33 protein-coding genes (2 of these 33 cut by a window edge) are annotated in these 57671 nt (G+C 65.2%); 12 read left to right on the forward strand and 21 right to left on the reverse strand.

Annotated elements, in window-relative coordinates; genetic code table 11:
- Positions 1-3210 carry the 5' portion of a YhdP family protein gene (locus ACFPO9_RS20020; RefSeq protein ID WP_379773967.1) on the reverse strand. The gene continues 1083 nt to the left of window position 1, outside the view, so only the first 3210 of its 4293 coding nucleotides appear in the window; it begins with the start codon at positions 3208-3210; its stop codon lies beyond the left edge, outside the window.
- Positions 3211-3365: 155 nt separating this feature from the next.
- On the opposite strand from ACFPO9_RS20020, the gene glnE reads away from it, so the two are divergent.
- From glnE to ACFPO9_RS20045, 5 genes are all read left to right on the forward strand, one after another.
- Positions 3366-6101, forward strand: coding sequence for a bifunctional [glutamate--ammonia ligase]-adenylyl-L-tyrosine phosphorylase/[glutamate--ammonia-ligase] adenylyltransferase (glnE, locus tag ACFPO9_RS20025; protein WP_379773970.1), 2736 nt, complete (start codon positions 3366-3368; stop codon positions 6099-6101).
- Positions 6102-6587: 486 nt separating this feature from the next.
- On the forward strand, positions 6588-9569 hold the full coding sequence (locus ACFPO9_RS20030) for a TonB-dependent receptor domain-containing protein (protein WP_379773973.1): 2982 nt from the start codon (positions 6588-6590) through the stop codon (positions 9567-9569).
- A gap of 108 nt (positions 9570-9677) precedes the next feature.
- The gene (gene map, locus ACFPO9_RS20035) at positions 9678-10445 is read left to right on the forward strand and encodes a type I methionyl aminopeptidase (RefSeq protein ID WP_379773976.1); all 768 of its coding nucleotides are present in this window, start codon (positions 9678-9680) and stop codon (positions 10443-10445) included.
- A 222-nt stretch (positions 10446-10667) separates the two neighbouring features.
- Positions 10668-13454 carry a TonB-dependent receptor gene (locus ACFPO9_RS20040; RefSeq protein ID WP_379773979.1) on the forward strand — a complete coding sequence of 929 codons (2787 nt, stop codon included), beginning with the start codon at positions 10668-10670 and terminating at the stop codon, positions 13452-13454.
- A 103-nt stretch (positions 13455-13557) separates the two neighbouring features.
- Positions 13558-15579 (forward strand): S9 family peptidase, encoded by a 2022-nt coding sequence (locus tag ACFPO9_RS20045; protein WP_379773982.1) that lies wholly within the window; start codon positions 13558-13560, stop codon positions 15577-15579.
- Between the two features lie 89 nt (positions 15580-15668).
- Here ACFPO9_RS20045 and ACFPO9_RS20050 read toward each other — a convergent pair whose 3' ends face one another.
- The 3 genes from ACFPO9_RS20050 to tkt all read right to left on the reverse strand — a co-directional run bounded on the left by ACFPO9_RS20050 (position 15669) and on the right by tkt (position 21841).
- The gene (locus ACFPO9_RS20050; protein ID WP_379773985.1) at positions 15669-18557 is read right to left on the reverse strand and encodes a TonB-dependent receptor domain-containing protein; all 2889 of its coding nucleotides are present in this window, start codon (positions 18555-18557) and stop codon (positions 15669-15671) included.
- Between the two features lie 237 nt (positions 18558-18794).
- Entirely contained in the window at positions 18795-19805 is a 1011-nt protein-coding gene (gene gap, locus ACFPO9_RS20055; RefSeq protein WP_379773988.1) for a type I glyceraldehyde-3-phosphate dehydrogenase, read from the reverse strand.
- Between the two features lie 41 nt (positions 19806-19846).
- Positions 19847-21841: a transketolase gene (tkt, locus tag ACFPO9_RS20060; RefSeq protein ID WP_379773990.1), complete on the reverse strand. Its 1995-nt coding sequence runs from the start codon at positions 21839-21841 to the stop codon at positions 19847-19849.
- Between the two features lie 121 nt (positions 21842-21962).
- On the opposite strand from tkt, the gene ACFPO9_RS20065 reads away from it, so the two are divergent.
- Positions 21963-22688, forward strand: a complete 726-nt coding sequence (locus ACFPO9_RS20065; protein ID WP_379773992.1) for a 16S rRNA (uracil(1498)-N(3))-methyltransferase — start codon at positions 21963-21965, stop codon at positions 22686-22688.
- 90 nt (positions 22689-22778) lie between these two features.
- Here ACFPO9_RS20065 and ACFPO9_RS20070 read toward each other — a convergent pair whose 3' ends face one another.
- Positions 22779-25769 carry a TonB-dependent receptor gene (locus ACFPO9_RS20070; RefSeq protein WP_379773994.1) on the reverse strand — a complete coding sequence of 997 codons (2991 nt, stop codon included), beginning with the start codon at positions 25767-25769 and terminating at the stop codon, positions 22779-22781.
- A gap of 623 nt (positions 25770-26392) precedes the next feature.
- Positions 26393-29434: a TonB-dependent receptor gene (locus ACFPO9_RS20075; RefSeq protein WP_379773997.1), complete on the reverse strand. Its 3042-nt coding sequence runs from the start codon at positions 29432-29434 to the stop codon at positions 26393-26395.
- 639 nt (positions 29435-30073) lie between these two features.
- On the opposite strand from ACFPO9_RS20075, the gene ACFPO9_RS20080 reads away from it, so the two are divergent.
- Positions 30074-31690, forward strand: a complete 1617-nt coding sequence (locus tag ACFPO9_RS20080; RefSeq protein ID WP_379773999.1) for an NAD(P)/FAD-dependent oxidoreductase — start codon at positions 30074-30076, stop codon at positions 31688-31690.
- 2 nt (positions 31691-31692) lie between these two features.
- Positions 31693-32565: an EamA family transporter gene (locus tag ACFPO9_RS20085; protein ID WP_379774002.1), complete on the forward strand. Its 873-nt coding sequence runs from the start codon at positions 31693-31695 to the stop codon at positions 32563-32565.
- 62 nt (positions 32566-32627) lie between these two features.
- Here the strand turns inward: ACFPO9_RS20085 and ACFPO9_RS20090 are convergent, their stop codons facing one another.
- The 7 genes from ACFPO9_RS20090 to glnA form a co-directional block, all read right to left on the reverse strand.
- Positions 32628-35615, reverse strand: coding sequence for a TonB-dependent receptor (locus ACFPO9_RS20090; RefSeq protein WP_379774005.1), 2988 nt, complete (start codon positions 35613-35615; stop codon positions 32628-32630).
- Between the two features lie 226 nt (positions 35616-35841).
- Positions 35842-38589: a TonB-dependent receptor gene (locus ACFPO9_RS20095; RefSeq protein ID WP_379774007.1), complete on the reverse strand. Its 2748-nt coding sequence runs from the start codon at positions 38587-38589 to the stop codon at positions 35842-35844.
- 247 nt (positions 38590-38836) lie between these two features.
- On the reverse strand, positions 38837-39802 hold the full coding sequence (gene corA / locus ACFPO9_RS20100; protein WP_379774010.1) for a magnesium/cobalt transporter CorA: 966 nt from the start codon (positions 39800-39802) through the stop codon (positions 38837-38839).
- A 164-nt stretch (positions 39803-39966) separates the two neighbouring features.
- On the reverse strand, positions 39967-41484 hold the full coding sequence (gene ntrC / locus ACFPO9_RS20105) for a nitrogen regulation protein NR(I) (RefSeq protein ID WP_379774012.1): 1518 nt from the start codon (positions 41482-41484) through the stop codon (positions 39967-39969).
- A gap of 59 nt (positions 41485-41543) precedes the next feature.
- Entirely contained in the window at positions 41544-42614 is a 1071-nt protein-coding gene (gene glnL / locus ACFPO9_RS20110; protein WP_379774015.1) for a nitrogen regulation protein NR(II), read from the reverse strand.
- A gap of 1 nt (position 42615) precedes the next feature.
- Positions 42616-43068, reverse strand: coding sequence for a DUF4124 domain-containing protein (locus ACFPO9_RS20115; RefSeq protein WP_379774017.1), 453 nt, complete (start codon positions 43066-43068; stop codon positions 42616-42618).
- Positions 43069-43199: 131 nt separating this feature from the next.
- Positions 43200-44615 carry a type I glutamate--ammonia ligase gene (gene glnA, locus ACFPO9_RS20120; protein ID WP_379774020.1) on the reverse strand — a complete coding sequence of 472 codons (1416 nt, stop codon included), beginning with the start codon at positions 44613-44615 and terminating at the stop codon, positions 43200-43202.
- A gap of 264 nt (positions 44616-44879) precedes the next feature.
- On the opposite strand from glnA, the gene ACFPO9_RS20125 reads away from it, so the two are divergent.
- Complete coding sequence (locus tag ACFPO9_RS20125) at positions 44880-45338, forward strand: rhodanese-like domain-containing protein (protein ID WP_379774023.1); 459 nt, start codon at positions 44880-44882, stop codon at positions 45336-45338.
- A 19-nt stretch (positions 45339-45357) separates the two neighbouring features.
- Here the strand turns inward: ACFPO9_RS20125 and ACFPO9_RS20130 are convergent, their stop codons facing one another.
- The 3 genes from ACFPO9_RS20130 to ACFPO9_RS20140 all read right to left on the reverse strand — a co-directional run bounded on the left by ACFPO9_RS20130 (position 45358) and on the right by ACFPO9_RS20140 (position 51548).
- Positions 45358-46716: a TAXI family TRAP transporter solute-binding subunit gene (locus tag ACFPO9_RS20130; RefSeq protein ID WP_379774026.1), complete on the reverse strand. Its 1359-nt coding sequence runs from the start codon at positions 46714-46716 to the stop codon at positions 45358-45360.
- Between the two features lie 28 nt (positions 46717-46744).
- Positions 46745-50269, reverse strand: a complete 3525-nt coding sequence (locus tag ACFPO9_RS20135) for a transglycosylase domain-containing protein (RefSeq protein WP_379775041.1) — start codon at positions 50267-50269, stop codon at positions 46745-46747.
- 490 nt (positions 50270-50759) lie between these two features.
- Positions 50760-51548 carry a competence/damage-inducible protein A gene (locus ACFPO9_RS20140; RefSeq protein WP_379774028.1) on the reverse strand — a complete coding sequence of 263 codons (789 nt, stop codon included), beginning with the start codon at positions 51546-51548 and terminating at the stop codon, positions 50760-50762.
- Between the two features lie 186 nt (positions 51549-51734).
- Here ACFPO9_RS20140 and ACFPO9_RS20145 point away from each other — a divergent pair, with 186 nt between their 5' ends.
- Positions 51735-52928 (forward strand): WD40/YVTN/BNR-like repeat-containing protein, encoded by a 1194-nt coding sequence (locus tag ACFPO9_RS20145; protein ID WP_379774030.1) that lies wholly within the window; start codon positions 51735-51737, stop codon positions 52926-52928.
- A gap of 66 nt (positions 52929-52994) precedes the next feature.
- On the opposite strand, the gene ACFPO9_RS20150 is transcribed toward ACFPO9_RS20145, so the two are convergent.
- The 4 genes from ACFPO9_RS20150 to ACFPO9_RS20165 are packed head-to-tail and all read right to left on the reverse strand — an operon-like array spanning position 52995 to position 56564.
- Positions 52995-53795 (reverse strand): EI24 domain-containing protein, encoded by an 801-nt coding sequence (locus tag ACFPO9_RS20150; protein WP_379774032.1) that lies wholly within the window; start codon positions 53793-53795, stop codon positions 52995-52997.
- Positions 53795-54796, reverse strand: coding sequence for a sterol desaturase family protein (locus ACFPO9_RS20155; protein ID WP_379774035.1), 1002 nt, complete (start codon positions 54794-54796; stop codon positions 53795-53797). The genes ACFPO9_RS20150 and ACFPO9_RS20155 overlap by 1 nt, the downstream gene beginning before the upstream one ends.
- The gene (locus ACFPO9_RS20160; protein ID WP_379774037.1) at positions 54793-55593 is read right to left on the reverse strand and encodes a polysaccharide deacetylase family protein; all 801 of its coding nucleotides are present in this window, start codon (positions 55591-55593) and stop codon (positions 54793-54795) included. The genes ACFPO9_RS20155 and ACFPO9_RS20160 overlap by 4 nt, the downstream gene beginning before the upstream one ends.
- Positions 55593-56564, reverse strand: coding sequence for a YncE family protein (locus tag ACFPO9_RS20165; RefSeq protein ID WP_379774040.1), 972 nt, complete (start codon positions 56562-56564; stop codon positions 55593-55595). The genes ACFPO9_RS20160 and ACFPO9_RS20165 overlap by 1 nt, the downstream gene beginning before the upstream one ends.
- A gap of 200 nt (positions 56565-56764) precedes the next feature.
- Between ACFPO9_RS20165 and ACFPO9_RS20170 the strand changes: the two genes are divergently transcribed.
- Both ACFPO9_RS20170 and ACFPO9_RS20175 read left to right on the forward strand, forming a co-directional pair.
- Positions 56765-57121 carry an FKBP-type peptidyl-prolyl cis-trans isomerase gene (locus ACFPO9_RS20170; RefSeq protein WP_230020559.1) on the forward strand — a complete coding sequence of 119 codons (357 nt, stop codon included), beginning with the start codon at positions 56765-56767 and terminating at the stop codon, positions 57119-57121.
- 132 nt (positions 57122-57253) lie between these two features.
- Positions 57254-57508, forward strand: a complete 255-nt coding sequence (locus ACFPO9_RS20175; protein ID WP_379774042.1) for an acyl-CoA-binding protein — start codon at positions 57254-57256, stop codon at positions 57506-57508.
- Here ACFPO9_RS20175 and ACFPO9_RS20180 read toward each other — a convergent pair.
- Positions 57505-57671, reverse strand: the 3' portion of a protein-coding gene (locus ACFPO9_RS20180) for a polyhydroxyalkanoic acid system family protein (RefSeq protein WP_379774044.1). The gene runs 109 nt beyond the window's last position; 167 of the gene's 276 nt are visible here — the last part of the coding sequence; its start codon lies off the right edge, out of view; its stop codon occupies positions 57505-57507. The two genes, ACFPO9_RS20175 and ACFPO9_RS20180, sit on opposite strands and share 4 nt — an antisense overlap.

Below are 57671 nucleotides of genomic sequence, written 5' to 3' on the forward strand. Positions count from 1 at the left end.
CACCTCGTGCAGCGTGCGCTCGCCGATCGTCAGCTCGCCGGCGCGCGCGCCGATCAGGTCCGGCACCACGTATTGCGCCATGCCGCCGCCCTGCCCGGCCTCGGCCGCGCTTGCCGCCGCGGCCGCGTTCGACGCGCCGGACGGGCCGGCGATCTCGTTCGCCGCGGCCAGCCAGCGGTCGACGTTCACCGTCTTCATGTTCACGTTGATCATCATGCCGCTGTCCGGCTCCGGCGCCGGCAGGTTCACGCCGATGCCGCCGCGCTTGACGATCCAGGGTCCGTGCGGCTGGCGTTCGCGCACGTAGCGTGCGGCGATCGTGCTGCCCAGGCCGATGCGGATCTCGTCGTGGGCCACGCCGTTTTCGCCGGTCGGCTGGCCGTTCAGGACGAAGTGCAAGGGCAGCGACTCGGCGGCCGGCTTGTTGAGCGGGGCCGGCAGCTCGACGCCGAGGCCGGCCAGGTTCGAATCGAGCACGATCTGGGTCTGGTGGTCCTTCACCGTCACCGAGCCGCCGAAGCGCGCCCCGCCGGACAGCTTGCCGGCCAGGCGCTGCAGGGCCGGCAGGGAGTTCGTGGCGCGCATGCCCTCGGCGGTGGCGGCGCCGGCCATGCGGATGACGATGGCGCCGTCGCGCTGGGTGCCGCCCGACAGCTGCAGCGGGCCGCCCAGGAAGCTGGCGCCGATGCCGTTCAGGTTCACCCCGTGCTCGCTGAATTCGACTTTGCCGAGCGCGGCCTGGATGGGCGGCAGTTCCGGGAACAGGGTCACGTCGTTGCTCTGCAGTTGCAGGGCGCCCTGGACCTTGGCCTCATGCATGTTGGCCAGCGGCAGGTGCAGCTTGAGCCCGAGGCGCGCGGCGCCCGTGCCTTTCGTGTCTTCCGTGAAGTGGCCGATCCATTCCAGCACCGGGCTGGTCGCCACGTAGCGCAGGAAGTCCTGCAACTGGCCGGCGGCGCTGCCGTCGATGTCCAGCATGGATTCGTGCGCGCCCAGTTCCGGGATCACGGCGCGCACATTGTTCAGGCTCAGGCCCAGGGTGCGCGCGCTGTCGGCGTGGATCTCCATGCGCGCGCGGTCGAACACGATGTTGCCGTTGATGTTATCCAGCAGCGGCCACAGCGGCTTGCCGTCCGGGCTGCGGTGCGCGGGCGCGTATTCGAGCTTGCCGTTGTCGATGCGGCCGCTGACGCGGAATTCGCCGCGCGCGCGTTCCGCCGGGGTGTCGCCGTGGAAGGGGAAATGAGAAAGATCGCCGCGCAGGCGCACCCGCGCATCGCGCAGGGTGCCGCCCTGCAGGGCGCCGGTCAGCCAGTCGCGCAGGTTGTCGTGGGTGGCCAGCGGCAGCCAGCGCTTGATGCCGGCGATGTCGAAGCCGTCCACGGTGCCGGTGAAGTCGGCATTGCCCGCGCCTTTACCCTGGCCCAGCGGCAGCAGGTGGCGGCCCGACAGCGTGCCTTTCAGGCTGCCCTGGCTGAAATCGAAACCGTCGACCTCGACCAGCAGCTGCGCATCCTGCGGATAGGACCAGCGCGCGCGCAGGCCGAGCTGGTCGAAGGCCATCTCGGGGTCGGCAAACCAGGCCGGCAGCGCCAGCGCCAGGCGTTCGGAGGCGATGTTCAGGCTGCCGCCGCGGTCGCTGGCGTCGATGTTGCCGCTCAGGTTGCGCACGCCCGGCAGCGCCGCCCGCGCCGGCTGGGCCGGGGTCTCTCCCTCGGCCGGCTGGGCCGCGCGCGCCGCCAGCGGCGCGATGCCCAGGCCTTCGACCTGGCCGCGTACGCGCCAGGCTGCCAGCTTGGGAAATTGCCCTTCCCACTCGACGTCGGCGTCGAGCAGGCGGCCGTGCGGCGCCAGCTCGCCCAGCAGCTCGCGATGCCGGGGCGCCAGCGGCATCTGGGCCGCCAGGGTGGCGACGGCGCCGAGGTCGAGCCGGTCGGCGTGGATTTCGAAGCGCTCCGGCTTGCCGCGCGCGGCCGGACGCCAGGTCTCGGTCAGCGTGGCGGGCGGCAGCACCACGCCGTCGCGGGTCACGACTGAAAAATTCTCCAGGGCGATGCTGTGGCCGAGTGCGCCGAAGGTCGGCTTGCCTTCCCCGGCGCCGGGCTTGATCTCTTCGCGCGCCGACAGGCGCCCGGCCACGCGCGCGAGCGCCAGCGGCGGGGCATCCGGGGCCAGGCGCGCGCTGACGCCGGCCAGGCCGAGATCGGCGGTGAAGCTGGCCAGGCGGGCCTGGTCGAAGCCCAGCCAGGCGCGCACCGAGCCGCGTCCGGCCTCGACCTTGAAGGGATAGGCGATCCACTGCTTCCAGCTGGCCAGGTCGGTATTGCGCAGGTCCGCATACAGCTCGCCCTTCCAGCGGCTGGGGTCGGAGGCGCGGGCGCCGAAGGCCGGGTGGCTGAAGCGTGCGCGCACGTCGAGCGGATCGGAGACCCCGCTGGGCGGCGTCGCGCGCAGGGCGAAGCGGTGGCCGGTCCAGCGGCTCTGCAGCACCATGGTGACGTCGGACAGCGCCAGCACCGGCGCCGCGCGCAGCTCGTCGGTCCAGGACAGCCGGCCTTCGCGGATCACGATCTCGCGCTGGCGCAGCAGCCAGTCGGCGCCGCCGCCGCTGCCCGCCTCCTTGCGGTCCGGATCGATGCGCACGCCGGCCACCCAGAGCACGCCGTCGGGCGTGCGCCGCATGTCGAGTTCGGGGCGGTTGACTTCCAGGCTGTCGAAGCGCGGTTCGGCGGCCACCGCCGACCACCAGGACAGCGTGGCCGACACCGAGGGCAGGAGCAGCAGCTGGCGGCCCTGGCGGTCGCGCACGCTGACGTCGCCCAGATAGAGGTTCGGATGCAGGCCGCGCCAGGAGGCGTACACGCGGGCGATCGTGACCTGGTTGCCGAGCGCGCGGCTGGCGGCGCGCTCGATGTCCGGCTTGTACATGTCGATGTTCGGCAGGACCGCCCAGCGCAGCGCCAGGAACAGCAGCATGAAGGTGAAATAGGCGAGCAGCACGGCCTTGACCGTGAAGCCCAGCACGTGATGCGAAGCCAGGTTGGCATAGCGGTAGGCCGCCTGCAGGCGGTGCCAGCGCTCGGCCATCGGCAGGCCGCCCGGCGCGTCGCCGGCAGGCGCGGGAAGGTCCTCGATACGGGCCTCAGCCGCGTGCCGGTCCTCGTCCCCTCGTTCGGCCTGCTGTTCCGGGTTGTGCATCAGGGTGCTCAAATAAAGGCTTCGCCGTAAATAATGTAGTAATAAGAGAAGCGCTTGCAAGGCTTGCGGCGTCTACCTTACCATCACGCTGACCCAGGGCAGCATGGCGGGCAATTTTACCCCATAGCACGCCTCCCGGAAGGTACAAACTCATCTGGATCCGCCCTATGAATTCCCCCGCAAGCGCGTCACGCTTTCTCCAACGCTGGCTCGGCGCCGACCCGGCGCGCGCCGGACGCCTTGCCGCCCTGGCTGAATTATCGCTGTCCTCCCTCGATTTCGGCGCAGCACTGGCGCTCGAGTCGGCTGCTTCCCAGAGTGGGAACAGGCTGCCGCTGGGCCGCGCCATGCGCCGGCTGCGCAATCTTTTGATCTGCACCATTATCGAGCGCGACCTCGCCGGCCGCGCCGATCTCGACGAGGTCGTCACGGCGATGAGCCGTTTCGCCGACTTCGCCGTCCAGTCCCACCTGGCCGAGTCGATGAACGAGATGACGGCCGCCCACGGCGTCCCGATCGGCCAGGACTCGGGTCGCCCCCAGCAGATGATGGTGCTGGCGATGGGCAAGCATGGCGGCGGCGAGCTGAACGTGTCGTCCGATATCGACCTGATCTTCGTCTACCCGGAAGACGGCGACACCCAGGCCGGTCATGGCCAGCGCTCGCTGTCGAACCACGAATTCTTCATCCGCCTGGGCAAAAAGCTGATCGCCGCGATTGCGGAAATCACCGAGGACGGCTTCACGTTCCGGGTCGACATGGCGCTGCGCCCGAACGGCAAGTCGGGGCCGCTGGCCTGCAGCCTGAACATGGTCGAGGATTACCTGATCGTGCAGGGCCGCGAGTGGGAACGCTACGCCTGGGTCAAGGCGCGCGCCGTCACCGGCGATGCGGCCGACATCGCGGCCCTGGACGCCATCGTGCGGCCCTTCGTGTTCCGGCGCTACTTGGACTTCGGCGTGATCGACGCGATCCGCACCATGCACGCCCAGATCCGCGCCGAGGTCAACCGCCAGGAGCGCCTGCATCCGGAGCGCAGCCACAACGTCAAGCTGGGGCGCGGCGGGATCCGCGAGATCGAATTCCTGGCCCAGGTGTTCCAGCTGATCCGCGGCGGGCGCGACCCGGCGCTGCGCGAACGCTCGACCCGCAAGACCCTGCGCCTGCTGGCCGAGCGCGAACTGCTGACGGCGGACACTGTCGAGCGCCTGCTGGAAGCGTATACCTTCCTGCGGAATCTCGAACACCGCCTGCAATACCTGGAGGACGCCCAGACCCACACCCTGCCCGCCTCGCCCGAGGACCGGCAAACGGTGGCGCGGATGATGGGCCTGCCCGACGAAGCGGCCCTGCTGGCGCGCCTGGACGAGCAGCGGGTCTTCGTGGCCGCCCAGTTCGACGCCATCTTCGCCGACAAGGCCGACAAGACCGGCGGCGACCAGGCCGAGCCGGCAGCCACCATGAGCGACCCCGAAAACAGCGAAGCCATCGCCCAGCAACTGGCCAGCCTCGGCTTCGACCGGCCGCAGGAAGCCGCCGCGCGCCTGGTCGCGACCTGGCAGGCGCCGCGCCTGCAGACCCTGCCCGAGGCCAGCCGCAACCGGCTGGGGGCGCTGGTCAACACGGCCCTGGCGCAGATCGCCGCCGTGGTGCGCGAGTCCGGGGTCGGCAGCCAGGCCGCCACGCTCGGCCGCCTGCTCGACTTCTTCGAGGCCATCGCGCGCCGCTCGGCCTACCTGTCGCTGCTGACCGAGTACCCGCACACGCTGGAACGGGTGATCCGCATGATCAACGCCAGCGGCTGGGCCGCCACCTTCCTGACCCAGCACCCGATCCTGCTCGACGAGCTGCTGGACGACCGCGGCCGCGGCAACGGGGCCGACGAACTGGCTGCCCTGGCGTCCAGCCTGGCCGCCCAGCTGGATGCCGCCGCGGGCGACACCGAACGCCAGCTCGACATCCTGCGCGAAGCCCATCACGCCCGGCTGTTCCGCCTGCTGGCCCTGGACCTGGCCGGCGAGCTCTCGGTCGAGCGCCTGGCGGACCACCTGTCGGCGCTGGCCGACCTGATCGTCGCCGAAGTGGTCCAGCGCGCCTGGCTCACCATTCCCAAGCGCCACCGCGAGGTGCCGCGCTTCGCCGTGGTCGCCTACGGCAAGCTGGGCGGCAAGGAGCTGGGCTATGTGTCCGACCTCGACGTGATTTTCCTGTTCGACGACGAAGACCAGGACGCGCCCGGCAACTACGCCAAGCTGGCCCAGCGCTTCATCACCTGGATGACCACCCACACGCCGGCCGGCATCCTGTTCGACATCGACACCGCCCTGCGCCCGGACGGCGCCAGCGGCATGCTGGTGTCCTCGATCGGGGCCTTCGAGCGCTACCAGCGCAGTTCGGCCTGGATCTGGGAGCACCAGGCCCTGACGCGGGCCCGCTTCTGCGCCGGCGACGCCGGCATCGGCGCGCGTTTCGAAGCCATCCGCGAGGAAGTGCTGCGCCAGGACAGGAGCGCGCGCGAAGCCGAACTGCGCGAAGAAGTGGTGAAAATGCGCAAGCGCATGCACGACGCCCACCCCGGCAATAGCGGCCGTTTCGACCTGAAGCACGACGATGGCGGCATGATCGACATCGAATTCATCGTCCAGTACCTGGTGCTGCGCCATTCCTTCGAACATCCGCAGCTGACCGCCAACAAGGGCAACATTACCCTGCTGCGCATGTTCGGCGAACTCGGCCTGATCGACCAGGCCCTGGCCCAGGGCGCCGCCGACGCCTACCGGCTGATGCGCAAGCTGCAGCACCAGGTGCGGCTGCAGGGCCAGGAGCAAGCCAGGGTCGACCCGGTCCTGGTGGCTTCCCACGCCGAGGTGGTCGTGCGCCTGTGGCGCGCCTGTTTCGGCTGATTTTTCTCGTCCCGCCTTCCACCGGCCATGCCAAGTGCATGGCCGCGTCCGTTTTATCGTCTTAAAATTTCCACAAGACAAAAAGTTAATCATGACCGTTGCGCAAAAGTGACAAGGCAATAAGAAAACATGCCTGGAGAGTTCATTTCTCTCGTGCTCGCTTTGCAAACCGTAAAGCCAATGACACACTGCACAGGCCGGTTTGTAAGGGATTAGAAACAATTCCCATACGCAATTTTTCAATCGCACTGCATGAATGGACGATTCCGCAAAGCAAGCCGAAAGAATGTTTGTATGTACGCGAAATAGCAACAGTCGTATTTATGCTACGGAAACGATTGACACCCCACCATTTCAGATGATTTTATTGAAAATCTGGAATGTATGTACTTTTCAAATTGTTTCAAATAAGTCGCAACAGCGACGGCATTTTTCACGGTCGGCTCGATCAGTTGGCCGTGCCCTAACCCTAGGAGTTTTGCAAACATGATGGAAAAAGTCTTATCCCGGTCGATCCGCCTGATCTGCCTGGGTGGCGTTGCCTTCGGCGTCAGTACTGCCTATGCGCAGGAAATGCAGACCCAGAATGGCCAGAACCAGAGCGGCGCTGTGCAGCAGCAAGCTGAAGCAGCTGCCCAGACCCAGCCGTCGAGCGCCATGCAGCGCGTTGAAGTGACCGGTTCGCGCATCGCTTCGCCGAATGCCGAATCGCCGTCGCCGCTGCAGGTACTGTCGGCCGCCGACATCGCCGCCTCGGGCGCGACCAACCTGCAGCAGGTGCTGCTGGAAAACCCGACCATGGGCTCGCCGGCGATCAGCCGCACCAACTCGGCTTTCCAGACTGCCAGCGTGGGTGTCGCCACCGTCGACCTGCGTAACCTGGGCCGCTCGCGCACCCTGGTGCTGGTCAACGGCCGCCGCTTCGTGTCCGGCATCCCGGGCGAAGCCTCGGTCGACCTGAACTCCATCCCGACCGATTTCATCGAGCGCGTCGAACTCCTGACCGGCGGCGCCTCGGCAGCCTACGGTTCGGACGCCGTGGCCGGTGTCATCAACATCATCACCAAGCGCAACTTCAACGGCGTGATGCTGGACGCCCAGGGCGGCCAGAGCTCCAAATCCGACGACCTGAAACGCAAGTTCTCGGCGACCTTCGGCGTCAGCAACGACGATGGCTACCTGATGGGCCACCTGGGCTTCTCGCGCCAGGGCCAGGTGTGGTCGCGCGACCGCGAAGCTTCGGCAGTCGACCAGTACTCGAAGATGGTGCTGGAAACCGGCGACCCGGCCGACGCCTTCACCGCCGTCAGGCCTTACTACTCGAGCTATGCGCCGCAGGGCCGCTTCTTCCACGATACCGGCAGCTACACCTACGATGCCAACGGCAAGGAAATCCCGTGGAGCACCAACGGCGGCGCCGGCGGCGCGGGTGCGACCGGTTTCAACCGTTCCTTCTACCGCTCGATCGCCGTGCCGGTCGATCGCTACCTGTTCGCCACCAACGGCGAGCTGAAGATCAACGAGAAGCACCGCATCTTCATGGAAGGCACCTATGCCTCCAGCAAGGTGTCCTCGACCATCGAACCGTTCGCCCTGGGCGCGGAAAACATCTACCCGACCACCGGCCAGGTGCCGGCGGCCACCCTGGTCAACGGCGCGCTGGTCAAGAACCCGCTGGTGCCGCAATACCTGTACGACCGCATCAGCGACACCGACGGCGACGGCATCCCGGATTACTACTTCACCCGCCGCCTGTCCGAAGTCGGCACCCGCAGCAGCATGGCGGACCGCGACACCTTCCGCTTCGTCACCGGCCTGAAGGGCGAATTCGACGCCTGGAAGACCTGGAACTACGAAGTGTACGGCGGCTATGGCCAGACCAAGGAAGCCCAGCAGTCCACCGGCCAGGTGAACGTCCTGAACTTCGCCAATGCACTGCAGGCGATCCCTGGCGAAAACGGCGGCGCACCGGTCTGCGCCAGCGCCGACGCGCGCGCCCAGGGTTGCGTGCCGATCAACGTGTTCGGCTACAACAGCATCTCGCCGGCCGCACTGGCCTACGTGACGGCGCCGGGCTCGCTGCTGACCAGCACCACCCAGAAACTGGTGGGCGGCCAGGTCAACAGCGAAATCTGGGACCTGCCGGCCGGCCCGCTGGGCGTGGCGGCAGGCTTCGAATGGCGCAAGGAATACTCGAGCGCGGTGCCGGATGCCCTGACCCAGGCCGGCCTGAACGCCGGCAACGCGACCCCGCCGACCTTCGGTGAATTCACCGTCAAGGAAGTCTTCGTCGAAACCCGCGTGCCGCTGCTGAAGGGGATCCCCTTCGTCAAGGAACTGAGCTTCCTGGGCGCCTTCCGCCACGGCGACTACTCGTCGGTGGGCAGCGCCAACAGCTGGAACGCCGGCTTCGAATGGACGGTGGTCGACGACGTCAAGCTGCGCGGCACCCGTTCGCTGTCGACCCGTGCGCCGAACATCAGCGAACTGTACCAGGCGCCCAGCCAGGACTTCCCATCCGGCCTGAACGATCCCTGCATCGGCGTGACCGCGACCTCGACCGGCGCGTATGACGCACTGTGCCGTGCGGCGCCGGGCGTGGCCGCGAACATCGCCGCCAACGGCAAGTTCACCCAGACCCAGGCCGACCTGCAGGGCATCAGCGGCTACAACCGCGGCAACCCGAACCTGGCGGCGGAAAAAGGCCGCTCGACCACCGTCGGCGTGGTCTGGACCCCGCGTTCGATCGCTCCGCTGAAGCGCTTCACCTTCACCGCTGACTACTTCAACATCAAGATCGCCGACGCGATCGTCAGCACCCCGCGTCAGTTCACGCTGGAAAGCTGCTACAACGGCAGTAACCCGACCTTTTGCCAGTTCATCACCCGCCGTCCTGCGGCTTCCGGCAACAACAGCGCCGGTTCGCTGCAGTACATCGACACCGCCGTGTCGAACAGCGGTGGCCTGGTCACCGAAGGTATCGACCTGACCGCGGCCTGGAACGACCGCGTCGGCCCGGGCCGCCTGTCGACCAAGCTGGCCTACACCTACGTGAAGAAAGGCTACACCGTGCCGCTGCCGGGCGCCGAAGCCGATCCGTTCGCAGGCGAAGTCGGCGCGGCCAAGAACAAGGCTCTGTTCGACATCGGCTACAAGTGGAACCAGCTCAGCGTGAGCGCGACCATGACCTACCTCGGCCGTTCCTCGCTGGACGACCAGTTCCTGGCCGGTTTCGACCTGGCGCCGAACTCGATCAAGGTCGGTTCACGTACTTACACCGACCTGCAGGCATCGTGGGCGCTGACCAAGCAAGCTGAGCTGTACTTCGGCATGAACAACGCCTTCGACCAGAAGGCGCCGCCGATCATCACCGGCCTGCCGGGCGACAGCACCGGTACCGAAACCGAAGCGGGCACCTACGACCCGATCGGCCGCCGCTGGTATGCCGGTATCCGCGTGAAGCTCTGATCCTTCCCTTCGGGGAGCTGAAAGCGCCGGGCATGCCCGGCGCTTTTTTTATTCCGGTTATCATAGCGGCATGCCGGCGCCTGGCCCGGCCATCACACTAATATATACATGGTCATCAAACTCAAGAACGACAAGGACATCGCCAAGATGCGCGTGGCCGGCCGCCTGGCCGCCGAGGTGCTGGAAATGATCGCGGAACACGTCAAGCCCGGCGTCTCGACCGAGGAACTGGACCGGCGCTGCAACGAGTACATCCGCAAGGTGCAGAAGGCGACCCCGGCCAACGTCGGCTACCACGGCTTTCCGAAAACCCTGTGCACCTCGGTGAACGGCGTGGTCTGCCACGGCATTCCGAGCGAGAAGGAAGTGCTGAAGGACGGCGACATCATCAACATCGACGTCACCGTGATCAAGGACGGCTGGCACGGCGACACCAGCCGCATGTACTTCGCCGGCACGCCGGCCCCCGAGGCGAAGCGCCTGGTCGAGGTCACTTTCGACGCCATGATGGCCGGCATCCGCACCGTCAAGCCGGGCGCGCGCCTGGGCGACGTCGGCAATGCGATCCAGGTCCTGGCCGAGAAGAACGGCTACTCGGTGGTGCGCGAATACTGCGGCCACGGCATCGGCCGCGTCTATCACGAAGACCCGCAGGTGCTGCACTACGGCCGCCCGAACACCGGCCTGCTGCTGAAGGAAGGCATGACCTTCACCGTCGAGCCGATGCTGAACATGGGCGAGCCGGATGTCGAGCAGCTCGACGACGGCTGGACCGTGGTCACGGCCGACAAGTCGCTGTCGGCGCAGTGGGAGCACATGATTGCCGTCACCAGGGACGGTTTCGAGATCCTGACGCCCTGGCCCAAGCAGCGCTGAAGCGCCTGTTTTCTCCGTTCTTCTGTAACGTAAAGTAACGCAGAGTAACAAAAGACAATTTTCGTTGTCACATTGCTGTATAAAAACAACAACGAATATTGTTGTGCTTGTTTCTACGCAAGTTTTCTTTGATGCAAGACGTCTTTCTGCGAGACTTGTTATTCCATCCACACAATGGATGGGTAAAACAAGAACTGCTTAGTCCAGCATTACGGAGAAAACTTGAAACAAGCTCTAGTACTCAAAAAAAGCGTCATCGCAGTCGCGATGACCATCGCCGCCGGTTCGAGCCTCGTCCCGGCGTTCGTTCATGCACAGGAAGCGCCGGTCTCGGCCGCGAATCCGAACACCGCCACCGATGCCGAAGGCAAGCCCGTCGCCCGCGTGTACGTGACCGGCTCGAACATCCGCCGCATCAATGCGGAAACCGCCTCCCCGGTCCAGGTCATTACCCGTGACGAAATGGTCCGTGGCGGTGCCACCTCGCTGACCGAAGTGCTGAAGACGATTTCGGCCAACGTGGGCGGCATCAACGAAGACCGCACCAACGGCTTCTCGGCCGGCGCGTCGAGCCTGAACCTGCGCGGCATCGGCAGCCAGGCCACCCTGATGCTGATCAACGGCCGCCGCCTGGCGCCGTATGCCCAGCCTGAATTCCAGACCACCTTCGTCGACCTGAACTCGATCCCGATCGGCGCCGTCGAGCGCATCGAAGTGCTGAAGGACGGCGCCTCGGCGATCTACGGTTCGGAAGCGATTGCCGGCGTGGTCAACATCATCATGCGCGACAGCTTCCAGGGCGTGGAGATCGGCGGCTCGGCGGGTCAATCCTCGCGCCACGACGGCCGCCAGCTGCGCAGCACCCTGAGCGCCGGCTTCGGCAGCCTGGTCGACAACCACTACAACGTGTACGCGACCCTGGACCTGCGCCAGCGCAAGCCGATGTTCCTGAGCAAGCGCGACGACTACATCAGCACCCAGAACTGGACCCAGTGGGGCTACAAGGACAACCGCAGCCTGTACACCTATCCGGGCAACATCTACTGGACCGACAAGAAGACCGGCAAGTTCGTGGCCCGCTCGCTGGACGGCAACTGCCCGGCCAGCCGCCAGGTTCCGGCCAGCGTCCAGTTCGGCGCCGGCACCGAAGGCACCGTCTGCGTGTTCGACGACCTGGCCGACGGCGACTACAACTCGGGCGGCAAGACCGACCGTATCGGCCTGACCAGCCGCGGCACCTGGCAGATCAATTCGAACACGACCGCCTTCGGCGAAGTGATCGCGCACCAGAACAAGGCGCGCGTCACCGGCCTGTACCACTGGGTGGCCGGCCAGAACGGCCAGCCGACCGGCGCACTGCCGATCAGCTCGCCGCAGTACCCGCAAGACCTGATCGGCCCGGATGGCAAGACCCTCGCCGGCGGCAACGGCACCGTGCGCGTGCGCGCCAGCCTGAAGGACCTGCCGGGCCAGGGCCAGGACAACACCACCGACTTCGCCCGCTACCTCGCCGGCGTAAAAGGTACGTTCGGCAACTGGGACTGGGAAACCGCCGCCATGGCGAGCACCAGCAAGGTCGAGTCGCACAACACCAGCGGCCTGCTGACGACGCCCTTCCTCGATGCTTACAACAGCGGCAAGTTCATCTTCGGCAACGCCGCCGGCAACAGCAACGTGCTGAGCTCGATCATGACGGACTCGGTCGATGGCTTCAAGTCGTCGCTGTACCAGATCGACGGCAAGGTGTCCGGCGAACTGTTCAAGCTGCCGGCGGGCGCCGTCGGCATCGCCGCCGGTGTCGAAGCGCGCCGCGAAAAGCTGACGACCAACCCGGATCCGCTCTCGGTCGAAGGCGAGCTGTATCACCTGGCCCAGAGCCCTCCGGGCTATACCAACAGCCGCACCATCAAATCGGTCTACGCCGAAGCGACCGTGCCGGTCCTGAAGAGCGTGGAAGCCCAACTGGCCGTGCGTCACGACCGTTACTCCGACTACGGCACCTCGACCACGCCGAAGATCGGCGTGAAGTGGACCGTCTCGCCACGCCTGGTCGTGCGCGGCACCTATGCCGAAGGCTTCCGTGCCCCGACCCTGGTGGAAAACTCGAGCGACGTGCGTCACGCCTTCCTGAACGGCTTCCGCGATCCGGCACGCTGCAACGCCAGCTTCAAGGATGGTTGCAGCTGGAGCAGCGCGTACGACAGCGGCGCCAACCCGGCGCTGGCGCCTGAAACGGCCAAGAGCTACACCCTGGGCCTGGCGATGGAGCCGACCAGCTGGCTGGTGGCCACCGTCGACGCATGGCGCATCCGCCGCGACAACGAGATCGGCACCTACGACCTGACCCGCGTGCTCGAAGATCCGACCCGTTACGCCAACAACCCGGCGGCAGTGATCGTGCGCGATCCGCTGACCGACGCCGACAAGGCCCTGGGCGCGACCGCCGGCGAAATCACGCTGGTCAAGCTGCTGCTGACCAACGTGGCGGTGACCGACGTGCGCGGTATCGACGTCGACCTGCGCGGCAAGTTCAACTTCGGCGAATGGGGCCGCCTGGAGCCGCGCCTGCAGGTTCAGTACATGAGCTCGTACAAGAACGCACCGTCGCCGGACGACGCGCAGATCGAGTACATCGGCACCCGCGGCACCCCGCGCGTCCAGGCCACCTTGGGCGTGGCATGGAAGAAAGCGGCATGGCAGCTGTCGGCCGACGCGGTCATGGTCGGCCACATGGCGCCGGTCGGCGACTACACCACCGATTGCGTGTACGAAACCGAAGGCTACGGCGAGCTGTGCAAGCACGACATTCCGTCGTTCACCGTCTTCAACCTGGGCGGCAGCTACAAGGGCCTGCTCGGCATGAAGGACCTGAAGCTGGGCTTCGCGATCCAGAACGCCTTCGACCGCAAGCCGCCGTTCAACCCGTCGAGCGGCCTGGGCTTCTACCAGGCGCTGCACAACCCGATGGGCCGCTACTTCCAGGTCAGCGCGGATTACAGCTTCAAGTAATCGAACTGGCTTGAATAGCTGACTGAAGTATGAGAAGCGCCGCAACCTTCCGGGTTACGGCGCTTCTTTTTTCGACCATGTACAAGATTTGCGAGAACGTATTTTGAAACAGAAACTCATCCCCGCGCTGCTGGCCGCAGCCCTGCTCGGTCCGGCCCTGAGCGTCTCCGCCGCCGACGGCTCGACCCCGACCGTCAACGTCAATGCCGAGCGCCAGATCCCGATCGCCGATTTCTTCAAGAAACCCCAGTTTGGCGGCCTGCCCATCCTGTCGCCCGACGGCAAGAACATGGCGGTGCTAACGCCACGTAACGGCCGCTTCGTGCTGGCCGTGATCGACCTCGAGACGCGCCAACCCAAGGTGGTCGCGTCCGATCCCGACTGGAACATCAGCGCCCCCATGTGGGTCAACAACAAGCGCCTGGTGTTCGGCATCACCAAAGGCAGCGACGAAACGCTGGAGAAGAACGACGGCGGCGGCGGCCTGTACGCGGTCGACCGCGACGGCGCCAACTTCCGCAAGCTGAGCGCCAGCATCCAGGAAGCGCGCGCCAGCAATGTGGCGTTCAAGCCGGTCAGCGTGCTCAAGCGCGCAGGCGGCGACAGCAACGACCTGTTCGTGGTCGACAATGCGCGCGGCCGCGATGCCGCGCTCGGCGCCAGCGACGTGTTCCGCCTCGACACCACCACCGGCCGCCGCACCCTGCTCACCTTCGACAATCCGGGCAAGGTGAACGGCTGGCTGCTGGACCACGCCAACGTGGTCCGTGTCGGCTCCTCGATGGACGTCGAAGCAGGTACCAAACGCATCCGCCAGACCGTGTTCTACCGCGATGGCGAGAACTCGCCGTGGAAACCGATCTATTCGGCCTACATCGACGAAGGCAAGGACATGGATCCGCTGGGCTTCGATTTCGACAACAAGACCCTGCTGGTGGCCGGCCGTTTCAACGGGCGCGACAAGATGGCGGTGTTCGTCTGGGATTTCGCCAACAACAAACCCGGCGAGATGATCGCCGAGCATCCGCAAGCCGACATCAACGGCAACCTGCTGTTCGACGAGCAGCGCCGGAAGCTCGTCGGCGTCGCCTTCCAGAGCATGGTCGATGAGCTGTACTACTTCGACGAAGACTACGCGAAGATGCAGGCCACGCTCGACGCCAGCCTGCCCGGCCAGCAGGTCAGCTTCTCCTGGCGCGGCGATCACGTGGTGGCGGTGGCGCACAGCGCTACCAACCCTGGCCAGATCTATTTCTTCGATACCGAGAAAAAAGTGCTGGAGCCGGTATTCAGCATGCGGCCCCAGTTCGACAACAAGAAACTGGCGCCCCAGACCGTGATCAACTACGCGGCGCGCGACGGACTCGACATTCCGGCCTACCTGACCTTGCCGGTCGACCGTCCGGCCAAGGCGCTGCCGCTGGTGGCCTACATCCACGGCGGCCCGCACGCGCGCGACCAGCCGGGCTACGAGCCGCTGGCGCAGATGCTGGCCTCGCGCGGCTATGCGGTGCTGCAGCCGCAGTTCCGCATGTCGACCGGCTTCGGCTGGAAGCACCATACGGCCGGCTGGAAGCAGTGGGGCATGGCGATGCAGGACGACATCACCGATGGCGTGGCGGCGCTGGTCAAGCAGGGCGTGGTCGATCCCAAGCGCGTCTGCATCATGGGCGCCAGCTACGGCGGCTATGCCACCATGTACGGCCTGGCGAAAGACCCGGACCTGTACAAATGCGGCGTGAACTTCGTCGGCGTCACCGACATCAACCTGCTGTTCTCGGTGAGCTGGTCGGACACCAGCAACAGCCCGATCATGGACGACCTGGGGGTGCGCATGCACGGCGATCCGAAGACCGACCAGGCTTACATGAAGTCGAGGTCGGCACTGGAAAACGTCGGCAGGATCAAGGCGCCGGTGCTGATGGCCTACGGCAGCGAAGACGTGCGGGTGCCGCTGATCCACGGCGAACGCATGCGCGACCTGCTGCTCAAGCAGGGCAACAGCGTCGAGTGGATGGTGATGACCGGCGAAGGCCACGGCTGGGCCAAGGAAAGCAACAACATCAAGTGGGGCGAGGCGGTCATGAACTTCATCGAGCGCAATATCGGTTCCGCTGCGAAGTAAGGCAGGCGGCATGAAAAAAAGCCCGCGGATGCGAATCCGCGGGCTTTTTACCATCCGCCCGGCGAACCGGGCGGCGGACGACACAGCGATTACTTGAACGTGTAGCGTGCGTTCAGGGTGAAGTAACGGCCGTACGGGTTGTGCAGGGTTTCGTTGTAGCCCGAAGCAGTGTAACCCGGATCGTAAGGCGCCTTCTCGTCCAGCAGGTTCTGGATGTTGACGCTCATGGTCCAGTTCTTGAGGCCGGTGTAGGTATAGCCCAGGCCGAAGGTCACCCATTCCTTGACTTCGCAACGCGGGTAGTACGTCGTGTACAGCGGAATGGTGTTGCTGCCCTGGGTGCTGTACTGGCAGTACGGCTGCGGATAGGTGGTTTCACCTTCCCAGATACGCAGGCGGGACACCTTGCCGATGTAGTTGGCGTTCAGGTTGACCGCGTGGTCGGCGTAGCGCCAGGTGGTCGAGATGTTGCTCTTCCAGCGCGGGGTTGGGCTGCCGCTCGACAGGGCCCAGTCGCGGACGCTCGGGTACGAACCTGCCAGGTTGTGCATCGGGTCGCCGGCGAAGGTCTGGATGTACAGCGTGTCCACATACGACGAACGCAGGGTGGTCGACAGCGAACCCCACTGGCCCAGATTCAGGCGGTGGTGGGCTTCGATGTCGGCGCCGCGCAGTTCGGTCAGGCCCTGGTTCTGCCACGGCAGGAACAGCATGATCAGCGGACCGGTGCCCGGGATCGGCTTGCCGCTGGCGTCGGTGATGAAGTTGACCGGGTTGGTGTCGCGCACGACGTTGCCCGGAACGCGGTCTTCATTCTTCAGTGCGTCATACGAGCTGCCCAGCACGATTTCGTTCTCGCGCTTGATGCGGTAGAAGTCCACCGACACGTCGAACTTGCTGCTCGGCGACCAGATGAAGCCCAGGTTGTAGCTCTTCGAGGTTTCCGGTTTCAGGTCCGGGTTGAAGCCGCCGGAGCCGCCCACGCTCTTGGCGCAGTCGGCAGTGGTGCCGTTCGGCTTCGGGGTGATCTCGTCCTCGTTACAACGCTTCGGATCCCAGGTGCCGTTCAGGAAGAACTGGGCGCCGCCCGGAACGATCTGGCTCAGCGACGGTGCGCGGAAGCCTTCCGCGTACGTGCCGCGGATCGCGAAGGTGTCGGTGACGGTCCACTTGCCGCCCACTTTGGGCACATAGTTGGTCTTCAGGTTCGGGTATTTGTCGGCGCGGCCGGCAAAGTCGAACTCGAGGTTCTTGAGGACCGGCAGGCGCGCTTCGACGAAGGCCGATTTGACGTTACGTTCGCTGTTCAGGATGGTGTTGGCCAGGCCGAAGATCTGGCCGGAAGCCACCAGCGGATCCGGGGTCAGGCCGATCTTTTCCTTGCGCAGCTCGACGCCGGCGGCGAAGCCGATCGCGCCACCGGCCAGCTGGCCGAACTCGCGGCTCGCCTTGGCATCCCACTGGGTGATCTGCGACATGTTCGTGGTCAGCACGTCATGCCCGATGGTCGGGTCGGCCGCCACCGACGCGATCGATGCGCCAGCGTTGATCTTGCTCAGGGTCGGCAGGAAGAGGCGGCCGTAGCTGGTGGTCTCGTTCTCGGCGCGGTTCCACAGCAGCGCGGATTCCCAATCCCAGCCCATGTGAGTGCCCTTCACGCCGGCCAGCAGGCGCTTGCCTTCGTTCAGGACCGAGGAGCCGCCACGCAGGTTGGTGAAGCGGTACTGGATCGAGGCGCGCGCATCGGTGAACGGATTGTCCGGATGGCCGATCGGCAGGATGGTCTGGTAGGTCGGCGCCGGGCCGTTGGCGGTCCAGTTGGACGTGACGCCAGTACCGATGGCGATCGGCTCGCCGGTGTATTCGCGAATCGAACGCGAGTAGGCGACGTCGGCGAAGCCGGTCACGCTCTGACCCAGCTTGAGTTCGCCGTGCGAGATGATGTTCGCATCGCGGCCGTAACCCTGGGCTTCCAGGAAGGGTGTGTTGTCGTAGTTACAGAAGGTGCGGCCGATCAGGGTGCTGGTCGGCAGCAGGCCGATCGCGGTGCTGCCGGTGATCTGCTCGCTGGCCGGGCAACCCACCGTGAACTTCATGTTGGTCGGCGCATTGGCCTGGGTCACGCCGAAGTTCTTCGAGCCCGACTTCGTTTCGCGGAAGAAAGTCGGGTATTGCGAGGTCGAGCTGGCGTAGGGCGAGGCGAAGCGGCCGTTCAGGATGCGCAGCTGATCGTATTCGACGTCGGTGGCTTCGCGGCGGGTGGTGCGATCGCGCTGATTGATGTCAGCGGTGATCATGAAGTTGTAGCCGTCGGTATCCAGGTTGCCCTTGCCGAAGATGCCGTTGAAGCCCTTGCGGCGGAAGCGGTTGTTGTCGTTGCCGCTGTAGCGCGCCGCGACTTCCGCGCCTTCGTAGTTCTGCTTCAGGATGAAGTTGATGACGCCGGCGATCGCGTCGGAGCCGTACACGGCCGATGCGCCGTCCTGCAGCACCTCGACGCGCTCGATGGCGGAAACCGGAATCGAGTTCAGGTCGTACAGCACCGAGTTGCCATTGTTCGGGTCGGCATACGGCGCCGGGGTGATGCGGCGGCCGTTCAGCAGGACCAGGGTCGAGGACGAGCCCAGGCCGCGCAGCGAGGCGGTGGCCACGCCCTTGGCGAAGCCGGAACCGCTCTGGAAGTCCTGGGCGCCATCGGTGCCCATCGACGGAATGAACTTCATCAGATCGGACACCGAAGCGGCGCCGGTGTTCTTGATGTCCTGGGCCGTCATGACGCTGATCGGCGAAGAGGCTTCCGTATCGGCGCGCTTGATGTTCGAGCCGGTGACGACGACCTTCTGGATATGGCTGCCGGTCGTGGTCTCGGTAGTCGTACCGCTATCACCACTTACAGTCTGGGCGAACACGATGGAGGTGCCGCCAAGCGCCATCGCCACGGCGAGGACGCTACGCTTCAGTATCAGTTGCTTGTTCAAGTTAATCCCTCGGCTTCTAGTTGTTATGTGCAAGGCATGTATGCACAGCTAGAGTGTCGCCGAGGAAAATTATTTTTTGTAGCAATTTGTAGTCTTTTGATACACAACGATTCTTTTCGTTGTATTTCTGAAACACATCTTTACTAATTCAGTGTTGACGCAGAGCATAAAAGCAACGCCCCTGGACCATTTCGTGGTCCAGGGGCGTTTTTAAGACGCAGCCGCTTCAGGCAGCGATTATTTCGCGTTCATCAGCGCCACGGTGGTGTCCAGCATGCGGTTGCTGAAGCCCCACTCGTTGTCGTACCAGGACGAGACCTTCACCAGGCGGCCCGAGACCTTGGTCAGGGTCGCGTCGAAGTTCGACGATGCCGGGTTGTGGTTGAAGTCGACCGACACCAGCGGCTCGGTGTTGTAGGTCAGGATGCCCTTCAACGCGCCTTCCGAGGCGTCCTTCATGATCTTGTTGATCTCTTCGACCGTCGTGTCGCGCTTGGCGATGAAGGACAGGTCGACGATCGAGACATTGATGGTCGGGACGCGGATCGCATAGCCATCCAGCTTGCCGTTCAGTTCCGGCAGCACCAGGCCGACCGCGGCGGCGGCGCCGGTCTTGGTCGGGATCATCGACTGGGTGGCCGAACGGGCGCGGCGCAGGTCTTCGTGCATCACGTCGGTCAGCACCTGGTCGTTGGTGTAGGCGTGCACGGTGGTCATCAGGCCGGTTTCCAGGCCGATCGCATCGTGCAGCGGCTTGACCAGCGGGGCCAGGCAGTTGGTGGTGCAGGAAGCGTTCGAGATCACGGTGTCGGTGGACTTCAGCACGTCCTGGTTGACGCCGAAGACGATGGTGGCGTCGACGTCCTTGCCGCCCGGGGCCGAGATGATGACTTTCTTGGCGCCGCCCTTCAGGTGGGCCGAGGCCTTTTCCTTGGTGGTGAAGAAGCCGGTGCACTCCAGCACCACGTCCACGCCTAGCTCGCCCCACGGGATTTCGGCCGGATTGCGCTGTGCGAACACGCGGATGCTGTCGCCATTGACGATCATGGTATCGCCTTCGACCACGACGGTGCCCGGGAACTTGCCGTGGGTGGTGTCGTAGCGGGTCAGGTGGGCGTTGTGCTCGGCGTTGCCGAGATCGTTGATCGCCACGATCTGAATGTCCTGCTTCTTGCCGCCTTCATAGAAAGCACGCAGCACGTTGCGGCCGATGCGGCCATAGCCATTGATTGCTACCTTGATCGTCATTGTCTACTCCTGATTGAAAAAAAATCTTTTAATTCAAATCGTCAGACCAGCACGGATTTCAATTTGCCCACGACGTTGTCGACCGTGAAGCCGAAGTGCTTGAACAGCACCGGCGCCGGGGCCGATTCGCCGAAGGTGTCGATACCGACCACGGCGCCTTCCAGGCCGACGTACTTGTACCAGAAGTCGGTCACGCCGGCTTCGATGGCCACACGAGGAATTCCCTTGCCCAGCACTGAAGCTTTATAGCTCGCCTCCTGGCGGTCGAACACGTCAGTCGACGGCATCGACACCACGCGCACGGCGATGCCCTGGCCGGCCAGGGTGGCGGCGGCGTTCACGGCCAGTTCGACTTCCGAACCGGTGGCGATCAGCACCGCGCGCGGATTGTCGGCGTCGCGCAGGATGTAGCCGCCCTTGGCGATGGCGGCGACGGTGGCGGCGTCACGCTCCATGTAGGGCAGGTTCTGGCGCGAGAAGATCAGGGTCGCCGGGCCGTCGGTGCGCTTCAGGGCTTCGCCCCAGGCCACCATCGATTCGGTGGTGTCGCACGGACGCCAGTTGTCCAGGTTCGGGATCAGGCGCAGCGAGGACACGTGTTCGACCGACTGGTGGGTCGGGCCGTCTTCGCCCAGGCCGATCGAGTCGTGGGTGAACACGAACAGCGAGCGGATCTTCATCAGGGCAGCCATGCGCAGCGCGTTGCGGCTATAGTCCGAGAAGGTCAGGAAGGTGGCGCCGAACGGGATGTAGCCGCCGTGCAGGGCGATGCCGTTCATCATGGCGGCCATGCCGAACTCGCGCACGCCGTAGTTGATGTGGTTGCCCGGGACGCCCGAACGCACCGCGATCGATTCCTTCCAGTTGGTCAGGTTCGAGCCGGTCAGGTCGGCCGAGCCGCCCAGGAATTCCGGCAGCACGCCGGCCAGGGCCTGGATCGCGTTCTGGCTGGCCTTGCGGGTGGCGATGGTTTCTTTCTTCTCGACGGTGGCGGCAACGGCGGCGGCCAGGGTCTCTTCGAACTTGCCCGGCAGCTCGCCCTTCATGCGGCGCTCGAATTCCGAGGCCAGTTCCGGGAACTGCGCGCGGTAGCCGTCGAACAGCTTGTTCCATGCGGCTTCGTCTTCCGCGCCCTTCTGCTTGTGGTCCCAGGCTTCGTAGATCGGGGCCGGGATGTCGAACGGGATCGCATCCCAGATCAGGTGTTCGCGCACCGCCGCGACTTCCTTCTCGCCCAGCGCGGCGCCATGCACCTTGTCGCCGCCCTGCAGGTTCGGCGAGCCCTTGCCGATGATGGTCTTGCAGCAGATCAGGGTCGGGCGGTCCGAGGTTTTCGCCTGGGCGATCGCCGCATCGACGGCTTCGACGCTGTGGCCGTCGACGTCCGGGATCACGTTCCAGCCGTAGGCGGCGAAGCGCTGCGGGGTGTTGTCGGTGAACCAGCCTTCGACCTTACCGTCGATCGAGATGCCGTTGTCGTCGTACAGCCAGATCAGCTTGTTCAGGCGCAGGGTGCCGGCCAGCGAAGCCACTTCGTGCGAGATGCCTTCCATCAGGCAGCCGTCGCCCAGGAAGGCGTAGGTGTGGTGGTCGACGATGTCGAAGCCCGGGCGGTTGAATTCCTTCGCCAGCAGCCACTCGGCCAGCGCCATGCCCACCGAATTGGCGATGCCCTGGCCCAGCGGGCCGGTGGTGGTTTCCACGCCCGGCGTGATGTGCACTTCCGGGTGGCCCGGGGTCTTCGAGTGCATCTGGCGGAAGCTGCGCAGGTCGTCCATCGACAGGTCGTAGCCCGACAGGTGCAGCAGCGAGTAATGCAGCATCGAGCCGTGCCCGTTCGAGAGCAGGAAGCGGTCGCGGTTCATCCAGCCCGGATTGGCCGGATTGTGGCGATAGTGGCCATCCCACAGCGCGACGGCGATCTCGGCCATGCCCATCGGCATGCCCGGGTGGCCGGAATTGGCTTTCTGGACAGCGTCCATCGCCAGCGCGCGGATCGCGTTGGCCATCAGGGTGGTGGTTTGAACTGGTTTCATCTGGATGTGGTAAGTCTGAGGATAGGAAAAGCGGTGGCGCTGGGCCTTAACCGAGTATTTTACCAGACCGTTGCGCCGGCGCTTTAAAATGCCGGTCTGTCCTATAGAGTCCTTGCCATCCATGCCACGCTTTTACTGCCCCCAGCCCTTGATTCCCGGCGCCATCGTCGACCTGCCGGAAGCCGTCGCCCACCACCTGCACGTCGTGCGCCAGCAAGCGGGGGACGAGGTGGTGCTGTTCAACGGCGAAGGCGGCCAGGCGCGCGCGCGCCTGCGCGAGATCGGCAAGCGCCGGGCCAGCGCCGATATCGTCGCCTTCGAGGACGCCGACGTCGAACTCCCCTACCCCGTCACCCTGGCCCAGGGCCTGCCCGAAGGGAGCAAGATGGACTGGATCATCGAAAAAGCGGTGGAACTGGGCGTGGCGGCAGTGCAACCGCTGGCGGCGGCGCGTTCGGTGGTGAAGCTGTCGGGCGAGCGCGCGGAGAAGCGCCAGGCGCACTGGGAAGGCGTGATCGTGGCGGCGTCCGAGCAGAGCGGGCGCAACCGGCTGGCGCTTCTGTCGCCCTTGCAGGATTTCAGCCGCTACATCGCACAGCCCTCGGACCAGCCGCGGATTTTATTGTCGCCACGGGCAACGCAATCGCTGGCCGGCTGGGCGCGTAACACGCAGCCACAGGCGGTGACCTTACTGATCGGGCCGGAGGGCGGTTTCAGTGCGGCGGAAGAGGAAGCGGCGCTGGCCCAGGGCGCGCTGGCGCTGTCGATGGGACCGCGGGTGCTGCGCACCGAAACCGCCGGGCTGGCGGCGCTGGCGACGCTGAACGCCGTCTGGTCCGGCGAATGAAAAAGGCCCACGGCGAACCGTGGGCCTTGCTTGATCAGTCGGGGTCAGAGCCCACCCGGATGAACCGGGCTCTGACCCCGAGGGAGACAATTACTTGAACTTGTAGTTGTACTCGGCGCTGAACTTCATCGAACGCGGCGAGCTGAAGGCGATCGGCATTTCGTAGGTCGCCAGGCGCTCGGTGTCGCCGTTGTAGATCTCGTTGACCTTGCTGATGGTCTGGCTGTTGAAGACGTTATACACGTCCATGCGCAGCTGCAGGCCTTGCAGGAACTTCGGCTTGTAGGTCAGGTTCAGGTCGAGGGTCTTTTCCCAAGGGAGACGACCCAGCGAACCACGCTCCGACAGCACGTTGTTGTCGGCGATGTCGCCGAAGCAGTAGTGCGCGGCGCCGCCGTAGTTCGGACCGCGGCCAAGCGGATCGGTACCGAAGCACGAGCGCGGACGCCCCGATGCCAGCAGCACGTTGCCGCCGACGCCCCACTCAGGCGTGATGTCGTAGAAACCGAAGGCCTTGATCTGGTGCGTGCGGTCGTTCGGCAGCAGACCATCGGCGCCGATCATCTGCTCCGGATAGTCCCAGGTCTGGGTTGCGCCGATGTCGGTCTGCGCGGTGGAGGTATCCGACAGGGTCTGGCCCTCGGTATTCCCCTTGTTGCGCGACAGGGTGTAGGTCAGGCGCGCCCACCAGCCGTTGCGGTACGGGTGCTCGAAGCTGAAGTCCAGCGCCGCGTAGGTACGGGTCGGCTTGTCGAAGCCCAGCTCGGCCTTGGTCAGGTGAACATTGGTGTAGTTCTTGTTGCCTGCAAAGTCGACCAGGAAGTCGTTGTCTTCACCCGGATTGAAGGTCGCGCAGCCGAAGCCGGCGTAGTTCGAGGTGTCGATATTGTGGGCTTCTGCATACGCATCGAACGGACGCGAATCGCAGATGTCGTCGATAGTCGAGCGCAGCTTGCGGTAGGTGAACTTCACGCCGGCGATGTAGTCCGGGGTCAGCTGTTTGTCCATGCCCAGCGTGATCTCGTCCTGGAAGGCCGGCTTCATGCCCTGCGCGGCGACGGTTTTCGGATCCTTGGCCTGGCCGAACTCGTTGTTGCTCGAGACCGGTTCGAGGATGCGGTTGGTGCCGGTCGGCAGGCCGTTCGCATCGGTGCCGGTGTAGGTGAAGTACTCATAGGTGTACTTCGAGCCGTTGGCGCCGCGCAGAGCCACCTGGCTCGGAATCGGCACGGTGTAGCGGCCGGCGCTGCCGTAGACCTTCAGCGAGCTGTCGCCGTTGACGTCCCAGGCCACGTTCAGGCGCGGCAGCCACTGGTTCTTCATCTCGATGTACTTGGCGCCGTCCTGGTTGGCGTTGTAGAAGCCTTCGCGACGAATGCCGGCGGTCAAGAGCACGTCCTTGGTCACCTGCCAGCGGTCTTCCAGGTACTGCGCATCCTGGCCGGCATAGGCGTTCGAGTAGGTCTGGTAAATGATGTTGCGGACATAGTAACCCTGGGCCGCGATACCGCCGTAGGTGTTCAGCGGCTGCGGCAGGGTACCGCCCGACACGACCAGCGGCGTGGTCACGTTGGTCGTCTTCTGGTACTGCCACAGGCTGCCGCCGGCATAGCCGACGCCGGCGTCCTTGGTCACGATCTTGTTGTTGTCGACGCCGCCACGGATGGTGTGGTTGCCCAGCTTGTATTCCAGGTCGAGGCGCTTCGATTCGACTTCATCGCTCGCGCCGCTCAGCGGCACGGTGCCGCTGACCTTCTGGCCGCTGGTGTAGTTAAAGCCGGGATAGCGGTTGGCCGCCGCGGCCGACACCTGGGCCAGGGTCGGATCGTAGCCGTTCGGCTGGTACACGTGCTCCGACTTCATCTTGCCGTACAGGCCGTTGATGGTCAGGTCTTCGGTGATGTTGCCGATGTAGCGCAGGCTGTTGAACTTGCCGCCGTTGGCCTGGGACGGGCCGAATTCCTGGTGCGTCTGCGTGGTGGCGGCCGAACCGACGGCGCCGGTCGCGTAGTCGTAGGAACGGGTCTGCTGGTCCGAGGTCGGCAGGTCGCCGATGGTGGTGAATTCCAGGCGGTGGTTGTCGCTGATGTTCCAGTCCAGCTTGCCGTAGTAGCGCTTGTTCTTGCTCTCGGTGTCGAGCCAGCCCGAGCTTGCCAGGTTGGTGGCGCTGGTGGCGCCCGCGACCTGGCCGGTATCGGTCTTGGTCTGCTCCAGCGAGATGAAGCCGAACAGGGTGTCCTTGATCAGCGGGCCGCCGACATAAGCCGAGACCTGCTTCTGTTCCGACTCGTTCTGCGAACGGCGGATGTACAGGGTGCCGTCGGTGTCCGGGAAGGCGCCGGTGTTCGCGTAGTAGCGGTCGCGGTACTTGCTGCGGGTCGACTTCGGCACGATCGACGCGTAGGCGCCGGCTTCCCAGGTGTTGGTACCGGATTTGGTGGTGATGTTGACCACACCGCCGATCGAACGGCCGAATTCGGCGCCATAGCCGCCGGTCAGGATCGAGGCCTGGGCAATCGCGCCGAAGGGCAGCTCCATCGAGCCCATGCCGGTCAGCGGGTTGGTAACGGTCATGCCGTTGATGTAGAAGGCGTTCTCGCTGGCTGCGCCGCCGGCGAAGCTGGCGCCGGCCGGGTAGCTCGGGTCGCCGCGGGTGGTATTCGGGGCCAGCTGGATGATGGCGTCGACGTTGCGGGCGATCGGCAGCTTGTCCAGTTCACGGGCCGTGAAGGTGGCGCCGTTGACCGAGTTGGTCACGTCGATACGGGTACGGCGTCCGCTAACCTGAACGGTCTGAACGGCGGCGTTGGCGAAGAAGGCTTCGACTCCCTGGCCGGCAATCACGTCGACCTGGGAGGTGCCGATGGCGTTGCCGCCCTTGGACAGGGTGACGGTATAGGTGCCGATCGGCAGGCTGGTTACGCGGAAGCTGCCGTTTGCATCGACAGTGGCCGTACGGGTCGCGTTCGTGTCATTGCTCTTCAGGACAACGGAGTCGGCGCTGCCAGCGCCAACCTTGCCGAACACTGAACCCGACGCGTTCGACTGCGCCATGGCCGGCTCGACTACAGCAACGGTCAAAGCCGCTCCTCCAAAAGCCAGCGCAATTGCGTGAACTAATACTGATTTCTTCAACATTGTGATTCCCTTATTTTCGATTCGGACCGTTTTTTGGACTGTCCATTTTTAAATCACCACCTAGACCCGTATTGTATTGACAGGTGTATTTATATCTATCAAAATTGGACGCCCGAACTACTTGCCGCCAAAGTTAATGTTTTGCAATAAAAGCATATGTATTCTTTGGGTGTCAATTTGGTTTATGTATCAACACGGCGCCGGCCGCGCCTCTGAACGACGTGCCACCATGGTGCATCGGGCCTTCCAGGGCATGCTGCGCCGCAATATGCTTGCGGCATAAACTCGTTTCGCCGAACAAATTTTTGCCGGTTCACGTGGTTTTCGCAGAACTTAGCAAAAGTTAAAGAGCTTCCCTCCCCTCCCTCGGCCTTTCTCGCCGCGCAATAAATTGGTGCGGCGCATTGCGGCAACTGCCGCATTTCCACGCGCGTAAGTACACAATGGATAGGCCGGTATATACAATTCATGCAGATATCATGTTGGAGCCGTACAACAGATTCCGTAGGCGTAAAAAAAACGCCCCGGCGAACCGGGGCGTTTCGATCGGCTAAATTAAGCGACGATCAGAACTTCTTGTCGTAGGAAACCGACAGACGAACCGAACGCGGCGAGGTGTACGACAGCGGGGTTTCGTAGGTGCTGCGGATACGAGTACCGTTGTTGTAACGCTCTTCCACGTTCTGCACGGTCTGCTTGTTGGTCACGTTGAACACGTCGACGCGCGCCATCAGGCCCGGCAGGAACGACGGCTTGTAGGCCACGTTCAGGTCCAGGTTGATGTCCCAAGGCAGGCGGCCGAGGCTGCCGCGCTGGTGGATGGTGTTGTGCGCAACGTCCGAACCCAGGCACCAGAACGACTGGTTGGCGTAGTTCGGCGAGTCGCCCGGCTGTGCCGAGGTACCGATACAGGTACGCGGACGGCCCGAAGCAGCCAGGAAGTTGGCGCCGGTCATCCACTCCTTGGTGACTTCGTAGAAGCCGTAGGCCTTGATCTGGTGCTCACGATCGTTCGGCAGCAGGCCATAGCCGCCCACCATCAGCTCCGGGTAATCCCAGGTCGAGGTCACGGCGACGTCCGCCTGGCCGTTGTCCGAACGGACCTGGCCTTCGGTGTTGCCGCGGTTGCGCGACCAGGTGTAGTTCACCTTGCCGTACCAGCCGTTGCGGAAAGGATGCTCGGCGAACAGGTCGACCGCCGCGTAGGTACGGCTCGGCTTGTCGAAGCCTTGCTGGGCGGCGGTCAGTGCAACGCGGGTCAGCTTCGACGCGTCGCCCGTGTAGTCCACCAGGAAGACGTTGTCTTCACCCGGGTTGAAGGTCTGGCAGGTATTGCCCCACAGCGGGTTGGTGATCGCGATGTTGTTGGCGGCCGCGTATTTCTCGAACGGACGCACGTCGCAGAAGTCGTCGATGGTCGACTGCAGCTTGCGGTAGGTGAACTTGGCGCCGAAGTTCAGTTGCGGCGACCAGGCGCGCTCGAAGCCGAAGGTGATCTCGTCCTGGTAGGACGGTTTCATGTCCAGGGCGGCGAGGGTTGCAACGACCTTGTCCTGGCCGAACTCGTTGTTACCCGAGAGCGGCGGGCTCAGCTGCACCAGGCCGGTCGGCGCGCCCTTGGCGTCCACGCCGGTGTAGGTGTAGAACTGTTCGGTGAAGGTCGAACGGCCGGCGCCGCGCACCGAGATGTGGGTCGGGATCGGGACCGAGTAACGGCCCAGGGTACCGTAGACCTTCAGGCTGGCGTCGCCGTTGACGTCCCAGGCCGCGGCCAGGCGCGGGTTGATCTGGTTCTTCATCTCCAGGAAGGTGGTGTGCGAGTCGTTCTGGTTCTTGAACGATTCGTCGCGGATGCCCAGGGTCAGCAGCACGTCCTTGGTGACCTGCCACTTGTCTTCCAGGTACAGCGCGCTCTGTTCGCCGTAGGAGTCGGTCACGGTCGAGAACAGGCCCTTGCCGACGTAGTAGCCCTGGGTACCCAGGCCGCCGCCGCTGGCCGGCGCCGGCACGGTGCCGCCGCTCACGCCGATCGGGGTGCCCGGGGTATCGGTACGGTAGTAGGTCCAGGTGCCGCCACCGGCCTTGAAGACACCGGCTGCGATCGAGGCGATCTTCGACTGGTCGACACCGGCGCGCAGGGTGTGGGCGCCGAGGCGGTATTCGCCGTCCAGGCGCAGGTTCTTGACGACGTCTTTCGAACCCGGCGCCAGGATGTTACCGGACAGGATCTGCGGGTTGGTGTAGGTCAGGCCCGGTGCGCGCACCGACGGATCCGACACCGTCGAGAACACGGTCGGATCGTAGCCCACGAACGAGTTCTCGTGCTTCGAGACCGAGCGGCCGTACAGCGCGGTGATGGTGAAGTCCTGGGTGATGTTACCCGTGTACTTCGCCATGTTGGTGACGGCGCCGTTGTCATCGATGTTGCGCAGGGTCTGCTGCGACGCCACCGGGCCGACAGCATTGCCGGACGCGAAGTCGAAGCCGCGGTCGGCGTACAGGCGCTCAGGCGTGTCGCCGATGTTGGTGTATTCCAGGCGGTGGTCGTCGGTGATGTTCCAGTCCAACTTGCCCAGCCAGCGCTTGATCTTCTTCTTGTCGTCACGCCAGCCATTGGTGCCTACCGAAGCCGACACGCGCTCGAGGTTGTCGTAGCCGCGCTTGTCTTCGTTGTATTCGCCGGACACGAACATGAACAGCTTGTCCTTGATGATCGGACCGCCGACGTAGGCGCCGTAGGTCGACTGGGTGCGCTCGTTGTTGTCCTGGCGGAAGCGGATGGTGCCGTTGGTCGCCGCGTTGTACGCCTGCTTGGTGTCCGCGTAGTAGATGTTCTTTTCGCTCGCACGCATGCTGTTCGGCTGGTAGGTCGCGATCGCGCCCGCTTCCCAGCTGTTGGTACCGCTCTTGGTGATGATGTTCAGCACGCCACCGATCGAACGGCCGAACTCGGCGCCGAAGCCGCCGGTCAGCACCTGCGCCTCGGCGATCGCGCCGTACGGCAGCTGGGCCGAACCCAGGCCGGTCAGCGGGTTCACGACCGGGAAGCCGTTGATGTAGTACGAGTTTTCCGATGCGGCGCCGCCGCCCATCGACGAGCCGCCGGTGAAGCGGGTGTCGACGCGGGTGGTGTTCGGGGCCAGCTGGATGATCGCGTTGATGTTGCGGGCGACCGGCAGTGCCGCCAGCTGGCGCGCATTGAAGGTTGCGCCGCCGCTGGTGCTGGTGACGTCGATGGTACGGCGCTGGCCGGTGACCTGCACGGTCTGGATGCCGGCGGCCGGGGCGAAGATCGCTTCCGAGTTCGCGCCGATGGTGGCGTCGACTTCGACCGACGAGACGACGGTGTCACCGCGCATCTGCGAAACTTTGTAGGTGCCTGGCGGCAGTGCGGTCGCCTGGAAGCGGCCCTGCGAGTCCGGCGTCAGGACGCGGCGCAGGCCGGTTGCCGGGTTTTCGACGACGACCTTGACGTCGCTGCCAGCGTGGCCGTAGATGGCGCCGGTGGCATTCGACTGCGCCATCGCGGGGGTCATCGTGGCAACGGTCAACGCAGCGCCGCTGAATGCGAGCGTCAATGCGTGAACTAAAACGGTTTTCTTGAGCATGTGATTTCCTATTTTTGGGTATGACGTTTCAATCACCAAACACTACAAAGCAAACTAACTTTTCTCTTTTATTCACCCAAAGGCGAAGCCGTATCCTTATTTCGGTAAGGATATGTACGCACATAGGAACATAACGTTTCTGCAAGTGTCAATTGCTCCAAGACATCATTCCACACCCCAGGGACACCGGATATCCATGCACCATGACGATGCAAGGGCATACGCACAATTGTGTGGCGCAGCAATACAAATGTGACAAGCTGCTCAAAAAAGCATCATGCAGCAAAAAAACTCAATGGAATCAAGTCAATACATACGAGCCCATATTGACATCATGCGTTTTGTATTTATTGCACTGCGTCATATGTATATACATCCTGCTTATATCGGGAAATAATGCACAGTTATGGTGCACTGAAGATTTTTGTCATTAATTTGTCAACCGTTGGGTCTGTGCAACGTCAAACCCCATGCAGCGGACATAAATTCCTCCCTCTGCGGTTGCCGCCGGCGGACAAGGCGGACGGGGTGCGTGTCCGGGCGCGCGGACATTCCCGGCGTGGCCGCCTTGCAGCCCGCCGCGCCGGGTTACAATAGAAGGTTGAACCGACCAAGCGTTTGCTAGCCACGCCTCCTACCATGCTGAGAATTGCCGAATTAAAACTTCCCCTCGACCATCCGGAACCCGCCTTGCGCCAGGCGGTGCTGAGCCGCCTCGGCATCGCTGAAGACGAGCTGATCGACTTCACGGTATTCAAGCGCAGCTACGACGCCCGCAAGCGCAGCGCCATCGTGCTGATCTATGCACTGGACGTGCAGGTGAAGAACGAGGCGCAGGTCTTGAAGCGGCTGCAGCACGACCGCCAGATCGGGCCGGCGCCCGATACCGGCTATAAGTTCGTGACCGCTGCGCGCCCGGCGCCGGGCGAACCGCGCCCGGTGGTGGTCGGCATGGGCCCGTGCGGCCTGTTCGTGGCCCTGATCCTGGCCCAGATGGGTTTCAATCCCATCGTGCTGGAGCGCGGCAAGGTCGTGCGCGAGCGCACCGTCGACACCTTCGGCTTCTGGCGCAAGCGCAAGCTGAACACCGAGTCGAACGTGCAGTTCGGCGAAGGCGGCGCCGGCACCTTCTCCGATGGCAAGCTGTACAGCCAGGTCAAGGACCCGAAGCACTACGGCCGCAAGGTGCTGTCCGAGTTCGTGAAATCGGGCGCGCCGGAAGAGATCCTGTACGTCAGCAAGCCCCACATCGGGACGTTCAGGCTGGTGAAGATGGTCGAGCAGATGCGCGCCGAGATCCTGTCGCTGGGCGGCGAGATCCGCTTCGAGACCCGCCTGGAAGACGTGCTGGTCGAAGGCGAAGGCAACAGCCGCCAGGTGGTCGGCGTGCGCCTGGCCTCGGGCGAGGAAATCCCGACCAGGCACCTGGTGATGGCGATCGGCCACAGCGCGCGCGACACCTTCCAGATGCTGTACGACCGCGGCGTCTATATAGAAGCGAAGCCGTTCTCGATCGGTTTCCGGGTCGAGCACCCGCAATCGCTGATCGACGCCTGCCGCTTCGGCCCGAACGCCGGCAACGAGATCCTCGGCGCGGCCGACTACAAGATCGTGCACCACGCCTCGAACGGCCGCAGCGTGTACAGCTTCTGCATGTGCCCGGGCGGCACCGTGGTCGCCGCCTCGTCCGAAGAAGGCCGCGTGGTCACCAACGGCATGAGCCAGTACTCGCGCAACGAGCGCAACGCCAACAGCGCGATCGTGGTCGGCATCACGCCGCAGGACTATCCGGGCCACCCGCTGGCCGGCATCGCCTTCCAGAGGGAACTCGAATCGCGCGCCTTCGTCCTCGGCGGCAGCAACTACGACGCGCCGGGCCAGCTGATGGGCGACTTCGTGAAAGGCCGGGCCTCGACCGAATTCGGCGCCGTGATCCCATCCTTCAAGCCGGCCGTGCACCTGACCGACCTCGCTCCTTCGCTGCCGGACTACGCGATCGTCGCCATGCGCGAAGCTTTCGTGGCTTTCGACAAGCAGATCAAGGGCTACTATAAAGAGGATGCGGTGCTGACCGGGGTCGAGACCCGCACTTCCTCGCCGATCCGCATCAAGCGCCACGACGACAACCTGCAAAGCCTGAACACGCGCGGCCTGTATCCGGCCGGCGAAGGCGCCGGCTATGCGGGCGGCATCATGTCGGCCGCGATCGACGGCATCCGCGTGGCGGAAGCGGTCGCGCTCTCCATGGCCGGCTGAGCGTGACAAGCCAGGCCCAGGTCCAGGTCCAGCCCGGCGCCGCCCTGCCGGTGCTGGCGATCGCCGGCGCCATGGTGTCGACCTATGCCGGCGCGGCGTTCGCCAAGCAGTTGTTCCCGCTGGTCGGGGCCGAAGGCGTGGTCGCGCTGCGCGTCGGCCTCTCAAGCCTGCTGCTGTGCGCCTTCACCCGGCCCTGGCGCACCCTGCCCTCGCGCGCCGATTTGCCCTGGCTGCTGCTCTACGGCCTGGCGCTGGGCAGCATGAACCTGCTGATCTACCGCGCCTTCGCGCGCATCCCGATCGGCATCGCGGTATCGATCGAGGTCATGGGGCCGCTGGCCGTGGTGCTGCTGTCCTCGCGCCGCGCGCGCGACTTCGTGTGGGTGGCCTGCGCGGCCTTTGGCCTGTGGCTGCTGCTGCCTTTGACAACCGGGACCGGCGCGCTCGACCCGCTGGGTGTCGCCTGCGCCGCCGGCGCCGCCCTGTGCTGGGCGCTGTACATCGTGTTCGGCAAGCGCGCATCGACGGCCGCGGGCTCCGGCACCGTGGCCTGGGGCATGCTGGCGGCCAGCGTCTTCATCGTGCCGATCGGCGCCCACTACGCCGGCGGCGCCCTGCTCTCGCCCGCCGTGCTGGCGGCCGGCCTGGCGGTGGCCATCCTGTCCTCGGCCGCGCCCTACACGCTGGAGATGATCGCCCTGCGCAAGCTGCCGCGGCGCGTGTTCGGCATCCTGGTCAGCGCCTCGCCGGCGGTGGCGGCGCTGGCCGGCTTCATGGTGCTGGGCGAGCGGCTGTCGGGCGTGCAGTGGCTGGGGATCGCGCTGGTGATCCTGGCCTGCGGGGCGACCGCGGCCAGCGCCGGCGGCGCGGAATAAAAAACGCCGCCCGAAGGCGGCGTTGTCGTTCGGCCGCCCGGAAGCGGCCATGTCACGCTACATCAGAACTCGTAACGCGCCGAGAAGCGCACCGAACGCGGCGTCTGGAAGCCGGTCGGACGCTGGTAGTTCTGGTTCAGCGTGCCTTCCCCGACGGTGTCACGCGAGTAGTCACGCTGTTCGTTCCACTCGGTGACCTTCTGCACGTTCAACACGTTGAAGATGTCGGCCTGCAGCGTCAGTCGGCCATTCGCGACCTTCGGCAGGTAAGCGACCTGCAGGTCCAGCATGAAGTTCCACGGCGTACGGCCGGCGGTGCCACGGTTGTGCAGTACGGACTGGCCTTTATCGTTCAGGCAGTAATACGACGATGCCGTGGTGTAGCCTGCGGCATCCGACGCATCCGGGGTGTAGTCCGGCACGAAGCCGATGCAGCTGGTCGGGCGGCCCGACTGCAGGCTGCTGTTGAAGCCCAGGCGCCATTGGTCGTTGATGGCGTAGTTGCCGTACAGCTTGAACGTGTGGCGGCGGTCGTTCGACAGGTAGCCGTCGGAACCGTTGGTCAGCGAGGCGAAGTCGAAGTCCTGGGTGATGCCGGCGTCTTCCTGGTTGATCACCGAGTTGACGTAGCCTTCCGCGGTGCCCCTCAGCTTGGCCCAGACGTAGGAACCGTACACGCCCCACTTGCCGTCCCACGGACGCTCGAAGGTCAGCTCGAGCGCCTTGTAGACGCGGGTGTACTTGGCCAGGCCCAGGTAGCTGTTCGGGACAGTGGCCCGCTGCAGCTTGCCGCTGCTGTCCAGGTCCATCATCAGGGTGACGTCATTACCCGGATTGACGATCATGCACTGCGCCATCTCGCTGGAATCGAAGTCCTTGTAGCCCTTGTCGGCCGCCCATTTTTCGAAGCCGATGTGCGAGCAGTAGTCGTCCATACCGTTGTTGATCTTGCGGTAGGTCGCCTTCATGCCCATGGTCCAGCGCGCCGCGAGGGCCTTCTGGAAGCCGAGGATGACTTCGTCCTGCGACATCGGCTTGAGGTTCATGTCGGCGATGGTGGCCGGGTTGGCCAGGCTGCCGTCGCTGACGATCTGCGGGGTGCCGATGTCCTTGGCGGACAGGCCCAGCGGGCCCTGGGTGCGCGGATCGCGGCCGGTGAAGGTGTAGAAGCGCTGCTCGAACAGTTCGCCCTGGGTGGCGCGGATGTTGGTGTTCGAGGCGATCGGGATGTAGTAGCGGCCGACGTTACCGTACACCTTCAGGGTAGCGTCGCCGTACACGTCCCACGAGGCGCCGATGCGCGGCGCGACCAGGTTGTCCTTCTTCGCGAAGCTGATGCCGTCGCCGTTGCGGTTGTCGAAGGATTCCGAACGCAGGCCGGCGTACAGCAGGACGTTCGGGACCACTTTCCAGTTGTCTTCCAGGTAATAGGCCTTGTTCTCGACGTCGAAGGCGCCACCGGTCGAGGTCGACTCGCGCCGGCGCACGTACTGGCCACCCGGCGCCACCGCGTTCGGCACGCCGTTCACGGTGCCGTTCGCGCTGATGAAGTAGCGGTAGTAGTAGCCGCCCGAGTAGGTCGAGCTGCCGGCCTGGATCGAGGTGAACTTCTGGTGGTCGAGGCCGGCGCGCAGGTTGTGGCTGCCCAGCGTGTAGTCGACGTCGAAGCGGTAGGCCTTGCGCTTGTCCTCGTCGTCCGGTGCGTTCAGGGCGCGCACGGCCGGGCCCGGGAAGGGCTTGGCCCAGCAGCCGATCTCGCTGGCGCCGTCGGTCTCCAGGATGACCGGGCAGTCGAGGCCGGCCTGGCGCGCGCCGGTGGTCTTGGCCAGCTTGTCACGCACCTTGCCGGCCAGGGCCGAGATGGTCAGGTTGTCGGTCAGGTAGCCGGTGTACTTGGCGATCAGCACATGGCCGCCCGAGGTCTGGTTGCTGTAGGCCGGGTCGCCCTTGTGCCAGGTCAGGTTCTTGTCTTCCGGGTGCACCGCGAGATCCTGGTTCCAGTCGGTGATCTCGGTTTCGTGCCGGTTGTCGATGCCGGTGAACTCCAGGCGGTGCATGTCGGTCGGCGTGAAATCGACCTTGACCATGCCGTTCGGGCGCTGCGAACGGGTGCGGGTGCTGCCCGCTTCGCGGAAGGTGTCGGCCGTGTCGTGACGGCCTTCCAGGATACCGAAGATGAACAGCTTGTCCTGGATGATCGGTCCGCCGGCGAACACGTCGTACGACAGGTCGCTCTCCTTGCGCGGGGCGTTGAACACCGTGTAGCTGTTCGGGCTCTGCGGATTGAGGTCCGCGACGTTCTTGCCCTGCGAGCGCAGCGAATCCGGCTCGTAGAACATCGCGCCGCCGGCCTTCCAGGTGTTGGTGCCGCGCTTGGTCGCGATACTGATGATGCCGCCCAGCGAACGGCCGTATTCGACGCCGTAGCCGCCGCTCTTCATCTGCTGCGCGCCGATCGCGTCGAAGGGCAGGTTCGCGTAGGACAGGAAGTTACGCAGGTTGGTGACGTCGAAGCCGTTGATGTAGTAGCCGTTCTCGGCCACCGACGCGCCGCTGAAGGACGGCAGGTTGCCGGCGCCCAGGTCCGGGTCGCCGCGCACCACGCCCGGCGCCAGCTGGGCGACCATGTTCACGTCGCGCGCCACCGGCAGCGCCGCCATCTGGTCGGCGGTGAACACGGTGCTCGATTCGACGGTACTGACGTCGATGCGGCTGCGCGTGCCGCGCACCACCACCCGGGTTGCGTCCTGCCCGACGAGGTCGACGCTGGAGCCCGAACCGATGTTGACGGTGACCTCGCGCTTGACGCCGCCCGATTCCACCGAGTACGCACCTGGCGGCAGCTTGTTGGCGCTGAACTCACCACGGGAATCAACCGTGACCTGGCGGCTGGCGCCGTTTTCGGTACTGGTAATGGTGACCTTGTCGCCCGGCTTGCCACGGCCGTAGATCGAGCCTTCGGAGCTTTGTGCGTAAGCGACGGATGCGATCATCATGCCCACCGCCACCGCGGCGGCACAGCGCTGGAAACGCGCAGACTGCAGTTTCATACTTTCTCCCTAAAGTACAAGCAATTGTTATGAAGTCATCATTGCAAATATGCAATTTGACAAACTCAACTGAAACATATGTATAAATAAATTGTCAATATATATGTACAGACAAGTAGTTGTTTAGGAGAAATTCGTTGCAAATTGGTCATGTAGAGGCGGGGGCGCAAAAAAAAACCCGCCGCATTTGCACGCGGCGGGTTTTGGCTTTACGCGCTTACCGGTATCAGAACTGGTAGCTCGCGCTCACGTAGCCGGTCTGGCCGCGCGGGTCGTACCAGGTCGGATCGTAGCCCGTCTGGAAGTAGGAGCCGCCGGTGATGACTTCGGTCGGCTTGCGGTTGAACAGGTTCTTGACGCCCGCGGTCAGGGTCAGGTTCTTGATGCCGCTGTAGCTGCCCTGCAGGTCCCAGGTCGAGAAGGCGCCGACGTGCTGCGCGATCGGCTCTTCCGCATCCGCGCGGTAGGCATCCCAGTAGCCCGACTGGAAGTTGTTGGTCAGCGAGGCGCCGAACTTCTTGTACTTCCAGTCCAGGGTCAGCTGATCCCTCCAGCGGAAGATGATGCCGCCGTTGGAGACCGCGCTCAGGACGTTGCCGTCCTTGTCGATGGTCGCGGCGACGCTGCGCTGCACCGTGCCGTCGGCCAGGGTCAGGTCGTACTTCGAGGTGTAGGTGCCGTTCAGGCGCAGGTTGAAGTTGCCGTAGGTCGGCGACTTCAGCAGGGCCCAGCGCACGTCCACGTCCACGCCTTCGGTCTTCACGCTGCCGGCGTTGATATTGGTGCCGACGATGTTGGTGATGTTGCCCGACTTGTCGCGGGTGACCAGGCCGGTGTAGGCCGGGTTGCCGGCGGCCGCCTGGCTCAGGGTGAACGACGGCGACAGCGTGGTCACCAGGTTGTTCACGTTGATCTTCCACCAGTCGACGGCGATCGACAGGCCCTTGACTGGATCGACCACCAGGCCCAGCGAGGACTGTTCCGACTTCTCCGGCTGCAGGTTCGGGTTGCCGCCGTAGGTCTGGTTGAACTGGCCGAACTGGCCGGTGACCGGGTCGGTCAGGTTGGCGCTGGTGCCGATGGTCTGCTGGTTCATCAGCTCGGGCAGCGACGGCTCGCGGAAGCCCTTGCCGTAGGAGCCGCGCAGCAGCACCTGCTGGATCGGCTGCCAGCGCAGGCTGAGCTTCGGGTTGGTGGCGCTGGCGTTCGGGTAGCGGTCGTGGCGGACGGCCAGGTCGGCTTCCAGGTGCTTCACGATCGGGACGATGGCTTCGGCGAACACCGCCGACGAATTGCGCGAGGCCGACAGCGGCAGCTGGGCGCCGCCGTAGCCCGACACGTCGCCGCTCTGGTAAGCCGCGCTCGGGTTGACCGACAGGTTCTCGTCGCTCATCGAGGCGCCGACGGCGAATTTCGCCATGCCGGCCGGCAGCTGGACCAGATCGCCCGAGATGCGCGCGTTGATGGCGTCGTTGCGCAGCACCGCGTTCATCACCGGACCGACGTAGTTGGTGCCGTAGATCTGCTTTGCCAGTTCCGGCGACTGGTACTGGACCAGCGGGTTGAAGTCGGGGTTGTTGCTCAGCAGTTTGACCAGCGCGGTCTGGTTCTGGTAACCCTGGATCGCGCGCTCGGTGACGTCGCTCGAGTTGTGGGTGTAGGCGACGTCGTAGTCATAGCCCTTGACGGTGCCGCGGAAGCCCAGCGCCAGGTGCGATGCGATCGCGGTGTCCCTGGCGATGCGGTCGCCGCCGTCGAAGGCGCGGTAGCTGACGGTCAGCGGCTGGCCGGCCACGCCGTTGGCGGCGGCCAGGCCTGCCGGGTAGTAGGGGCTGAGCGGCGAAACGACGATGGCCGGGTACAGGTTCTGGGTGGCGAAGGCCGGGTCGGTCGACAGGAAGGAGGCGCTGTACGGCGAGGATTGCGCGCGCTGCGTGGTCTCGTTGCGCGAGACGAATCCTTCCATGAACAGCTCGGTGCTGTCGTTCAGCTTGAAGCGGAAGCTGCCGCCGACGTTGGTGCGCTTGGCTTCCGGCACCAGGTTGACGTAAGGCGAGCTGTCGAAGCGGCAGGCGCCGAGGTTGGCGTCCCAGGCGCTGCCGTTGGCGGCGCAGTTGGCTTGCGACAGGCCGTTGCCGATGCCGGTGCCGATCGAGTTCAGCGCGTTCGGAGTCACGCCCATGGCGTTCGGCGTGGTGACCGGGTCGAAGGTGCTGTAGTTGCCGCTCGGGGTCGCGCTGGCGTCGCGCAGACCGTTGTTGTTCCAGGCATTGCGCGCATAGTCGCGCTGGCGGCCGAAGATGGCCTTGTCCTTGCTGACGTCGGCCGACAGCGTGATGTTGTAGCGGTCCGCATCGAAATCGCCCCAGCCGGCCAGCACGCTGGCCTTGTTGGTCTGGCCGCCGCCGCCGCGGCTGACGCTGGTGTAGCCGTTCAGTTCCACGCCCGAGTAGTTCTGGCGGGTGATGAAGTTGATGACGCCGCCGATCGCATCGGAGCCGTACACGCCGGAGGCGCCGTCCTTCAGCACTTCCACGTGATCGATCGAGGCCAGCGGGATCGAGTTGACGTCGACGGCGGTGCCGTCGGTGGCGTAGTTGCCCAGGCGGCGGCCGTTGACCAGCACCAGGGTCTTGCTCGAGCCGAGACCGCGCAGGCTGGCGCTGGACAGGCCATAGGTCGACTGCCCCGCGCCTTCGGCCTGGTTGGCTGCGCCGGCCATGGCGTTCGAGGTCAGGGTGGTCAGCAGTTCGGCGGTATTGGTGGCGCCGGTGCGCTTGATGTCGGCGGCGCTGACCATCTGCACCGGCAGCGCGCCTTCGACGTCGGCGCGCTTGATCGAGGAGCCGGTCACTTCGACGCGGGCCATCGGCTTTTCCGATTCCTGCGCCAGGGCCTGGCCCATCAGGCCGACGCCGATGGCGCCGGCGAACATGACGCGCACGGCGCGCGACAAGGTTTTTTCTTTGAACATGAATTTTCCCAAACGATGATGAGTTGTCGCTGGCTTGGGAAGATCGGTGTCGCCCAAGTCGGCGGACAGAATAATGTCTGCTGGATTGAGGATTGGTCAATATGTACAAACCGTAATTCGTGTTTCTACAACATAACATTTCGTAACAAATCATAAGTTGCTGAACAAGATTCGGCTCGATCCATTTGCTGCAATGCAATAAAAAAAGGACGCCAATCGCGTCCTTTGTCTATGAAGCGCTGTGGGGTTACAGCCAACCGGCCTTGCGGAACTTCCGATACAAATAGAAACACACTGCAAACATGGCGCCGATCGCCATCGGATAGCCCCACTTCCAGTCCAGCTCCGGCATGTACTTGAAGTTCATGCCCCAGACCCCGGCGAAGGCGGTGAACACGGCAAAGATCGCGGCCCAGGCGGCCAGCTGCTTGTTCACTTCGCTTTCGTCGATCGAGACCATGGCCAGGTTCACCTGGATCGCGGTGGCGATCGTGTCGCGGATGGTATCGAGGCGGCCGCCGATGCGGATCAGGTGGTCGTGCACGTCGCGGAAGTAGTCCTGCACCCCGGCCGCCATGCTGGGGGCGCGGCCGCCGAGCAGGCGCCCGACGGCGTCCATCAGCGGAATCACCGCATGGCGCAGCTCCAGGCCCTTGCGCTTGAGCTGGTACAGGCGCTCGACGTTCTGGCGCTGGGCGCCGTGGGTGAAGATGCGGTCCTCGATGGTTTCCAGCTCGGACTCGAGCTTGTCGACGATCGGGAAATAGCGGTCGACCACGGCGTCCATCAGCGCGTACATCACGAAGGACGAACCCATGCTGAGCAAATGCGGCTCGCGCTCGGCGCGGGCGCGCACGCCCAGGAAACCCTTGGCGGCATCGCGCCGCACCGACAGCACGTAATTGGGACCGGCGAAGATCGCGAGTTCGCCGGTGGCCAGCGCATCGCCTTCGAGATCGACGGTGTGCACGACGGTGAACAGGCAGTCGCCGTATTCCTCGATCTTCGGCCGCTGGTGGCCACGCGCGGCATCCTCGACCGCCAGTTCGTGCAGCTTGAATTCCTCCTGCATCTGGCGCATCTCGGCATCGGTAGCATCGCGCAGCGCGACCCAGACGAAGCAGCCGGGGCGTTCGAGATAGTCGCTGATGTCCTCGACGGGGATGTCGGAGAGTTTTTTACCTTCCTGGTAGGCGACGCAGTTGATTAGCATGGAGAAAGTCTACACCATGTCGGCCTCGTTACGGCCTGCGGCGCCCGCACGTCGTCCCCGCGAAGGCGGGGATCCAAGTTCTGTATGCGTCTCGTTGGCTCGAGTAAACTTGGGTTCCCGCCTGCGCGGGAACGACGGGAGTGCGGCGGGAACGACGGAAGTGCTTATTCGTCCTTCGCGCCGTCGATCCCCAACTCCGCAATCTTCCGCGTAATCGTATTCCGTCCAATGCCGAGCCTGATCGCCGCATCGTTCTTGCGCCCGTGCGTATGCTTGAGCGCCGTGCGGATCAGGGCCGTTTCGAACTGCTTGCCCAGCACGTCCATCACCTCGACCTGGCCGTCCGACAGCATGCGCGCGGCCTGCAGTTCGAGCAGGCCGATCCAGCCGTCGGCGCCGGCCGGCACGGCGCTCGCCATCGAAGGCAGGCCGGCGCCATCCGCGCCGCCCTGCAGCGGTCCGGCGGACGGCGCCGGCATCGCCACCACCGGCGCCGTGACGGGCGGGGCGGCAAACGCGAACGCTGGCTGGGCATGGGTCAGGTCGCGCGGCAGGTCCTTGACCTCGACGGTCTGGCCCGGCGCCATCACCGTGATCCAGTTGCACAGGTTTTCCAGCTGGCGCACGTTGCCCGGCAGGTCGAGGGCGGCCAGGCAGCGCTGCGCTTCCTCGCTCAGCCGCTTGGGCTCGACGCCCAATTGGCGTGCGCTCTGCACCAGGAAGTGGCGCACCAGCAGGGGGATGTCTTCGCGCCGTTCGCGCAAGGAAGGCAGGCGCAGCCGGATCACGTTCAGGCGGTGATACAAATCTTCGCGGAACAGGCCGTCGCGCACGCGCTGCTCCAGGTTCTGGTGGGTGGCGGCGATCACGCGCACATTCGCCTTCACGGGCTGGTGCCCGCCCACGCGGTAGAAATGGCCGTCGGACAGCACGCGCAACAGCCGGGTTTGTAAATCGAATGGCATGTCCCCGATTTCATCCAGGAACAGGGTGCCGTTCTCGGCCTGCTCGAAGCGGCCGCGCCGCATCGCCTGGGCGCCGGTGAAGGCGCCGCGCTCGTGGCCGAACAGTTCGGATTCCAGCAGGTCCTTCGGGATCGCCGCCGTGTTCAGCGCGATGAAAGGCTGGGCGGCGCGCGGGCTGTGCTTGTGCAGGGCGCGCGCCACCAGTTCCTTGCCGGTGCCGCTTTCGCCCGTGATCAGGACCGTCACATTCGATTGCGACAGGCGGCCGATGGCGCGGAAGACTTCCTGCATGGCCGGCGCCTGGCCCAGGATCTCCGGCGCTTCGAGGGGCACGGTCTCGACGCTGGCTTCGCGCAGGCTCTCTTCCAGCGCGCGCCGGATCAGCGCCACCGCCTTGTCGATGTCGAAGGGCTTGGCCAGGTATTCGAAGGCGCCGCCCTGGAAGGAGGCGACCGCCGAATCGAGGTCGGAGAAGGCGGTGATGACGATGACCGGCAAGCCGGGATGCTTTTCCTTGACGGCCGCCAGCAGGTCGAGGCCGGACTCGCCCGGCATGCGGATGTCCGAGACCAGCACCTGCGGGCTGTCGTTCTCGAAGGCGGCCAGCGCCTCGCGTCCGCTGGCGAAGCTCCGGGTTGCCAGGTTCTCGCGCGCCAGGGCTTTTTCCAACACCCAGCGGATCGATGCATCGTCGTCGACAATCCAGATTGGTTTCATTAGTTCAGTGCTTCCCGCGATGGTTCAATGTTTGGACCGCGGCCGCACCATCCCGGCGCTTATGGCAGCGGGATCAGGATGCGGAAATCCGTCAGTCCAGGCCGGCTTTCGCACTCGATCAGCCCCAGGTGCTGCTGCACGAAGGTCTGCGCCAGCGTCAGCCCGAGTCCGCTGCCGCCCTCCCGTCCGGAGACGAGCGGATAGAAGATGCGGTCGCGGATTTCGGGGGCGATGCCCGGTCCATTGTCGATGATATGCAAGTCTAATGCCAGCCCGTAACGCACCTTGGCCAGGGTGACCTGGCGCGCCACCCGGGTGCGCAGCACGATCTCGGCTTCGCCCGCGGCGATGCGTTCGCGCAGGGCCTGGGCGGCGTTGTGGACGATGTTCAGCACGGCCTGGATCAGCTGCTCCTTGTCGCCGCGGAACTCGGGGATCGAGGCATCGTAGTCGCGTCTGATGCGCAAGCCGGACGGGAATTCGGCCAGCACCAGGCTGCGCACGCGCTCGCAGACTTCGTGGATGTTGACGTCGCCGACGATGTGCGGGCGGCGGTGCGGCGCCAGCAGGCGGTCGACCAGGGTCTGCAGGCGGTCGGCCTCCTTGATGATCACCTGGGTGTACTCGCGCAGGGACGCATCCGGCAGCTCGAGTTCCAGCAGCTGCGCCGCGCCGCGGATGCCGCCCAGCGGGTTCTTGATTTCGTGCGCCAGGTTGCGGACCAGCTCCTTGTTGGCCTGGCTCTGGTCGAGGATGCGCTCCTCGCGATCCAGCTTCAACTGCTGCACGTTCTCGCGCAGCTCGACCACCACCTCGTCCTCGCCGGCCGCGCTGACCATGACGTGCACGTGCAGCGGCTCGCGGCCCGGGCGCTGCAGGGTCAGGTCCTGGCGCAGGTCGGCATAGCGGTGCGCCAGCGCCTGCGCGCACAGGGCGCCCAGCTCCTCGCCGTTGGCGAACAGGCCGGCCAGCTTCTGGCGCGACAGCGATTTGACCGACACCTCGAGCAGGTGCTCGGCGGCCGGATTCGCATAGCGCACCAGGCCGGCCGCATCGGCCACCAGCACGCTGGCGGCCAGCAGGTCCAGGCCGGCGAAACGCTCGCGGGGCAGGCTCTCGGTCTGGATCATGTCAGCGGACGTTCGCGATCTCGCGCTTGAGCGCTTCGACGTTCTTCTCGGCGCGGCCGATGTCCTCGCGGCTGCCGGCGTCGCGCCGCAGGTCGGCCAGCTTCTTCTCTTCGGCGCGCAGTTCCTCGTCGAGGATGGCGCGGCGGTCGTCGTCGCGGGCGCGCTGGGCGGCGCCGTCCACGCGCGGGAAACCGGCGGGGCTGGCCACCGGGCTGGCGGCCGGACGGGACCCGCCCTGGCGCATGCCGACGGCAGGCCGGCGGCTGGAGGCAGGCGGCGCCGAGATGGCGCCGGAATGTCCCGCATCGATCAGCTTGCAGTTGCCCGCATTCGTATCGGTGTAAAGCACGCGGCCTTCCTTGTCCACGCAGCGGTAGACGGCTTGGGCGGCGGCCGGCGCGGCCAGCGCGACAGCCACGAACATGGCGGCCAGGTGCAAAGCGGTGCTTGTCATTCGCATCAGCTTGGTCGGCACGATGTGCCTGGTTGGGGAATCCAAGGAATATACCCCATCCGAATTCGAAAAAAGAAAAACGCGGGGCAGCCGGCTGGCTTTCCCCGCGTTTTGTTGCCGCACGGCTACACTTACGACGAATAGTACATGTCGAATTCGGCCGGGTGCGGGGTCATGCGCAGGCGCTGCACTTCACCCATCTTCAGCTCGATGTAGGCGTCGATCATGCTGTCGCTGAACACGCCGCCGCGGGTCAGGAAGTCGCGGTCCTTGTTCAGGGCTTCCAGCGCTTCTTCCAGCGATGCGCACACGGTCGGAATCAGCTTGTCTTCTTCCGGCGGCAGGTGGTACAGGTCCTTGGTCGCGGCTTCGCCCGGGTGGATCTTGTTCTGGATGCCGTCCAGGCCGGCCATCAGCAGCGCGGCGAAGCACAGGTAGACGTTGGCCAGCGGATCCGGGAAGCGGGTCTCGATGCGGCGGCCTTTCGGGTTCGCCACGTGCGGGATGCGGATCGATGCCGAACGGTTCTTGGCCGAGTAGGCCAGCTTGACCGGGGCTTCGTAGCCCGGCACCAGGCGCTTGTAGGAGTTGGTGCCCGGGTTGGTGATCGCGTTCAGGGCCTTGGCGTGCTTGATGATGCCGCCGATGTAGTACAGGGCGGTTTCCGACAGGCCTGCATAGCCGTCGCCGGCGAACAGGTTCTTGCCGTCCTTCCAGATCGACTGGTGCACGTGCATGCCCGAGCCGTTGTCGCCGTTCATCGGCTTCGGCATGAAGGTCGCGGTCTTGCCGTAGCTGTGGGCCACGTTCCAGATCACGTACTTCATGTTCTGGGTCCAGTCGGCGCGCTCGACCAGGGTCGAGAACTTGGTGCCGATTTCGTTCTGGCCGGCGCCGGCCACTTCATGGTGGTGCACTTCGACCGGGATGCCCAGGGCTTCGAGGATCAGGCACATTTCCGAACGCATGTCCTGGAAGCTGTCGACCGGCGGGACCGGGAAATAGCCGCCCTTGACAGTCGGACGGTGGCCGCTGTTGCCGCCTTCGAATTCCTTGTCGGTCGACCAGGACGCTTCTTCCGAGCTGATCTTGACCATCGAGCCGGACATGTCGATCTTCCAGTGGACCGAGTCGAAGATGAAGAATTCCGGCTCCGGGCCGAAGAAGGCGGTGTCGCCGATGCCCGACGATTTAAGATAGGCTTCGGCGCGCTTGGCGATCGAGCGCGGGTCGCGGTCATAGCCCTTGCCGTCCGACGGTTCGATCACGTCGCACTGCATGAACATGGTGGTCTCTTCCATGAACGGGTCGATGTTCGCGGTGTTCGGGTCCGGGATCAGCAGCATGTCCGAGGCTTCGATGCCTTTCCAGCCGGCGATCGACGAACCGTCGAAAGCGTGGCCGGATTCGAACTTGTCTTCGTCAAAGTGCGAGACGGGAACGGTCACGTGCTGCTCTTTGCCGCGGGTATCGGCGAAACGCAAATCGACGAACTTGACTTCGTTTTCCTTCAGCAGCTGCATTACCTCTGCGGCGGTCCTTGCCATTCGTATTCTCCTGATAAAAAAAGTCGCATCGTCTTATAAGCAGTAAGCGTGCCAGCTCTTGTCCATGAGCAAATAAGCAATCTGTCCTTGGAGCGCTCGCGTTCCGCGCCTTAAAATCGGCCACGAGGTGCAGCGCACAAGTTTGATGCAGGGTAGTCTTAAGCTCAGCCATGCGCACCAGCTTGGTGCAAGTGCGGGAGTATGCACCAACTTGAAGCAGCTTGCACCATTTGTGCGAGCACGAGCATTCCATCTGGAGAAACCATGAGCACAACCGACGAGATCCTGGCCGCCGCCAGGGAACGCGCGCCCGGCCAGCCCTATGCCGGCGCCGTCACGCCGCAGGAAGCCTACGCCCTGCTTCAGTCCGACCCGCGGGTAAAACTGGTCGACGTGCGCACGAATGCGGAGCGCGACTGGATCGGCCGCCCGGCCGTTCCCGAAGCCCAGCACGGCGCGGTGCAGTGGACCCTCTACCCGGGCGGCGCGCCGAACCCGGACTTCGCGACCCAGCTGCAGCAGACCGCGGACAAGGAAGATGTGGTGCTGTTCCTGTGCCGCTCCGGCGTGCGCTCGCGCCATGCCGCGCGCGTGGCTACCGAACTCGGCTACACGGATGCCTTCGACATCCTGGAAGGCTTCGAAGGCGACCGCGACGCCGAAGGCCACCGCAAGACCGTGGGCGGCTGGTGCAAGGCCGGCCTGCCCTGGACGGGAGCCTGAGCGCCTGCTTGCGCGCTGATCACCCTGCCTTGGGTTCGCTTTTCTGGCTGGCGCGCACGCGCTGGCGCACGAAGTTGATATGGCTGCGCAAGCCGTACAGCGAGTCGGCATAGGACAGCGGAATCGAGATGTGGTTGACGCGCCCCTCGATGTCGTCGAGACGGCGCAGCAGCTCGGCGCGCACCTCGTCGCAGTTGGCCGGATCGGCGTTCTCCAGCACCTGCTCGACCGCGCGCAGCTGGCCGTACCAGCGGTAGACGCGCGAGCGGATGCGCCACACGTACAGCGGCGGCACGATCTTCGACAGCGGGATCACCAGCGCCGCCAGCGCCACCACCACGACCCACAGGCGGTCGAACAGGTTCGCCAGCCAGAACGACAGGTAGCGCTGCAGGAAAGGCGGGCCGTCGCGGTAGTACTTGGCGGCTTCGCGCGAGACCGGGATCTCGGTGTACTTCGGCGACGGGAACTGGCCCTGCTGCGAGAACCAGCCGGCGCCGCCGTGGATCTCGGTGGCCGACTTCACGAACTCGTCGACCAGGGCCGGATGCAGGCCTTCGCGCGCGACCAGGGTCGCCGTCGGCGCGATCAAATGAAAATCCTGGGCCGGGATGTCGCGCCCGAGGTCGACGATCCCGCGCGGCAGCACGACGTGGGTGAGGAAAGGCAGGCGCCGCGTATAGGCTTCGGCCTGGCTAAAGTTGAACAGGCGGATCCCCGGGGTCTGCAGCAGCATCTGGATCAGCGGCGCCTCGGGCGCGGAGCTGAACACGATGCCGTCGACACGGCCGGCCAGCAGCTCGACGGTGGCCGGCGTGTTCTCCAGCGATGAAATCGTCAGCTGGCCGGGTTCGACGCCATTGACCGACAAGACCTGCCGGAAAAGTTTCGGCACGCCCGTGCCCTCGGGGCCGAGGTTGATGCGCAGGCCTTTCAGTTGCGTGAGGCCGCGCACGTCGAGTTTATGGCGCTTGTCGCCCTCGCGCAGGAACAGCCACACCGGCTCGGTGAACAGGCTGCCCAGCGACATCAGGTTCCCGCGTTCGGCCTGGGCTTCGCTGGTCGAGCCGCTCTGCACGAAGGCGATGTCGGCCTTGCCGGCCAGGAGGCGCTGCAGGTTGTCTTCGGAGCCGAGGGAGCGCTGCAGCTCGACCTTGATGCCGTCACGCGCCAGCAGTGCCGCGTACTTGCGGCCGAATTCCTCGTAGGCGCTGTTTTCCTGGCCGGTGGCGAGGATGACGTGGCGCGGCGGGGCCGGGTCGACCACCACGTAGGCCACCGCGCAGGCGGCCAGCACCAGCAGGATGGTGGGCAGCGACGCGGCCAGCAGGTCGCGCAGCGACACCAGGCTGAACTTGCCGAGCTTGGGCCGCTTCACGCGGCCCCCGTGCACTCAGGCGTGCCGCTCAATGCAGCACTTCCTCCACCGCGGGCGGCTTCGGACGTGCCGGCTGTGGCTTCGGCTCACCCGAAGGCTCGGCGCGCGGCTTGGCCGGCTTCGCGGGTTTCGCGCGGAGTGCGTCCACCGCCTTCGGGTGGCTGCCCTCGGCCGCCGGCTTGGCGCGGGCCGCGTCGGCGGCGGGTTTCGGATGCGGCGTATCGCTGGATTTCAGGGCGGCCGGCTTGTGCTGCGGCGCCTCTTCCCCTGCCGGTTTGGCGTGGGCCGGGGCCGGCGCTGCCGCTGCCGCCGCCGCCGCGGGCTTGGCGGCTGCCGGCTTGGTCGGAGACGGCTTGGCCTCGGCCTTGGCCGGCGGCGCCTCCACCTCTTCCGCCCTGGCGTCGTCCGGCGCCGGCTTCACGGTGGCGACGTCGTCGTTGACCGGGCCGGCGGCAGCCGCGGCGGCGGCGGCTTTCTCGGCCGGCGTCACCACGTGCAGGCCCGGCACGATGACGGTGTCCTGCTTCTCGATCATCGGCATCAGGCTCGGCGCCAGCGTCACCAGCAGCTGCACCGGCAGCGCGCTGGTGAAGTCGTAGTGGGCCGAGTCCGGACCGTGCACATAGGCCGTCATGCTGCCGAAGAAGCGCTCGCCGATGTTGAACACGAAGGTCGCCGAACGGTTCACGTAGCGCGACTCGATCAGGCGGTGGCCGGCGCCGTAGACGTCGAAGCGCTGGTCGCCGGTGCCGGTCTTGCCGCCCATTGCGATCACGCTGCCGTCCTGTTTGTAGAAGGCCTGCCTGACGCGCTTGGCGGTGCCTTCCATCGCCACGCCGTGGATGGCGTTCGCCACCGCGCGCGCCACCTGCGGGTTCAGCACCTGCTCGCCCTTGATTTCCTGGCTGCGCTTGACCAGGGTTTCATACGGCGTGTCCTTGGCGAAGTGCAGCGAGTCGATGCGCTGGGTCTGCTTGCGCACCCCGCCGTTGATGATGATGCCCATCAGTTCGGCCAGCGCGATCGGACGGTCGGCCGAGGCGCCCAGCGTGGTCGCATACGAAGGCACCAGCGAATCGAAGGGATAGCCCATCTTCTTCCACTGTGCGTGGATCTTGAGGAAGGCTTCGACCTCGATCAGGCCGGCGATGCGCTTGTCCTGGGCGTGCTTGCGGTGGGTCTTGAACAGCCAGGAATAGACTTCCTGGCGCTCCTTCACCGAAGCGTTGGTCACCTCGTCCCAGCCCGCCTTCGGGTGGGTGCGCAGGTAGCCGGCCAGCCACAGCTCGAGCGGGTGCACCGAGGCGACGTAGCCGCGGTCGGCCAGCGACATGTTCGCGGTCGAGTACTGGTCGTACATCTTGGCGATGCGTTCCTCGTCCACTTCGCGGTCGTCCGGCAGATAGGTGTGGATGAACTTGCTGAACTCGGCCAGCGAGGCATCCGGCATGATGGTGCGGTGCACCGCCGCCAGCTTCGACGCCGCCGGGCGCACGCCCTGCATCAGCGCGGCCTCGACTTCCGGCCATTCCATGCCGCGGTACTTGTTCCAGAAGCGCGCCAGGAAGTCCTTGCCTTCGCGGTCGGCGAAGCGCGACAGGTACTCGGCGCGGCGCGGATCGTCGGCGTCGGCCAGCAGCTGGGCCGAGGAACCCGGCAGCTGGAACATGTAGTAGCGCACCACGTCGCGCATCAGGCGCACGAACACCAGGTTGGTGGAGTTCTGCAGCGCCTGCTGGACGGTGAGGATGCGGCTGTCATCCAGTTTGCTGAAGTTGCCGAAGGTGTGCAGGCCGCCGCCGGTGAAGAAGGCTTCGCCCGGGTTGCCCGAATACTTGCGCTCCATCGCCGCGGCCAGCATCGGCTGCAGTCCGCGGTCGGCGCCGGCCGGCAGGGTCAGGAAGTACTCGACGCCCCATTGGCTCAGGCGGTCCTTCGGATCGATCTTGACCGCCGCCAGTTCGGCCTTGCTCATCGGCTCGTAGCGCTGGTGCAGCTGGTCGACGATGTCCATGTAGGTGACCAGGGTGCGCAGCTTGGCGGTCGAGCCCAGGTCCAGCTTCGCGCCTTCGTTGATGTCCAGCGGCTGGTCGTAGTTGTCGGTCTGGACGCGCAGGTAGTTGACCTTGTCGCCGCGCTCCATCAGCGTGAAGCTGTACACGACCTTGGACGGATCGCCGTTGCCGAGCATGCCCTTGCCGGTCAGGCCGGCGGCGGCCGCGGCCTCGTTGTCGGTCAGGCGCCGCAGCGCCGCGGTGACGGCCTTCTGCGCTTCCGAATTCAGGGTCGTCACCACCGACAGGTCGAGGCGGTCGAGGTTGTACATGCGCGAATCGCCCAGCAGGTTGGCCAGGTGGTTGCGCACCGCGTTGGCGGCCTTGCGGGTGACGAAGGTGTTGGCCGGCGGCGGCGCCACGCCGGAGCCGAGCGCCGGGTGCAGGGTCGTGCCGATCGCCGCGTCGCGCAGTTGCGGCGAGATCACGCCGGCTTGCGCCAGCACGCGCAAATGGCTGTTGGTCAGCAGCTCGAGGTCCTTCTCGCCGGCGCCCAGGTAATAGGCGGGGCGGCGCTGCGCGATCATCAACGACAGCGCTTCCTTGTACACCAGTGCGAATTCCGCATTGACGGTTTTGGACGACAGGATGCGGTTGACTTCCGCAAAATCGCGGCCGTACCAGACCCACATGCCGTCGCCGATGCCGTTCACTTCGCCATAGCCCAGCTTGGCCGACAGCGGCACGGTGTTCAGGTATTCGAGCACGATACGGCGCCGGGTGGCGCTGGTGTCCTCGCCGTCCTGGTAGGAACGCAGCATGGCCGAGGCCATCTGGCGCAGCTTGTCGCCCAGCGAGGCGGTGCGGCCTTCCGGCGAATGGCGGTACTTCTCGATCTGGGTCGCCAGCGTGGAGCCGCCGGCCACGCGGCCGCCGCCGCCCAGGCCCACCGCATGCAGGGATTTGTCGAATACCGCTTTCGAGAAGCGGTCCCACTCCACTGCCGGGTTGCGCTTCGGGTAGGTGGTGTCGAGCAGCTCGCGGTTCTCGATGAACAGCAGGCTTTGCACCAGCAGCGAGGGCGCGGCGTCGAACTGCTCGTACAGGCGTTCCGGGAAGCGCGCCGAGAACAGCGGCTCGCCGTTGGTGTCGAGGATCTCGAGGCCGGCGCGGGTCTTCTCGTGATAGGTCGCGAACAGGCCTTTGTCGGCCAGTTCCACCATCTTCGGCGACATGCGCGCCTGCGACTCGACCACGTAGTCGCGCGTCTTCAGCTTGGCCAGGTAGTTCGGCAGGTTCGAGTAGCCGAGGCGTTCGTCGTAGGGGCTGGCGGCCGGGAAGCGGATCGCATCGCTCGGGCCCTTCTCGACCCGGTAGCTGATCTTTTTCGCCAGGCCGGCGAAGAACTTCGCCTGCATGTTCGAGGTGCGGCTTTCGTAGACCGCGAACGCCGATCCGGCGGCCACCGCGATGAGCAGCAGCACCAGGAAGGCGCGCTTGACCATGCGCCAGCGGCGCCTGGGTTTTGCGGGCGGCGCGGATGGCGGCTCGGCGCCCATGCCGGCGCCGGCGTCGGCGTCGAGATCGGCCTCCTGGGGCACGGATGCGGGAGTCGATGTGGCCGAGGTGTCGAGCACGGGTTCGAGGCGCGAAGGCGTGTCGCGCAGCGGGACGTCCTGCACGGCGGCCATGGCCGGCACGCCGGCGATGGCCGCCTGGCCGGGCAATACGAGCTTGCGGATGCGGCGCAGCATGCGGGCGGGGATCTTACTTTCCATATGGTTCAACCGGTTCTAATGTCCTGCAATTCCCGTCAACCGGCACGCCCATTACTGCAAGGTCGGAGCGAGTGATCCAGTTTGTCGAGAAGTTCACAATTCAGGCGCGACCTCACTCCAGATCGCACTGCCTACAGACATCATTCCACCACATCAATGTGACACACAGGAACCGCTCACGCAGATTTTTGACTTCGTCCGACTATTTTCGCAAAAAAACAACGGCTCAGTTTGCGGGACCGTACCAGCGTTGCAACGGCCACGCGAATTGCTAGTTCTGCACTTGATATTCGGCGGCCATGCGTGTCAGTTCCTCGCACATCTCGCCGAAGGCGGCAAGGACCTGGAGCGGGTCGCCCTTGACGCCCAACTCGATATGACGGCGGGTCTTGTTATCACCAACGCTGGGCAGGCTGAACACGTTGACACCGGGGTAGGCAGTTTCCACGCGCTCCATCAGCGGCGTCAGGACGGCTTCGGCCTGCCCGTACACCAGCAAGGAGCGCTCGGATCGGGCTTCGCGGTGGAACAGGTCGCGGTAATGGTTGTCGAGCACCCAGGCGATCATCGGCCAGGCCATGATCGGAAAGCCGGGCACGAAGTGGTGGCGGGCGACGGTAAAGCCGGGCATGCGGTTATAGGGATTGGGGATCAGCGCAGCGCCCTGCGGGAATTCGGCCAGCTTGAGGCGCTGCAGGTTCTCGGGCGCGTCGAGGTCCGCGTCGACGCCAGCCTCGCGGGCGGTGTCAAGGATGCGCTCCTGGACCAGCAGCTTGCCTTCCGGGTGCAGCGCGAGCGGCACGCCGAGGGCCGCCGCCGCGCACTGGCGCGTGTGGTCGTCCGGGGTGGCGCCGATGCCGCCGCAGGAGAACACGATGTCCGGCCCGGCGAAGGAACGTTCGAGCAGCGCGGTGATGCGCGGCCGGTCGTCGCCGACGATCTCGGCCCAGGCCAGCCGCAGCCCGCGCTCGGCCAGCAGTTCGATCACCTTGGGAAGGTGCTTGTCGCTGCGTTTGCCGGACAGGATTTCGTCGCCGATGATGATCAGGCCGAATGGCATCGCCTGCTGCTCCAGCTTGTTCGAATGACACCAGTGTGCCACGAACGGCGAAACGGTCGCGCCCCGCTGCGCAGCGCTACATTTGCCGACAAGCCGGCGACAATCTCCCGACAATCCCACGCAAGACCGCCGCCCTGCCGCGCCCTAGAATCGGCGCGGTATCCCTGCTGAGGAATAGGAACCCCCATGATCCAACATCGTTCAGGCGCGGCGCTTGCCGCCGCCTCCCTTTTGCTCGCCGCTTGCGGCGCCGGCTCCATCGAGCCGGCGCCGGTGAACACGGCGACGAAGATCGAGGTGCTGGCCACCAGCACGCGCGGCATCGGCAACGTGGTCTACAAGGACGGCGCGGCCTGGGCCACGCTGTCGAATTCCGCGCAGGACGGCAGCGCGGTGATGAAAACCCCGCTGCCGCTGCAGGCCGCGTCGCGCTGGTCCGACGTGCCGCTCGGCGCCTGCGCCCTGCCGAAACAGGAAGCCGGCGGCATGGCGCGCACGCCGATGCTGCGCGCCCTCGGCTCGACGCTGTGGCTGTTCCAGCCGGCCCAGGAACGCCGGCAGGGCCAGCTTGGTGAGCACAGCCTGTGCGCGCTCGACGGCTCGGGCACCTTTGCGGGCCGCGACCAGCCGCTCGAGAGCTGCATCGGCGAATGGTGCGCGCCGCTGGCGATGGATGAGCTGAAGCTGGCCGGGAACCGGCTCTACACGAATGCAGGCGGCGGCCCGAACCTGTTCGTCTCGGATAACGCGGCGGCCAACTGGCGCGTGGTGCTGGGCCAGTTCGATTCGATGATCTGTACCCACCAGGCTTTCGAGCTGGTCGGCGACCGCCTGCTGGTGGGCGGCGAATGCCCGCTCGATTCGGCTTACCTGCGCGCCTACAGGCTCGGCGCCGACGGCCGCCTGGCATCGAATGCCGAGCTGCCCATCACCCTGCCGACGCTGGAAAACCGCAACGTGCAGTTCATCGAACAGGTGGCGAATACCCAGCGCGTGTTCGCCGGCGTCGAGGGCGGCCTGCTGCGCAGCGAGGATGGCGGCCAGTCCTTCAAGTTCGTCATCCAGCAGCCGCTCGAAGGCGGCAAGACCTATCCCTACATCCGCGCCTTCCTGGCGCTGTCGGGCAAGCCGGACACCATGGTCGTGGGCGGCTTCGACAAGGCGAACGCCCTGCCATATCTGGCGTGGTCGGCGGATGGCGGATCGACCTGGACCGATATTTCGCCGCTGCTGCCGGGCCATGCGCGCGCCGCGGGCGATACCGCCATGGCGGAAGTGACGTCGCTGAGCCAGGATCCGCAGGGCCGCGTGATCGTGACGATGAATCTGAAGGGTGGAACCGAAGGCCGGGTGCTGCTGCTTACGCTTGGTAAGGCGTGAACTTGGGCCCCCGCCTTCGCGGGGGCGACGTCATTTGGCGGGTCGACGTCATTTGGCGGGGCGACGTCATTTGGCGCGCAGGTCGGCCAGGGCTTGGAGGCAGTAGTACTGGAACCACAGGCCGGTGAAGATGAAGATGATCAGGTAAAGCCAGATCGACAGCACCGCCAGCACCGGGAACAGCACCACCGACAGCAGCGCGCCGCCGATCCAGGCCACGCCGGGCAAGGCGCCCAGCAGGCCGGAGACGGTGCCGATCAGGAGCAGCTGGCGGCGGCGGGTGGCGACGATGATGCGGCGCTCTTCCAGGCTGGCGTGGATGGACAGCGCGTCGTAGCTCATCACGCGCGCCGTCAGCCAGCCCCACAGCACGGCCTGCACCAGCAGCGCGATCGGCGCCAGCGCGTACAAGGGCAGGGTCACGATCCACAGCAGCGCGAACACCACGATGCCGGACAGGTTCACGCCCAGGCTGCCGAGGAAGCTGCCGCCCTCCCTGCGTTCCAGGTCCGGGAACTGCACGCGGCTGACATGGCGCGCGATGGCCGGCATGGCCCCCACGCCGATGAACAGCAGCGAGGTGATGATCATCAGCGGCAGCAGCGCCAGCATGGCCGCCAGCGGCACCACCAGGGTCTTGAGGAAGCCCAGGCCCAGCGTGGAGAGGATGCTGCCGCTGGTCTCGAACAGGCCGTATTCGCGGAAGGAGTCCTGCAGCCAGTCGTACAGCGGCTGCATGCCGGCGTACAGCAGGCTGCCCCACAGCGCCAGCGACAGCAGCAGCGGCACCACCGACAGCAGCAGCATGCGGCTCGAGAACTGCGAGCGCAGCGCGCGGCCGTAGGCGATCGCGATCGGGCGCACCATCAGGCCGTGCCTCTTGGCCGGCGCGAAATGGATGCAGCCAGGCGCACGATGCCCAGCCACTGCTGGCGCCAGAAGCCGCGGCCGTAGTCGCGTGCCGGGGTCAAGCGGCCGTCGGCGTCGACGCGCTCGAACTGGTCGCGCACGCCGGTGCCGCGGAAGTCGGTGGCGAAGTTGGCGGTCCTGAACAGCAGATCCCAGACCGGCAGCAGCACGCCGAAATTGCAGCCGCCCAGCTCGCGGCCCTTCGACTCGTGGCCGATGCCGACCGCATGGTGGGTGCGGTGGAAGCGCGGCGACACCAGCAGGCGCTCGCCGAGCCAGCCGAAGTGCAGGCGCACGTTCGCATGCTGCAGCGATTGCAGGGCGCGCGAGACCGACACCAGCAGCACGTACTGCGAAGGCGCCACGCCGATCGCCAGCGCGATGAAGGCGAGGTAGACGTCGCGCAGCAGGTCGTCCAGCAAGTGGTTCCGGTCGTCGCTCCACAGATTCATGTTCTGCTGGCTGTGGTGCAGGCTGTGCAGGGCCCACCACCAGCGGAACTTGTGCTGGCCGCGGTGGAACCAGTAATCGAAGAAGTCCAGCACCACCAGGTAGACCAGGAAGCTGGCCAGCGGGCTCATGCCGGTCACCAGCGACTCCAGGTTAAACGGGTGCACGCCCTCCATGCGCAATGCGCCGGCCACGTGGTCCATGATGGGGTCGAGGGTGAAGAATACCGCCATCGTGAAGAAACCCAGGCGGTGGATCAGGGTGTAGACGAAGTCGTTCCAGCGCGCGTGGCGGTCGCTCATCTTCTGCGCCGGGATCAGGGACTCGAGCGGCCGCAGGATGAGGAACAGGGCCGCCACCTCGCAGGCGCCGGCGAGGAACCATTCGACGCCCTCGAAGGCGTCCTCGGCGTATTCACCCAGGCCGGTATAGAACAGCAGGGGCTCGACCACGGACTCGAACAGCCAGCCCTGGAGGAATGCGAACCAATCGATGAAATGCTGAATCATTTTTTGAAGTGAGAAGCGTAATCCGGATGCTCTCTCAGTGTAGCGAAACAGAAGCCTTTCTGCTCGAGACCACTGATCAGGGGTTCCAGGTTGGCCGGCGCCCACGGGTCCTTGCGCGACCAGATGCCCATGTGGGCCATGAAGATGTCGCCGTCCTTCAGCTTGTCCAGCGCGCGCTTGAGCAGCAGCGCGTTGGGGAAAGCCTCACTGGCGGTTTCGTCGCCGGAGAAGCCGGCCGGGGCCCAGCCGACGTGGCTGTAGCCGCAGCTGTTGGCGGCCGCCAGCACGTTTGGCGAGGTATGGCCGCCCGGCGCGCGGAAGATCGGGTCCAGGCCGCGCCCGGTCAGTTCGCGGAAGCGCGCGTCGACCCGGCGCAGTTCGCCGCAATACTGCTCGGCGGTCCAGGTCTGCTGCTTGCCGGCGTGGACGCCGAACTGGGGCTTGACGGCGATCCGGCCGCCGGCTTCGTCGCGCTTCCAGTAAACATGGTCGAAGGTGTGGCTGCCGAAGGCATGGCCTTCCGCCGCCCTCGCCTTCCAGTAGGCGGCCCAGCTGGGATCCAGCGACCAGTCGCCGCGCACCGTCTTCTCGTTGGCGAGAAAGAAGGTGGCCTTGATGTGGTGCCTGCCGAGCGTCTCGGCGATCAGCGCGGCCTGCGACTGGCTGCCGGTGTCGAAAGTGAGGTAGATGGTGCCCTTGCATGCACCCGCGGCGGGCGAACTCGCGCTCGCCCCCTGCATTGTCACGGTTGCCGCCAGCAGCAGCGCCGCCGCGGCCTTGGCGGGCCGCGCTCGCATCACATCCTCGGCGCCGAATTGGCGAAGAACACGCCGTGCGGCGAACGGCCGACCGGGATCATCTTGATCACCTTGCGGCTGGCGACGTCGATCACCGCCACCTTCTTGATCCAGCGCTGGGTCACCCACAGGGTCTTGCCGTCAGCGGACAGCTCCATGCAGTCCGGGCCGCCCGGCACCGGGATCATGCCGACGTTCTCCAGCGTGACCTGGTCGATGATGTTGATCGAATTCTGCACGCGGTTCGACACGAACACGTGGCGCTTGTCGCCGACCGCGCGGAAGTTGTGGGCGCCGTTGCCGGTCTTGATGCGCTTGACCGACTTTGCCGTGCGCCAGTCGATCACCTCGACGTAGTCGCTGCCCATGATCCCGACCAGCAGGTACTTGTCGTCCGGGGTCATGGTGATGCCGGCCGGGAGCTTGCCGACCGCGAGGGTCCACTTGACGGCGCCGGTCTTGAGGTCGATCGCGCTGACCTGGTCGCTGCCCTGGCGGGTGATGAAGGCCGTGGTGCTGGCGGCGTCGAAGGCGATGTGGCTCGGCATGCGCGGCAGCGGCACGCGGCGGCTCAGCACGAAGTTGCCGTTCACGTACTGGTAGATGTCCACGCGGTCGAGGCGCAGCGCGGTCGAGACGAACCACTTCTGGTCCGGCGAAAAGCCGATCTGGTAGGGGTCGAGCACGTCGGTCACGCGGCGCTGCACCTTGCCGTTGATCGGGTCCAGGAAAATCAGCTCGTTGCCCACCGAGCTGGCGACGATCACGGACTTGTTGTCCGGCGTGGCCATCAGGTGGTGCGGCTCCTTGCCCACCGCGAAGGTGCCGTTGTCGGCGCCGGTTTTCTGGTCGAGCAGCTGGACCGTGGCGTCACGCGAATTCAGGACGACGACGACGTTGGCCTGCGCGGCCTGGACGGCGCTCAACAGGCAGAGAGCAGTGACAAAAAGCTTACGGATGCGACGCAGCATGGGAGGACGACAGCCCGGAGGTGGAAGAAGTTCTTATTCTACGGGGAAACGTCTGTATTCGAAGGGCGGTTGACAGGTTTCATGAAGAATTCGGCGCACCCTCGCAACACAGTGGAAAAGGCGTCAACAGAAGCGCCGTAGCAGATCGACAGGTACATGGACTACAATCGTGATTTACACCTGAACAAGAGGACAAGACCATGCCCATCACCACCACGAATTCCGGCCTGCAATACGAAGACACCGTCGTCGGCGACGGTCCGGAAGCCACGGCCGGCCAGTACGTGACCGTGCACTACACCGGCTGGCTGCGCAACGACGACGGCAGCCAGGGCGCCAAGTTCGACTCCAGCAAAGACCGCAACGACCCCTTCCAGTTCCCGCTGGGCGCCGGCCATGTGATCAAGGGCTGGGACGAAGGCGTGCAGGGCATGAAGGTGGGCGGTGCGCGCCGCCTGACCATCCCGGCCGCGCTGGGCTATGGTGCGCGCGGCGCCGGCGGCGTGATTCCGCCGAATGCGACGCTGATTTTCGACGTCGAACTGCTGGGCGTGTAATCAGAATAACACCACGTAGGGTGGGCACTCCGTGCCCACGTATCCCGTTCGCATCGTGCCGGCGCCACGCGTGGGCTCGGGGAGCCCACCCTACGATGGCCGAAGTATTGCCATTTTATTCAAGGAGTCACCATGAGTTTGCAAGAACAGTTCGCCCAGGCACAAATCGATTCGAAGAACCTGCCCGAGCGTCCGGACAACATGACCCTGCTGAAGATCTACGCCCTGTACAAGCAGGGCTCGAGCGGCGACGTCACCGGCGAGCGCCCGGGCTTCACCGACATGATCGGCCGCGCCAAGTTCGACGCCTGGGCCGCCCTGCAGGGTACCTCGCAGGACGACGCGATGCAGCAGTACGTCGACCTGATCGAAGACCTCAAGGCTTAAGCAAACACCTTGCGCATGCTTTCCGCCACCTTCGCTTCGATGGTGGAGCGGAAAGCGCCCATCAGCATGCCCAGCCTGATGCGCAGCGCGGCCTGGCTTTCGCCCAGCGCCAGCGTGCCTTCCACGCCGCTGCGTTCGAAACGGAGCACGTCGCCCTCCCACC

Origin of the sequence: Massilia aerilata, from assembly GCF_042656905.1 — a bacterium.
GTDB lineage: Bacteria > Pseudomonadota > Gammaproteobacteria > Burkholderiales > Burkholderiaceae_D > Telluria > Telluria aerilata.

What these genes read in the sequence shown, in the direction of transcription:
- ACFPO9_RS20115 (WP_379774017.1), bottom strand. Translation starts at nt 43,068, where the DNA reads ATGACAAGCACCGCTTTGCACCTGGCCGCCATGTTCGTGGCTGTCGCG.
- ACFPO9_RS20170 (WP_230020559.1), top strand. Translation starts at nt 56,765, where the DNA reads ATGCCCATCACCACCACGAATTCCGGCCTGCAATACGAAGACACCGTC.
- tkt (WP_379773990.1), bottom strand. Translation starts at nt 21,841, where the DNA reads ATGAAACCAGTTCAAACCACCACCCTGATGGCCAACGCGATCCGCGCG.
- glnE (WP_379773970.1), top strand. Translation starts at nt 3,366, where the DNA reads ATGAATTCCCCCGCAAGCGCGTCACGCTTTCTCCAACGCTGGCTCGGC.
- ACFPO9_RS20125 (WP_379774023.1), top strand. Translation starts at nt 44,880, where the DNA reads ATGAGCACAACCGACGAGATCCTGGCCGCCGCCAGGGAACGCGCGCCC.
- ACFPO9_RS20095 (WP_379774007.1), bottom strand. Translation starts at nt 38,589, where the DNA reads ATGTTCAAAGAAAAAACCTTGTCGCGCGCCGTGCGCGTCATGTTCGCC.
- ACFPO9_RS20140 (WP_379774028.1), bottom strand. Translation starts at nt 51,548, where the DNA reads ATGCCATTCGGCCTGATCATCATCGGCGACGAAATCCTGTCCGGCAAA.
- ACFPO9_RS20150 (WP_379774032.1), bottom strand. Translation starts at nt 53,795, where the DNA reads ATGGTGCGCCCGATCGCGATCGCCTACGGCCGCGCGCTGCGCTCGCAG.
- ACFPO9_RS20160 (WP_379774037.1), bottom strand. Translation starts at nt 55,593, where the DNA reads ATGCGAGCGCGGCCCGCCAAGGCCGCGGCGGCGCTGCTGCTGGCGGCA.
- ACFPO9_RS20090 (WP_379774005.1), bottom strand. Translation starts at nt 35,615, where the DNA reads ATGAAACTGCAGTCTGCGCGTTTCCAGCGCTGTGCCGCCGCGGTGGCG.
- ACFPO9_RS20135 (WP_379775041.1), bottom strand. Translation starts at nt 50,269, where the DNA reads ATGGGCGCCGAGCCGCCATCCGCGCCGCCCGCAAAACCCAGGCGCCGC.
- ACFPO9_RS20145 (WP_379774030.1), top strand. Translation starts at nt 51,735, where the DNA reads ATGATCCAACATCGTTCAGGCGCGGCGCTTGCCGCCGCCTCCCTTTTG.
- ACFPO9_RS20080 (WP_379773999.1), top strand. Translation starts at nt 30,074, where the DNA reads ATGCTGAGAATTGCCGAATTAAAACTTCCCCTCGACCATCCGGAACCC.
- gap (WP_379773988.1), bottom strand. Translation starts at nt 19,805, where the DNA reads ATGACGATCAAGGTAGCAATCAATGGCTATGGCCGCATCGGCCGCAAC.
- ntrC (WP_379774012.1), bottom strand. Translation starts at nt 41,484, where the DNA reads ATGAAACCAATCTGGATTGTCGACGACGATGCATCGATCCGCTGGGTG.
- glnA (WP_379774020.1), bottom strand. Translation starts at nt 44,615, where the DNA reads ATGGCAAGGACCGCCGCAGAGGTAATGCAGCTGCTGAAGGAAAACGAA.
- ACFPO9_RS20155 (WP_379774035.1), bottom strand. Translation starts at nt 54,796, where the DNA reads ATGATTCAGCATTTCATCGATTGGTTCGCATTCCTCCAGGGCTGGCTG.
- corA (WP_379774010.1), bottom strand. Translation starts at nt 39,802, where the DNA reads ATGCTAATCAACTGCGTCGCCTACCAGGAAGGTAAAAAACTCTCCGAC.
- ACFPO9_RS20030 (WP_379773973.1), top strand. Translation starts at nt 6,588, where the DNA reads ATGATGGAAAAAGTCTTATCCCGGTCGATCCGCCTGATCTGCCTGGGT.
- ACFPO9_RS20065 (WP_379773992.1), top strand. Translation starts at nt 21,963, where the DNA reads ATGCCACGCTTTTACTGCCCCCAGCCCTTGATTCCCGGCGCCATCGTC.
- ACFPO9_RS20165 (WP_379774040.1), bottom strand. Translation starts at nt 56,564, where the DNA reads ATGCTGCGTCGCATCCGTAAGCTTTTTGTCACTGCTCTCTGCCTGTTG.
- glnL (WP_379774015.1), bottom strand. Translation starts at nt 42,614, where the DNA reads ATGATCCAGACCGAGAGCCTGCCCCGCGAGCGTTTCGCCGGCCTGGAC.
- ACFPO9_RS20175 (WP_379774042.1), top strand. Translation starts at nt 57,254, where the DNA reads ATGAGTTTGCAAGAACAGTTCGCCCAGGCACAAATCGATTCGAAGAAC.
- map (WP_379773976.1), top strand. Translation starts at nt 9,678, where the DNA reads ATGGTCATCAAACTCAAGAACGACAAGGACATCGCCAAGATGCGCGTG.
- ACFPO9_RS20075 (WP_379773997.1), bottom strand. Translation starts at nt 29,434, where the DNA reads ATGCTCAAGAAAACCGTTTTAGTTCACGCATTGACGCTCGCATTCAGC.